Here is a 57,671-nt window from a genome sequence, read left to right as displayed (position 1 = left end):
CTCGTCCCTGTTTCTTTTCAGAAAACGTTTAATGCCGTCTATCAGGTCTTCAGGGGTTTGATTATCATCCTGAGTCAGACCCAACCCGGTCTGAATTTGTTTCATTGCCTGATTGAGAGCAGTGGTATCTCTGACCGTGTCAGGGCGGACGTCAGTAGAATGTGCAAATAGCACTTGTTTACCATGAACAGCATCCAGTTTGCGATGAAGTTCCTCCAGCGCACTTTCAGCTTCTTCTATGTCGCCTTTGACTACCTCTGAATCAGGAACGTATCCTGGTTGAGATCCCGGACGAGCCATTTGCCTGACAAGCCTGGTTCGAACCCTCTCAAGCCTTGCTGTCATGTCATCTCCTTCATTGACTTTGATCTTGAGTAGTTTTTCTACGGATTCCAGTACATTCAGTGCCTGACGGTCTTGTAATTTACTGTCTTCATTCAGTTCAGGATCAGGAACCTCAGCCAGAGCATCTTGTCTGAGTTTGACGAAAGTTGCTTCTTTAGTGGCTTGAGTATTCAGTGTCGTCTTTTCAGGTTCTTCCTGAGGCTGTCCTGCTGAGGCAGCCGCTCTGTGCATACCATTAATTTTCTCCAGGAGGCGTCTGGCATGCTCATCCAGTGACCGGGTATCACTCCAGTCATCCTTGCCAAGTGCTACTGCCAGTTCAGCGTTGTAAAGACTTCTGGCAAAAAGAACTTCCTGTTCCAGCTCAGGAATTCGCCCGATTTTCTGAATAATTGTATTTTGCAGGCTTTGCTGATCTTCCAGCTGCACAAGAAGCTTTGCAACTTTACCCTTAATGATCTGAAGGAGTTGTTGCACTTCCAGTTTTATCTCATCGCCGGTATCGGCTATTTCCGGTGCCCGCTGCAACCTGTATTCAAGCTGCAAGAGTTCGACTGCCTCTTTCTGAAGAAGCTCTTGCAGGTCGCTGTCCCGTTCAGCCAGCTGTCTGGCCAGGTTTTTCCTGAATTTGACATAAAACTGTTTGTCGTCGTGTAAGTCGTCGGTCTCTAATTTAACGACAGTGGATATATGATTAAGAATATTCTCAACAGCATGCTGGCTAGTCAGAAGGTCTCTGAGTACAGGGTTGAAGCTGAAGCGTTTTAAGAGTTGGGCCTGCATCCAGATTGGCGTGATGAGTGACGAAGCAGCTCTGATGTGGTCTGCTGTGAACGCAAACCGAAATGTTTCATCTTGGTCAGCAATGCTCAGCGCCTGCTGCAGAGATTCATATTTTGCCAGTGCAAGCGCCGTCTCTTTATCTTCGTGTGCAAGCGTCGTTTGATCTTCGTTCACTCCAGCATTGTGCCGCGCAACAAACTCCTCCAGCAGCGCCAGCTGCCTGCTTCGAATGAACCGCAGGTACCTTTTGACATTAGATTTTAAAACAAGAACTGATACTGGATTAGCGGAGTTGTGAGCCTCAGCTTCTTTGAGGTTAAGAAGGTTTTCTACAAAAGCGACATCGGCTGGATTCGGATTATGGCCACGGAAAATAATGATATCCTCAGCAGTCTGAGTCACTTCAAGTTTTGGATAACCCGAAGGCACAGGATAAACCAGCGTGTCATCATCGGCGTGTACAACATAGCCAACGGGTTTGTTGTGTTCCAACAGTTCATTGAGAGCCCTCTGTTGTATATCTCCTCCCAGGACGTGAACCTGAATATAGGCAGAAGTGGCAGCCGTCAGCAGAGCCCCATCATTAACAAAGAGCGATTGGCCCAGGCGCTTTAGCCCGGGAGGCTGAGCACCCCCTGAGATAAGGCGCATGAATGTACGCCCATTGACTGCAACCTGTTTTACTTTAATGGTGGCAAGGGCGACATAGTGATCGCCTGAACCCAGGCTTCCTGCCCTGTCATCGGCACACAACAGCATTGAATACAGTTCTTCGGTGCTGGCTAGTTTCGTTGACGGTTCTAATGGTTGGCCGCCAGATAATCCAGCACGAACAGAGTTAACTGAATCCTCATCGGTCATTCCTGCCCTGACTTCAATCAACAGTTCCTCTGCGTCAAGGCTATGGGTAAACCTGAAGACTCCCTCATCGCCCACCTTCAGGACTTTGGTGTATTTCTGAGCAACGTCATTCTCGCCTGTCTCAAACTGATCGACAATGGAAAAGCCTCTATCAAAAGAAAAAGAAAGGCCGCCTAAGCTTTTTGAAGGACTAAGATGGCACCAATCATCTAACTCAGCCTCAGGCGTGTAGGTGGTTGTAAAGGATTTGGGTATTGGCTGCTGGTCAAGACCTAAAGTTGGCCGAACCTCCACCTCACTCTGGATAAACTGCGCATGTTCATTGTCTTGAATGTCGACAGGTTTTATCTGCAGCCTGCGACCGGCCAGTGCCTCTGTGGCAATGATGGAAGAGCTGATTGCAAAGGCCACAGCAAGGCTCAATACTTTGGGGCGAGCATTTGTCATTCTACTACCTCAGAGCTGAGTACTTTTTATTACCGCGAAAAGTGATGACCACACCAGGCGAGGAAGCAACTTGTGATCGCTCATGGCTGACATTCGCTCATGGCTGTCATTTGCTTGTGTGTTTGCTTGTGTGAGTAGCTTCAGGCTCTTTCAGCAGAGAAACCTCTGTGGACTGGAGGAGGAAACGCTCACACCTGCAGCCATCACCTGTATTTCATCGTTCAGTGGTGTAACTGGTTGCTGGTTGCATGACGCATTCAGCGGGGTTCTGTCTCTTATCATGAACAGAAGCTTTCTTGTTATTGCCATGTCGCCATTCGAAGAAAGCTCCCAAAGTGTAGGAGTAAGGAAAGCTTTCTGCATGGGAGAATGACCATTCAGGTATATTTTCCCTGAAGTATTTCTCCCAGCCATTCTCAAACAGTTTCATGGTGCGATCACGGCGTTCGCGGAACTGTAGATAATTTTCGTGTCGAGTCCAGCCATACATGCTGTTGCTGGCTTTAGCCCGGTTTGTATAGGCTTCATCGGTTTCATTGAGGCGTTGAGGCGAGGCAATAGCGTTACGTTGCTCATATTCATCCTGCGTTTCCCCCAAGCCTATCCAGCGATTCATCTTGTCAAGAGTGCGGCCCAGAGGACCACCCAGCCATTGAGTGAGCAGCTTGTTGTCGTTCATAAAGAAGTCGAACGCGAGACTCGACGCCAGAGCGAATCCGAAGGTTTGAGCATAGGTGAGCCCTGATACAAGACTATAGACGCATGCTCCGACAGTGGCTACCGGACCCAGCACCAGACCGGTGGTTGCAGAGGCCAGGCTTTTCACTTTTTGTGGCGTCACCCTCTGCAGCAGTGGTACCTGAACCCCTTGTCCGGAGCTCATGGATTTCACCATTTCAGGCAGCAGACGGAAAATGTTGCGATACATTTGGGGGTTGGCGTTGTGCTGTCTGGCAAATAACATGGAGCCGGTTCTCAGCAGAATGACTGAGGAAGCGGCCTTGCCCAATGGCATGGCCAGCCCGCCTGCTTCAGAGATTTGTTCAATTCCACTGTGATAGACATATTGGCCGGTTCGGTCAGGATCAACACCGAAGCCTTTCAACCAGTGCTGGAAAGGTATGAGCACCCGGTGCAGGTAATCACCCCTGTTGGTCAGGTCCAGAAGATAGAGGAATGACATGTTCGAGAGGGATAGCCCGGCAGCCTGCCAGGTGGCGCGGGTCGCCAGCAGGGGTTTGTAGCTGGAGAAGTACCAGGTGACAGCCTGTACCAGAGAGGCTGAAGGTTTGATCCAGTAGTTATTTAGCCCCTGCTCAACCGCAGTGGCATGAGCCTGCATCAAGGTGTCATGAATAGCCTTGATCAGGTCTGATTCAGACAGGTCGGCAGCATTGGCGTAAGGCGTCAGGGTATCCTGAACATTGGTCAGAAAAGCTGCCGTCCTGCGGCCATTTTCAAAGGCAATATCGTCAAGAATATAGTTGGCGATGACTGCGGCTGCGAACTCTTTCATGCCGTCAACAGATTCTTTCATACCTGCCGGGTCACTGACAGTTGAGATCACAGGAGTAAAGGCACTCTGTATGAATTCATCGACCCCCTCATCGGACAGTATCTGTACAACGGCTTTGAAACGAGGCAGGTTAATGCCGTGTTTGTTGCCAAGGAAGTGTTCAAATTCATCCACTGTCTGATAACCATCAACACCTCTGACAGCCTTCATGTAGTTCTCAAGTTCTATCTTGCTGATCAGACCTTCACGCAGCAAAGCAATGATCTTGCTACCACTGACAGAGTGGGTAGCGAAGTATTTCGAGAAGTCTTTCAGGTCCTCTGGTTCATGCTCGACGAAGTGAATGGCTCTTTTAGCCATGCCATGAACTTCCACAATACGACTGGCCTCATTAAACGTCAGATCATCCCCGACCAGCGCCTGCAAGTGAATCGGTGCAAATTCATCGTTAAAATCGAAAGTCGTGAGGCAGGGTATTGTTTTAGCACTGTTGATTGCTGATTCTGCCAAACCCAGCGCAGCATTGAGAGCCTGTTGCCTGAGAGGGTGCTGCTGTGTGAAGGAGTCCATATCGGCCAGAACTTTTTCTGCTTTTGTGCTGGTGCTCTGTTGCTGAATGGTCCCTTGAGCTTCCGATTCACCTGTTTCATCGGGAGCCAGTCCGGGTCGATCTTCGGTGATACTCAGTCTCTGAAGCTGTAGATAATCATCCTCAGCCTGTTGCCTGAGTTGAAGTGCTCTGAGTTTTTTCTTTTCACCGGGAGTGGCTTTCTTGAATATGAGCCCTAACTGGTATGTAACCCGGGTGAGTTTACTTTTTGTTGTTGACAGCTGCTTTTCCAGCTTGCTTTCCCTCTCAATCAGCTGCCTGATCATGTCGGCCGTGACTTTGGTAGCAAACTGTTTGTTGTCGTGCAAAATATCGGTTTCTGAATCGACGGCAACGGGTTTAATGTTCAGAATATTCTGAAGAAAGTACTGGTTAGTCAGAAGGTCTCTGAATACCGGTTTGAAACTGAACTCTTTTGCCAGTTGAATCTGTATCCAGGTTGGCGTGATGGCTGACGAAGCGACTCTGATGTGTTCCGGTGTGAGTTCAAATTCAGCTGCTCCATATGTTCCATCTGGAATAGCACTGGTCAGTGCCTGGTGGAGATATTCATAATTTGCAAGCGCACGCACTGCCTGCATATCTTCGTTTATAAGCGTCGCTGGTTGATCTTCGTTAACACCCGCATGGTGCCGCGCAGCAAGCCCCTCCAGCAATGTCATCTGCCTGCTTCGAATGACGGACTGGTAGGCACTGACATCATATTGTTTAACCCATGTTGCAACTGCCTGGGCGGGGTTATTACCCTCAGCTTTTTCCCAGAGGTTATACAGGCTTTCTACAAAAGCAATATCATCGGGACCATGCATCTGACCATGGAAAACAATTACCTCTCCCGGAGTTTCTGAGACCTCCAGCTTCGGATAACCTGCAGGCACAGGATAAGCTTGTGTGTGATCTTCGACGTGTACAACATATCCGACGGGTTTACTATGTGCCAGAAGTTCATTAAGAGCTTGCTGTTGTAAATCCTCTCCCAGGATATAAACCTGGATATAGGCAGAGGCCGCTGCTGCCATTAGAACATCATCATTGACAAAGAGTGATTGTCCCAGACGTTGCAGTTCAGGGGGCTGATCGCCCGCAGCAAGAAGTTGCATAAAGGTGCGCCCATTCACTGCAACTTTTTCTACTTCAATGGTGGCAAGGGGAACATAATGATCACTTCTACCGAGGTTTCCTGCCATAAGCTCGACAAGGTTCAGCAAGGTGGCCATTCTTGAAGGGCTGGCGATTTTCGTTAGCGGTTCCAGTGCGCCATCTGATTGACTGCGAATCACCTCAACTGAACCCCTATCAGTGATTCCGCCTCTGACTTCAATGACCAGTTCCTTTTCTGCAAGGTCATGTGTGAACCTGAAGACTCCCTCATCACCCACTTTCAGGGTTTTGGTGTATTTGCGGGCAACGCCGTTTTCGCCTGTTTCAAACACATCAACAATGGAAATGCCACTGTCAAAGGAAAGACTGTCTGTAAAGCTTATAGAACTAGAGAGAAAGACCCTCTCACCGGTCTGATGAGGGTAATTGTAGGTGGTCGTAAAGGATTTGGGCATTGGCTGCCGGTCTTCCCCTAAAGTTGGCCTGACCATGACCTCAATCCGGGTAAACTCCAGATGTTCCTGAAAATAGACAGACTTTATTTGCAGCCTGCGACCAGCCATTGCCTGTGTATTGATGACGGAAGAGCTGATTGCAATGGCCACTGCAAGTCTTAACGCGTTGAGGCGGGCGCTCGTCATTTTACTACCTCAGAACTGATTAGAAAGCTTGATTAAGGGGCATTTCTCTTACCATGACCGCCAACTTTCTGATCATCGACCTTTTGCTATTTGTAGAAGACTCCAAGGGTGTAGAAGTATGGAATACTTTGTGCGTGGGAGAATGACCATTTTGGTATATTCTCTCTGAAGTATGTCTCCCAGCCATTCTCAAACAGTTTCACGGTGCGATCACGTCGCTCGCGGAACTGCAGATAATTTTCGTGTCGAGTCCAGCCGTGCATCCTGTTGCTGGCTTTAACACGGTTTGTATAGGCTTCGTCAGTTTCATTGAAGCGTTGAGGCGAGGCAATAGCGGTACGTTGCACATATTCATCTTGCGTTTCACCCAAGCCTATCCAGCGATTCATTTTGTCAAGACTTCGGCCCAGGGGGCCACCCAGCCATTGAGTGAGCAGCTTGTTGTCGTTCATAAAGAAGTCGAAAGTGAGACTTGATGCCAGAGCGAATCCGAAGGTTTGGGCATAGGTGAATCCGGATATAAGTCCATGAGCGTATGCTCCGACAGTGGCTACCGGACCCAGCACCAGAGCGGCCGTGGTCGAGGCCAGAGTTTTCACTTTTTGTGGTGTCACCCTGTGCAGAAGCGGCACCTGTACCCCTTGTCGGGAACCCATGGATTTCACTATTTCAGGTACCAGACGGGAAATGCTGCGATACATCTGCGGATTGGCGTTGTACTGTCTGGCAAACAATATGGAACCGGTTTTTAACAGAATGACTGAAGCAGCGGCCTTGCCCAATGGCATGGCCAGACCGCCCACTTCAGAGACCTGTTCAATTCCATTGTGGAAGGCGTATTGGCCGGTTCGGTCAGGATCAACACCATAACGTTCCAACCAGTGCTGGAAAGGTGTGAGCATTCTGTGCAGATAATCACCCCGGTTGGTCAGATCCAGCAGATAGAGGAATGACATGTTTATGGCAGACTGCTCGGCAGCCTGCCGGGCGGTATGGGTTATCAGTAGCGGTTTGTAGCTGGCGTAGTACCAGGTGACAGCCTGCACCAGAAAGGCTGAAGGCTTGATCCAGTAGTTAGTTAGCTCCTGCTCAACCGCTGTGGCATGAGCCTGCATCAAGGTGTCATGGATAGCCTGGATCAGTTCTGATTCAGACAGCCCGGCAGCATTGGCATAAGGTGTCAGGGTCTCCTGAACATTGGCCAGAAACGCTGCTGTTCTGCGACCATTTTCAAAGGCAATATCATCCAGAACGTAGTTGGCGATGACCGCAGCGGCGTACTCTTTCATGCCGTCAACGGACTCTTTCATGCCCGCCGGGCCAGTTGCGGTCACGGTTACATGAGCAGTCTCCAGCTCACTTTCAGCTTCTTCCAATACTCGTCTGGCTGTGGCTGCCTCACGATCAAGAACGTATCGGGGCTTAGGTCCCAGGAGAGCCAAATGCCTGTCAAGCTCGTTCTCAATGATCTGGAGGCGCATATTAACGTCTGGCTGAACCCTGTTGATAACTTCTTCGTCCAGCTGTAGGAGTTTTGCTTTAATTAGACTATTTTGGTCGTTTATGCTGGCGTCATCGTTATAGTCTTCAATATTGAGTTGGCGGGCCATTTCATTGTTCCGGGCTCTCCTGACTGCTTCATTTTCATAGACTTGGTTGACTTCATCCCGAAATGCCTGAATTCTGGCTATCAGGGCCTCCTTCTGGTCAGACAGACTGGCATCCCTGTCAAGGTTCATCACCAGGTCACGGGCCAGTTTGGCTGTGAAAACCTTGACTTTTCTTACAGCGGTAACGAAATCAAGAGGGGGGATGTTCAGCTGCCGCTCTATGGCTGCAAGCCAACGTTTCTGCAGTTCTCTGAACAGCTTAATATGGTACGGATCTGCGACTTTATAAGTAAAACTCGCATCAAGCTTTTTGAGTCTGAGGCCTCTCTCGTCGATAGCTTTGCAGTCTTCTTTCCAGAAAGTCTGGTCTATCCGATCCAGTAGCTGTTCTCTGACAAAATCGCTGTCAAATATATTAATAACCCTGGCAAGTCTTAGTGCTCTGTCATCCCGTTCAATGAGGTTGACCTTAAGTAATTCTTCTACTTGTCTCAGTGGATCAGTCCGTTGTTCTCTGGTTCGCTGATCAGGGTCATGGACTCCGACTTTATAGTGAAGATGCGCGAGAAGCTTCTCGAGTTTAAGAGCCCTCCCGTCCAGAGCTGTGTTTTCATCTGCCCAGAGGGTGTTATCTATCTTATCCAGCGTCTGATCTGTAAGATCATCGCCGTAAAGCATTCTCCGAATCCTGTTAAATCTTGTTGTTTCGTCATCCTTTTCATTGACTTTGATGTTGAGTATTTCTTCTGAGGTTTTCAGGATCTCCAGCGCCTTTTCCTCTGACTGTTGTATGGCTTTTCTGACAAGCCTCTGCATGTTTTCAGAAATGGCCTGGCGACGAAGATACACGTCATTGTTGTCATCAGGGGCTCTTATCTGAAGGGCTTTTTCCAGGTTACTCAATGTCTCAAGGACTTCAGGCATCACTTTGGAGTGGCCTGTCCTGATGTAATCCAGCTGTGTGTCCAAAAATTTAAGCTTGAAAAGTTTGTTAAGGACTGCTGTCTCCGCAGCGGCGCGGTCTAATAGTAAGGTGTTGTCATTCTGATCAGCACCGAGAACCTCAGCCAGAGCAGCTGTTCTGCCAGCGGTGTAAAGAAGCTCCTCAGTGAGTTGCTTGCTCGTAGTATAGAGTTGTTGACGCAGGGATTGTGCTTCAGCCTTCATTGCCTTCAGTTTTTCAACCAGATGTACTTGTTGAACGTCAATATCTGCATTGCTATCAAAATCATCAATGTCAAAATGTGCGGCAATGGTAGTATAGCCGGCCTTCATTGCAGCAGCTTTGTCAGCCTCTGTGCGGGCCTGAGCATTCAGCTGCTCAAAGAGTCGCTCAATGGTCTGTTGACGGGCTTCCAGGTCTGCTTCGTCGACCGGGACCAAACCATAGCGACTTTCAATGTCAGCCAGTTCCTGTGAGAGTTCGCCATTGGGTAGCATTGTCCTGTCCAGATTCAAAACAGGCTGAGACTCGTCGGCATCCTTGCTATCAAAATCATCAATGTCACAATGCACGGCAATGGTTTTATAGCTGGCCTTCATTGCAGCAGCTTTGTCAGCCTCTGTGCGGGCCTGAGCATTCAGCTGCTCAATGTGTTGTTCAATGGCCTGTTGACGGGCTTCCAGGTCTGCTAAGTCGACCGGGACCAAACCAAGCTGGCTTTCAACGGAAGCCAGTTTCTGCGAGAGATCCTCACCGGTTTGTATTGAGATGCACAGACTTAGAGCAGGCTGGGAATTGGTTGCGGCCGATGTTGCGGCAACCGATGTTGCGGCAACCGATGTTGTGGCAACCGGCGTTGCGCTGGCCTGTGTTGGGGTAATTGATGACGCAGTAACCGATTGCCTGGTTTCATCAATTTTCTGACTGGTAAGCCTGGCGCGTTTTTCTGGCGGCGGAGTAGCATCCCGGTCATCAATACTGAGCCCTGCTGCCAGTTGAGCGCTGTGAGTTTTTCTGGCGTCTGCCCTGTCATCACTGACCTGTTTTTCCAGCTCCGGGATTCGTTTGTTATCCTGCTGAGGTTCATCAGCCATGTTTTTCATCACCATGAGCACTTGACGAAGCTCTTGAAGCTCACCCTGAAGTTTCTGTTTGAGTCGTTCTATGGTCAGTTTTGCCTCATCACTGGCAATGGCCATTGCCGTTATGCTGCGATCTAATGTCTTGACTGCCCCGGCGAGTTCGGCCTCTCTTGACTGCAGTTTTTTTATCGTGCTTACCATCTCAAGCATCTGTCCGTTAATGTCTTCCGGGACTGTAGGGGGATAGTCTCTGTCATAAAGATCAGCAAAGTTCTTCGTCACTGTGTTGGCAAGGGATATAAAGTTCTGAATACTCTGAACAAAGTTATGATTAATCAGAAGATTTTGAAGTGCAGGTTTGAAGCTGAAGTTTTTTATGAGTTGAAACTGCATCCAGATTGGTTTGATGATCGATGTCGCGATTCTTATCCGTCTTGATGTTAACTCAAATTCATCGGCTCTATCCGAAGTGGCACTGGTTAATGCCTGCTGTAAAGATTCGTAGTAGCTAAGCGTTGACAATGTATCTTCATTAAATTTGGCATCTTGCTGTACCGCCAGTTCAGCAGCAAGCTCTTCCAGCAGCGCTATTTGCCTGCTCCTGATGATGTGCTGGTAGCTTCTGATTTTATCTTTTTTAACTTTAACCGTTGCCTTGTATTGTCTAAATCGATAGTGTTCCCAGCGGAAAATTTGACTATCCAGAAAAGCAATATCGGCTGGATTCGGCTTCTGGCCACGGAAAACAATAATCTCCCCCGAAGCCTGATCCACTTCCAGTAACGGATAACGAGCAGGTGCAGGATATGCTTGTTTGCCGTCCTCGACGAGTACAACATAGCCGACGGGTTTTTGGTTCGACAACAGTCTTTTGAGCGCTTTATGTTGTAGCTTTGCCCCCCGAACATGGACTTGGATGTAGGCAGAGGTGGCTACTGCTAAAAGAGCCTCATCATTAACAAAGAGCGACTGTCCAAGACGCTGCAGTTCAGGGGGCTGATCACCCGCAACAACATGACGCATAAAGGTGCGCCCGTTCACTTCAACTTTTTTTACTGGAATGATGGCAAGGGCAACGTATTGATCTCTTGCGCCAAGGTTTCCCGCTCTTCCATGCGCACCTTTCAGCACTCCCGCCAGCTGAGTGGGACTGGCGAGTTTCGTTAATGGTTCTAATAATTCGATGTCATCTGATTGAGCACGGGCAGCCTCAATTGAATTCCGGTCGGTCATTCCTTTTCTGACTTCAATGACCAGTTTCTTTTCTGCAAGGTTATGGGTGAACTTGAAGACTCCCTCATCACCCACCTTGAGGACTTTGGTGTATTTCTGAGCAACGTCATTCTCGTCGGTTTCAAACTGATCAACACTGGAAACGCCGCCTTCAATGCCAGAAAGAACGTCTGTGAAGCCTTCGGAAGGAACGTCGTAGCTCGCTCTGGCCTGAGCCTGATCAGGGTAGGTGGTTGTATAGGATTTGGGTATTGGCTGCTGATCAGCACCTAAAGTTGGCTGAACTATGACCTCACTCTGGGTAAATTCCACCTGTCCATTGCCCGTAATATCGACAGATTTTATCTGCAACCTTGAAACAGCCAGCGCCTGTGTACTGACAATGGAAGAACTGATTGCAACGGCCACGGCAAAGCTTAATGCATGGGGGCGAGCATTCGTCATTCTGTTACCTCAGAGCAGAGTAATTTGATTACCGTAAAAAATTTCTCATCCCTGAGGGCGCAAAAAATTGTTTCTGTCGCTCATGGCTGATTTATGCTGGATTCTTTTTGACGCCTGAATGGGTCGTCAAAAGGGTCTGATATTCAGAGTTCGTCGCGGGTAGCCTTTTTGTCACCCCATTCGTAGAAGGTACTCAGAGTGTAGGAATAAGGAATACTTTTTGCGTGGGAGAACGACCATTTAGGTACATTTTCCCTGAAGTATTGCTCCCAGCCATTCTCAAACAGTCTCATGGTGCGATCCCGGCGTTCACGGAATTGCAGATAATTTTCATGTCGTGTCCAGCCATACATTGTGCTGTTGGCTTTAACACGGTAGGCGTACTCTTCATCGGTTTCACTGAAATATTGAGGCGCGGCAATAGCTGTGTGTTTCACATATTCATCGTCCGATTCACCCATGCCTCGCCAGCGGTTAAATTTATCAAGACTTCGGCCCAGGGGGCCACCCAGCCACTGAGTGAGCATCTTGTTGTCGTTCATAAAGAAGTCGTAAGTGAGACTCGACGCCAGAGCGAATCCGAAGGCTTGCGCATAAGTGAATCCGGATATAAGTCCATGGGCGTATGCTCCGACAGTGGCTACCGGACCCAGCACCAGAGCGGCTGTGGTCGAGGCCAGCGCTTTCACTTTTTGTGGTGTCACCCTGTGCAGAAGTGGCACTTGAACCCCTTGTCCGGAACCCATGGATTTCACTATTTCAGGCACCAGACGGGAAATGCTGCGATACCTGTGGGGATTAGCGTTGTACTGTCTGGCAAACAACACGGAGCCGGTTTTTAGCAGAATGACTGAAGCAGCGGCCTTGCCCAATGGCATGGCCAGACCGCCCACTTCAGAGACTTGTTCAATTCCGTTGTGGTAGGCGTATTGGCCGGTTCGCTCAAGATCAACATCATAATGTTCCAACCAGTGTTGGAAAGGTGTAAGCATTCTGTGGAGGTAATCACCCCTGTTGGTCAGATCCAGAAGATAGAGGAACGCCATGTTTGACAGGGACAGTCTGGCAGCATTCCAGGCGTTAGTGTTCATCAGCAGTGGTTTGTAGCTGGAGTAGTACCAGGTAACAGCCTGAACCAGAAAGGCTGAAGGTTTGACCCAGTAGTTATTTAGCTCCTGCTCAACCGCTGCAGCGTGAGCCTGCTTCAATGTGTCATGGATAGTCTGGATCAGTTCTGGCTCAGACAGGCCGACAGCATTGGCATAAGGTGTCAGGGTCTCCTGAGCATTGGCCAGAAATGCTGCCGTTCTGCGGCCATTTTCAAAGGCAATATCATCCAGAACGTAGTTGGCGATGACAGCTGCGGCATACTCTTTCATGCCGACAACAGACTCTTTCATGCCCGCCGGGCCAGTTGCGGTCACGGTCACAGGAGTAATGGCAATCCCCATGAATTGCTCAGCATCCTCATCGGACAGCATCTGGATAACCTTGCTGAACCCGGGCACCTTGATACCCTGTTTATAACCAAGGAAATGTTCAAACTCAGCCACTGTCTGATAACCATCAACACCTCTGACGGCCTTTATGTAGTTTTCAAGTTCAACCTTGCTGATCAGACCTTCACGCAGCAGAGCTGTTATCTTTATCGCTGCAGACGCTGACAGAATCATTGCGGCTTCCAGAGCCTGTTTCTTGAGAGCGTGCAGGTGGACGAAGTCGTGCATATCGGTCAGTACTTCTAAATGCCACGGTGTGTCCTGGAAGGGACCGCCATTATTTTCGAGGGCTTTTCCGGCGGCCTTCAGGGTATCCTGCATTCTCTCAAGGTCTGCCTTCCTGACTTCAATCTCAGCTTCCCGACGGACCTGTTCCTGAATTGGTTGCTGGATCTTGTCGCCACTGGCATCATCACCGCCCTCTAGTACCAGAGCATTCAGTTTTTGATGAGCAGTCTCCAGTTCATTTTCAGCTTCTTCCCAAGGCTGTTCTGTTGCGGTAGCTGGTGTTGCAGCAACCGGTGTTGCGGTAACCGGTGTTGGGGCAATTAAGGTTGCGACAACCGATGTTGCGGCAATCGGTGTTGGGGCAACCGATGTTGGGGCAACCGATGTTGGGGCAATCGGTGTTGCGGTAACCGATGTTGGGGCAATCAATGTTGCGGTAGCTGATGTGGCTGCAGCAGGTTGCTTGATTTCATTAATTTTCTGGCTGATGATTTTGGCTTGTTCTTCGGGGGTTTGGGTACCATCCCAGTTATCAATACCAAGCTTTGCTGCAATTTGACTGTTGTAATCCTGTATAGCTGCAGCTGTTGCTTCACGAGCTTTTTTTCTCAGCACTGGAATTCGGTCGACTTCTTCCTCGAGAAAGCGTAACCAGGTGCTCCGTTTTACGATCTTTTGCTGATTCTCAACATTTTGTTGATGGATCTCCAGTGACAGCTGCTTGATGCGCTGCTGAAGCCCCAGGTTGCGGGCCTCAAGGTCATCTTCGTTTTCTGGAACCAGATCGAGCTTACCTTCATAGAAGGCCAGTCTTTCCCGGATTTCCCCATCAGTTAGTTCTTCGTTATCTTGCAGCCGCTGTTGCTTTGACGGGCGAATGAACCGAAGGGCAGTCAGATCCTCTTTATTGTCCCAGACAAAACGCCTCTTGCTTCCAATGGCTGACGTTTTTGCTTGCACAGCTTCTCTATCAGGCTGTTCTGTTACGGCAGCCAATTGCCTGATTTCAAGAGTTTTTTGTCTAATGATGCTGGCTTGTTCTTCAGGTGGCAGTTTATCATCCCAGTGATCAATACCGAGATCTATTGCCATTTGAGCGTTGCGAACTTTTAAGGCACTTGCTCTGGCATCACGAGCTTGTTGTTTCAGCTTTGGAATTTGTTCGATTTCCTGCAGAAGTTTCTGTAACCATTTTTTCGGTTCTTCATGCTTTTGTGGATTCTGAATATGTGTTTGAAAAATCTCAATGGCCTGATGCATAAGGTGCAGTTGAATGGCCCGGCGACGGTCTGTAGGGCTACATCGGTTATTCGTCACCAGGCCGAGCTGACCTTCAAAGGCAGTCAGTTTTTCCAAAGCTTGAGCGTTGGGCAGTTTAGCATTTTGTCGTAGCTGTCTTTGAATGGAATGAAGGGTAGCCAGATTTTTTTTATTGACCGAAGCAATAATGCACTTGCCGCCAATGGTCGCCGGATTTGCTTTTAACGCTCCTTCATGAGACTGCCCTGCTGAGGCGTATACTCTTAAGATTTCATCAGTTCTCTCAATAATGCGTCTGGATTGTTCTTCTATTGAAAGGCTATCATCCCAGCCATTAATACCAAGCCGTGCTGCCATTGTGGCGTACTGAGCTATCAAGGCATGGGTTTTGGCACTACTGGTTTTTTTTTCCAGCGCTGGAATTCGACTGACTTGCAGCTGAAGTTTTTGTATCAGTGCGTTCTGTCGTTCCAGCTCTTGCTGAAACTGTGTAAGTTTACCTACAGTTTGCTGCCTGAGTTTAAGCACTCTTACTGTTTCCTTTTCACTGTTACTGTTTTTCTCCGTTGTAAGCTTTAACTGGTTTCCGGGCTGGATGAGTTCGCTTTCTTTTGTCAGCTGCTCTTTTTGCCTGGTGTTCATCTCAATCAGCTGTTCGGGCGTGTCGCTCGTGACTTTGGCAGCAAACTCTTCCCTGTCCTCGTTAGTATCGGCCTGCGCCAGGATGATATCACTGCCATCCGGTATCACTTCCCGCATACTCTCGATAAAGAATTGATCCGTCAGAAGGTTTCTGATTGCAGGTTTGAAGCTAAAGTGTTTTTCCAGTTGATCATGCATCCAGGTTGATGTAACAACCGAGGAAGCCACTTCGATCTGTCCTGTTGTGAGTTCAAATTCATCTGCTCCATCTTTAGTTGCAATGGTTAATGCCTGATGGAGATATTCATAATGTGACAGCGCCCTCAGTTCGCCTTCGCAAGCAAGTATCATTTTTCCATCTTCGTCAGGTTCGACATTGCGCTCTGCCGCTAAATCCTCCAGCAGTGCCATCTGCCTGCTTCGAATGGTGTACTGGTAGCTTTTGACCTTATCTTTTTTAATCTTTGCTGATGTTTTAGAGAGGGTGTTGTAGCCAGGTTCCTGCACCCACATGTCATAGAGACCTTCCACAAAAGCGACATCGGCCGAATTCTGTTTTTGACCGCGAAAAACAATAACCTCTCCGGGAGCCTCAGTCACTTTCAGCATTGGATAATCCTCAGGCAGAGGATATGGCTGTGTGTCATCCTCAGCGAGTACAACATAGCCGACAGGTTTATGGTACGACAGCAGTTTTTTGAGCGCTTTCTGTTGTATATCTTTTCCCAGAACATGGACCTGGATGTAGGCAGAAGTGGCTGCTGCTAAAAGAGCCTCATCATTAACAAAGAGCGACTGCCCCAGGTGCTCCAGTTCAGGGGGCTGATCGCCCGCAACAATATGACGCATAAAGGTGCGCCCGTTCACTTCAACTTTTCTAACTGGAATGGTGGTCAGGGCGACATAGTGATCGCTTGTGCCAAGGTTTCCCGCTCTTCCATGGGCACCTTTCAGCACTCCCGCCAGCTGTGTGGGATTGGCGATTTCCGTTGATGGTTCTAATGATTCGATGTCACCTGATTGAGCACGAATGGCCGCAATTGAATGCTGGTCGGTCATACCTTTTCTGACTTCAATGACCAGTTTCTCTTCTGCAAGGTTGTGGGTGAACCTGAAGACTCCCTCATCACCCACCTTGAGGACTTTGGTGTATTTCTGAGCAACGTCATTGTCGTCTGTTTCAAACTGATCAACACTGGAAACCCCCCCTTCGATGCCAGAAAGAACGTCTGTGAAGCCTTCGGAAGGAACCTCGTAGCCCGCTCTGGCTTGAGCCTGATCAGGGTAGGTGGTTGTATAGGATTTGGGTATTGGCTGCTGATCATCACCTAAAGTTGGCTGAACTATGACCACACTCTGGGTAAACTCCACCTGTCCATTGTCCGAAATATCGACAGATTTTATCTGCAACCTTGAATCAGCCAGTGCCTGTGTACTTATGATGGAAGAGCTAACTGCAACGGCCACAGCAAAGCTTAATGCATGGGGGCGAGTATTCGTCATTCTGTTACCTCAGAGCAGAGTAATTTGATTACCGTGAAAAATTTCTCATCTTTTTGTCACCCCATTCGTAGAAGGTACCCAGAGTGTAGGAATAAGGAATACTTTTTGCGTGGGAGAACGACCATTTAGGCACATTTTCCCTGAAGTATTTCTCCCAGCCATTCTCAAACAGTTTGATGGTGCGATCCCGGCGTTCACGGAACTGCAGATAATTTTCATGTCGTGTCCAGCCATACATTGTGTTGTTGGCTTTAACACGGTAGGCATACTCGTCATCGGTTTCACTGAAATATTGAGGCGCGGCAATAGCTGTGCGTTTTACATAGTCATCGTCCGATTCACCCATGCCTCGCCAGCGGTTAAATTTGTCAAGACTTCGTCCCAGGGGGCCACCGAGCCACTGAGTGAGCATCTTGTTGTCGTTCATAAAGAAGTCGAAAGTGAGACTCGACGCCAGAGCGAATCCGAAGGTTTGGGCATAGGTGAATCCGGATATAAGTCCATGGGCGTATGCTCCGACAGTGGCTACCGGACCCAGCACCAGAGCGGCCGTGGTCGAGGCCAGAGTTTTCACTTTTTGTGGTGTCACCCTGTGCAGAAGCGGCACCTGTACCCCTTGTCGGGAACCCATGGATTTCACTATTTCAGGTACCAGACGGGAAATGCTGCGATACATCTGCGGATTGGCGTTGTACTGTCTGGCAAACAATATGGAACCGGTTTTTAACAGAATGACTGAAGCAGCGGCCTTGCCCAATGGCATGGCCAGACCGCCCACTTCAGAGACCTGTTCAATTACATTGTGGTAGGCGTATTGGCCGGTTCGGTCAGGATCAACACCATAACGTTCCAACCAGTGCTGGAAAGGTGTGAGCATTCTGTGCAGGTAATCACCCCGGTTGGTCAGATCCAGCAGATAGAGGAATGACATGTTTATGGCAGACTGCTCGGCAGCCTGCCGGGCGGTATGGGTTATCAGTAGCGGTTTGTAGCTGGCGTAGTACCAGGTGACAGCCTGCACCAGAAAGGCTGAAGGCTTGATCCAGTAGTTAGTTAGCTCCTGCTCAACCGCTGCGGCATGAGCCTGCATCAAGGTATCATGGATAGCCTGGATCAATTCTGATTCAGACAGCCCGGCAGCATTGGCATAAGGTGTCAGGGTCTCCTGAACATTGGCTAGAAACGCTGCTGTTCTGCGACCATTTTCAAAGGCAATATCATCCAGAACGTAGTTGGCGATGACCGCAGCGGCGTACTCTTTCATGCCGTCAACGGACTCTTTCATGCCCGCCGGGCCAGTTGCAGTCAAGGTCACAGGAGTAATGGCAATCTTCATGAATTGCTCGGCACCCTCATCGGACAGCATCTGGATAACCTTCCTGAACTCCAGCACCTTGACACCCTGTTTATCACCAAGGAAGTGTTCAAACTCAGCCACTGTCTGATAACCATTAACACCTCTGACGGCCTTAATGTAATTTTCAAGTTCAATCTTGCTGATCAGACCTTCTCGCAGCAGTGCTATTATCCTGTTACCAGTTGCAGAACGGGTAGCGAAGTATTCCAGGAAGCTTTTCAGGTCCTCTTCTTCGTACTTGACGAAGTGAATGGCCATTTTGCCCATACCATTAATGATTTCGTCGTATTGTTGAGGCCCTTTGCCCAACTCATTTCTGATCCTCTGCACCAGAATCCCGACTTCTTCCAGGACGTTCTGAGGCTGATTATCTACCGGCTCGACAGAGGAGAGTGGGAAGCTCCTTTTCAGGTTCCTGAAGACGGTTGCAATCCGGCTGGCCTGATGAAACGTCAGATCTTTTCCGACCTTTGCCTGCAAGCGAATGGGGGCAAATTCATCGTCAAAATCGAAAGTAGAAAGCTCAGGTATCACCTTACCGCTTTTGGCTGCAGATGCTGCCAGACCCATTGCGGCTTCCAGAGCCTGTTTCTTGAGCGCGTGCTGGTGGATGAAGTCGTACATATCGGTCAGAACTTCTACCTGTCCCGGCGTGTACTGGAAGGGACCGCCATCATTTTCGACGGCTTTCTCGGCAAGCTTCAGAGCAGCCTTCATTCTCTCAATGTCTGCTGTCCTGACTTCAATATCTGCATTGCTATCAAAATCCTTAATGTCACAATGTACGGCAATAGTTGCATAGAAGGCTTTAATTTCAGCTTCTTTTTCAGCATCTGTCGTGATGCTCTGTTGCTGCAGATATTGTTGATCGGTCTGAGTTTGCTGCTCCTTATGGTGTTGCTGAATGGCCCGGCAACAGGCTTGCGGGTCCTTTTCGTTCTCCGGGACCAGACCGGGCTGACGTTCAATGCTCGCCAGCTCTGCTTTTACAGCTTCTTCCTGAGTCTGTTCTGTTGCGGCAACCGATGTTGCGGCAACCAATGTTGTGGCAACGGGTGTTGAGATAACTGGTTTTGGGACAATCGATGTTGAGGCAATCGGTGTTGCAGTAACCGATGTTGGGATAATCAAAGTTGCGGTAGCTGATGTGGCTGCAGCGGCTTGCTTGATTTCATTAATTTTCTGGTTGATGAGTCTGGTTTGTGCTTCGAGGGTTTGGGTACCATCCCAGTTATCAATACCAAGCTTTGCTGCAATTTGAGTGTTGTAATCCTGTATGGCTGCAGCTGTTACTTCACGAGTTTTTTTTCTCAGTATTGGAATTCGGTCGACTTCCTCCTGAAGAAAGTGTAACCAGGTGCTCCGTTTTGCCAGCTTTTGCTGATTCTCAATATTTTGTTGATGGATCTCAATTGACAGTTGCATGATGCGCTGCTGAAGTCCCAGGTTACGAGCTTCAAGGTCGTCTTCGTTTTCCGGAACCAGATCAAGCTTACCCTCATAGAAAGCCAGTCTTTCCCGGATTTCCCCATCAGTTGGTTCTTCGTTTTGTTGCAGTCGCTGTTGCTTTGGCGGGCGAATGAACTGAAGGCTGGCAAGATCGTCTTCATTGGTCGACGCTTTTGCTTTTACAGCTCCTTTATCAGGTTGTGCTGTTGCGGCAGCCAATTGCTTGATTTCAAGAATTTTTTTTCTAATGATCCTGGCTTGTTCTGCCAGTGGTTGGGTAACATCCCAGTAATCAATACCAAGCTCCATTGCTATTTGAGCGTTGCGAACTTTCAGGTCACCTGCGCTGGCATCATGGGCCTCTTGTTTCAACTCTGTAATTTGTTCGATTTCCTGCAGAAGTTTCTGTAACCATTTTTTCGGTTCCTGGTGCTCTTGTTGATTCTGAATATGTGTTTGAAAAATCTTAATGGCCTGATGCTTGAGGTGTTGCAGAATGGTACGGCGACGCTCTAAAGGGTCATGTTGGCTATTCGTAATCCCGAGTTGACCTTCAAAGGTAGTCAGTTTTTCCGAATCGAGTAATTCGGGTCGTCCAAGGGCTTGATGCAGCTGCTGTTGAATGGACTGAAGGATAGCCAGATTTTTTTTACTGACCGGAGCAATACCGCGCTCGCCGCCAATGGCCGCCGGTTTGGCTTTTAATGCTTCTTCATCAGGCTCTCCTGTTGCGGCGTATACTCTGAAGATTTCATTAATTCTTTCACTGATGCGTCTGGATTGCATTTCCAGTGGCAGGTTATCAATCCAGTCATCAATACCAAGCCTTGATGCTGTTACAGAGAAATGAGCCAGTAACGCATACGCTCTGATGTTACTAAGTTTTTTTTCCAGTGTTGGAATTCGATTGACTTGCCTCTGAAGTGTTTGTATCTGGTTTTTCTGTTGTCCCAGCTCCTGATGAAACTGTATAAGTTTATCTTCAATTTGTTGCCTGAGTTGAAGTGCTCTTAGTTGTTCCTTTGCATTGGTACTGGTTTTCTCGGTTGTCAGCTTTAACTGGTTTCTAAGCAGGGTGAGCTCTCTTTCTTTTGCCAGCAGCTCTTCTTGCCTGACTTTTATCTCAATCAGCTTACTGGGCTTGTCGCTCAAGATATTGGAAGCGAACTCTTCCCCGTCCCCGGGATCATCGGCCTGCACCCGGATGATATCACTATCATCTGCTATCACTTCGTGAATATTCTGAATAAAGAACTGATTAGTCAGGAGATTTCTAAATGCCGGCTTGAAGCTGAAGTATTTTTTGAGTTGATTCTGCATCCAGGTCGATGTGACGACCGACGAAGCGATTTCGATCTGTCCTATTGTGAGTTCAAATTCATCCGCTCCATCTGAATTTGCACTGGCTAATGCCTGATGGAGATATTCATATTGTGACAGCGGCGTCATCAGATCATGGTCGTATGCAAGCGTCATTTCTCCATCTTCTTCAAGTCCGGCATTGTGCACTGCTGCTAACCCCTCCAGCAATGCCATCTGCCTGCTTCTAATGATGTATTGATAGCTTTTGACCTTATCTTTTTTGATCTGTGTTTTTGCTTGAGAGGGTGGGCAGTAGCCAGATTCTTGCGCCCACATGTCATTGAGACCTTGCACAAAAGCGAGATCGGTTGGATTCTGTTTTTGACTGCGGAAAACTATAATCTCCCCGGGAGCCTCAGTCACTTCCAGTTTTGGATAACCCTCAGGCACAGGATAAGGCTGTGTGTCATCTTCGACGTGAACAACATAGCCGACAGGTTTATGGTACGACAACAGTTCGTTGAGAGCTTGCTGTTGTACCTCTTCCCCCAGAACATGAACCTGGGTATAGGCAGAGGTGGCCGCTGCCAAAAGCACCTCTTCATCGACAAAAAGCGATTGACCCAGACGCTGCAGCTCAGGAGGTCGGTCACCCGCGGCGATTAGGCGCATGAAGGTGCGCCCCTCCACCTTAACCTTGTCTACTTCAAGGGTGGCAAGGGCAAAATAGTTATCAACTTCGCCAAGGTTTCCTGCTCTTTCATGTACACCTTTGAGCACTCCGACCAGATGTTCGGGGCTGGCAACTTTCGTAAACGGTTCTAATGTTTGCGTGTTGCCTGATTGAACGCGAACAGCCTTGATTGAATCCTGATGGGTCATTCTGTCTCTGACTTCGATAAGCAGTTTCCTTTCTGCAAGGTTATGGGTGAACCTGAAAACCCCCTCATTACCGACCTTCAGAACTTTGGTGTACTTCTGAGCAACGTTATTCTCGTCTGTTTCAAACTGATCAACAATGGAAACGCCACCCTCGAAGCCGGAAAGGACATCCGTGAAACCTTCAGAAGGGATGTCATAACCCGCTCTGACTTCAGTCTGATCAGGGTAAGTGGTAGTAAAGGATTTGGGTATTGGTTGCTGGTCGTCGTCTAAAGTTGGCTGAACTATGACCTCACTCTGGATGAACTCTACATGTCCATTGCCATGAATATCGACAGATTTTGTCTGCAGCCTGCGATCCGCCAGTGCCTGTGTGCCAATCATGGAAGAGCTGATTGCAATGGCCACTGAAAGTGTTAAGGCATTGGGGCGGATATTTGTCATTCTACTACCTCAGTGCTGAGTACTTTGACTATCGTGAAAAGTGATTACCGCACCTCGCGAGTAAGCGACTCCTGATAACTAATGGCTGTCAATCGCTCATGGCTGTTCGCTCATGGCCGTTTTTGTAAGCCGTTGAGAGAATTTAGTTCACACTGGCAGATCCGCTAAGCTGTTGAGCGAATTTAATTCTCAGTGGCAAAGTTCAATGTCCGGAACTCGTTCCCACGCTGTGACTCACTTCTTAACCTCAAGACCAACCGGTGCCGCTTTTACGGTTGCGGAGGGTTGCTCAGGCGCTGCAGTCCCGGACCCGAAGAAAGCACCCAGAGTGCAAGAGTAAGGAATACTTTCTGCATGGGAGAACGACCATTTAGGTACATTTTCCCTGAAGTATTTCTCCCAGCTATTCTCAAACAGTTTGAGGGTGCGATCCCGGCGTTCACGGAACTGCAGATAATTTTCATGTCGTGTCCAGCCATACATCGTGTTGTTGGCTTTAACACGGTAGGCATACTCTTTATCGGTTTCACTGAAGTATTGAGGTGTGGCAATCGCCGTGCGTTTCACATATTCTTCGTCAGACTCAGCCACGCCTCGCCAGCGGTTAATCCTGTCAAGACTTCGGCCCAGAGGGCCACTCAGCCATTGAGTGAGCATCTTGTTGTCGTTCATAAAGAAGTCGAAAGTGAGACTCGACGCCAGAGCGAATCCAAAGGTTTGCGCATAAGTGAATCCGGATATAAGGCCATGGGCGTATGCTCCAAAAGTGGCTACCGGACCCAGCACCATAGCGGCTGTGGCCGAGGCCAGCGTTTTTACTGTTTGCGGTGTCACCCTGTGCAGAAGTGGCACCTGAACCCCTTGCCCGGAACCCATGGATTTCACTATTTCAGGCACCAGACGGGAAATGCTGCGATACCTCTGCGGATTGGCATTGTATTGTCTGGCAAACAACAAAGCGCCGGTTCTCAGCAGAATGACTGAGGACGCTGCCTTACCCAATGGCATGGCCAGCCCACCCACCTCAGAGATTTGTTCAATGCTGCTGTGAAAGGCATATTGGTCGGTTCGGTCAGGATCAACACCATAACGTTCCAACCAGTGCTGGAAAGGTGTAGGCATCCTGTGGAGGTAATCACCCCTGTTGGTCAGATCCAGAAGATAGAGGAACGCCATGTTTGACAGGGATAGCTCGGCAGCCCGCCGGGCGTTAGTGTTCACCAGCAGTGGTTTGTAGCTGGAGTAGTACCAGGTGACAGCCTGTACCAGAAAGGCGGAAGGTTTGACCCAGTAATCATTGAGCTGCTGCTCAACCGCTGCGGCATGAGCCTGCATCAATGTGTCATGAATAGCCTGGATCAGTTCTGATTCGGGCAGGCCGACAGCATTGGCATAAGGTGACAGGGTCTCCTGAGCATTGGCCAGAAATACTGCCGTTCTGCGGCCATTTTCAAAGGCAATATCATCCAGAACGTAGTTGGCGATGACAGCAGCGGCATACTCTTTCACGCCGTCAACAGACTCTTTCATGCCCGTCGGGTCAGTTGCGGTCACGATCACAGGAGTAATGGCAATCTCAATGAATTGTTCAGCCCCCTCATCGGACAGCATTTGAATAACCTTCCTGAACTCGGGCACCTTGACACCCTGTTTATAACCAGGGAAATGTTCAAACTCAGCCACTGTCTGATAACCATCAACACCTATGATGGCCTTTAGGTACTTTTCCAGTTCAACCTTGCTGATCAGACCTTCTCGCAGCACACCAACAATACCATCATCACCCTCTGGTTTTTGATGAATGGTCTCCGGCTCACTTTCAGCTTCTTCCAATATTTGTCCGGTTGTGGCTACCTCACGAACGTATTGGGGTTTGGGTCCCAGGCAAGCCATATGCCTGTCAAGCTCTTTCTCAATGATCAGGATACGCACATTAACATCTGGCTGAACCCCTTTGATAACTTTGTCGTCCAGTTGTTGGAGCTTTGCTTTAATTTGACTATTTTGGTTGTCTATACTGTCATCATCGTTATAGTCTTTAATGTTCAGTTGACGGGCCACTTCATTGTTCCGTACTCTTCTGGCTGTTTCATCTTCATAGCCTTCGTTGATTTCATCCCGAAATGTCTGAATTCTGGCTATTAAAGCATCCTTCTGGTCAGACAGGCTGGCATCCTCGTCAAAGTTCATCCTTAGATCACTGGCCAGTTTCGCTGTGAAAGCCTTGACTTTTTTTATGACAGCCACGTAATCAAGAGGGTGGATATGCAGCTTGTTCTCTACGGCTGCAATGCAACCTGCCTGTTGTTCTCTGACCTGCTTATCATGGTACGGATCTTCGACTTTATAAGTGAGGCTCGCATCAAGCTTCCTGAGTCTGAGACCTCTCTCGTCAAGCGCTTTGCTGTCTTCTTTCCAGAGTGCCTGGTCTACCTCACCCAGCAGGTATTCTCCGGCGTCAGGGTGGTTAATCATTTTAAGCACCATGGCAAGCCTTGTTGCTCTGTCCTTTCGTTCAATGGAGTCCAGGTTGAGTGCTTCTTCTACTTCTGCCAGCGGATCTGTCTGTTGTTCTCTGGCTCGCTTATCCGGGTCAGGGCCTCCGATTTTATAGTGAAGATAGGCAAGAAACTTCGCGACTTTGAGATCCTTCCCGTTCAGAACTGCGTTTTCATCTGCCCAGAGGGTGTTATCTATCTTATCCAGCCTATGATCTGTGAGATCATCGTTGTCAAACATTCTTCGAACCCTGATAAGTCTTGTTGTTTTGTCATCCCCTTCATTGACTTTGATATCGAGTATTTCTTCTATGGCTTTCAGTATCGCCAGAGCCTTTTCCTCTGCCCGTTGTCTGGCTTTTTCGATGAAATCCTGCAGCTCTTCAGAAATGCTCTGGCGACGAAGGTAGACATCATCGTTTTCATCGGGAACAGTCATCTGAAGGGCTTTTTCCACGTCACTCAGTGTCTTAAGGACTCCCGGTATAACTTCGGAGTGATCTGTTCTGACGTAATCCAGATATGTGTCCAGAAATTTAAGCTTGTTAAGCTTGGTATATACTGCTGACTCTACGGCTTCACGGTCTGATAGTGCGGTGTTGTCGTTTGGATTAATACTAAGTACCTGAGCCAGAGCATGTTTCCTGGTAACGGTGTGTAAATCCTCCACAATGAGTCGGAAGGTCATAGGATTGATTTGTTGACGCAGATCTTGTGCTTCAGCTTTCATTGTCTCCAGTTTTTGAATCAGGCGATCTTGCTGAGCGTCAATATCTGTATCACTATCAAAGTCCTCAATGTTCAAATGTGCGGCAATGGTTGCAAAACGAGCTTTGGTTGCAGCTGTTTTTTCAGCTTCTGTTCTCATGCCCGGTGTGGCATATCTTGCCCGCAAGTTCTCCAGGTTCCTGGATAATTCAAGCAGCTGTCTGGCCATGTCGGTCATCACTCTGGAAGTAAACTCTTCGTCTTTTTCGGGATCGATCTGCGCTTGTTTGATATCGCCGGTAGCGGGTATCACTTTCCGAATATGCTGAAGAAAGTGCCGGTTCATCAGGAGATTTTTAACTACGGGTTTGAAGCCAAAGTGTTTTTCGAGTTGCTCATACATCCGGTTTAGCGTGATGACTGATGAAACGGCTGTGATGTCTTCCAGTGTTAACTCAAATGGACGACGACGTGTTCGATATGGTTTATCTGGAGCAGCCAGCGCCAATACCTGCTGGAGGGATTCGTAATTTGCAAGGGAACGCACCGCCAGTTTATCTTCGTTAGAAAGTATCATCGGTTGATCTTTGTTAACGCCGATATCGTGTCGGGCAACAATCTCCTCCAGCAGTGCCATCTGCCTGCTTCGGATGACGAACTCGTAGCTTTTGATCTTAATTCTGAGAAGCTCTGTTATGACTATGCGATTATTAACCTCAGCTTCTACCCAGAGTTTGATGAGTTTTTCTACAAAAGCGACGTCATCCGGACGCTGCATCTGACCATGGAAAATAATATCCTCCCCCGGAGCTTCTGTTATTTCCAACTTTGGATAACCCTTAGGCACAGGATAAACCTGTGTGTCATCCTCGACGTGTACAACATAGCCGACGGGTTTGTTGTGTAGCAAAAGTTCGTTAAGCGCCTGCTGTTGTAAGTCCTCTTTCATGAGATGAACCTGTATGTAGGCAGAGGCAGCCGCCGCCAGGAGGGCTTCATCATTGACAAAGAGTGATTGACCCAGGCGTCGCAGTTCTGGGGGCTGATCGCCCGAAGCGATAAGACGCATGAAGGTACGCTCATTCACTGCAACTTTTTCAACTTCAATGGTGGCAAGGGCAACGAAGTGATCACTTGAGCCGAGGTTTCCTGCTCTTGCAACGGCAGCTTTCAAAACATCAGACAGTTGCGCGGGGCTGGCGATTTTCGTTAACGGTTCTAATGATGTAGAAAATAATTTACCACGAGCAACCGCAACTGAATCCTGATCGGTCATTCCGCCTCTGACTTCAATGACCAGTTCCTTTTCTTCAAGGTTGTGGATGAACCTGAAGATTCCTTCATCACCTACCTTAAGAACTTTGGTATATTTCTGAGCAATGCCGCCCTCGTCTGTTTCAAACTGATCAACACTGGAAACGCCGTCACCAATACCATAAAGAATTGCTGAAAAGCTTATAGTGGGAGAGATACGAGGGTGACATTTTGAAGGTGGAGGCTCATAAGGGTAGCTGGTGGTAACAGATTTGGGTATTGGCTGCCGGTCATCACCTAAAGTTGGCTGAACCATGACCTCACTTCGAGGAAACTGAAAATCTCCAGTGTTCAGAATATAGGCGTATGTCTGAAGTTTGCGAACGGCCAGTGCCTCTGTACTCATGATGGAAAAGCTGGTTGCCAGGGCCACTGCAAAGCTTAATGTATTGGGGCAGGTATTTTTCATCCTACTACCTCGAAGCTGATTACTTTGATTCCTGTGAAAAGTGAACAACCCGCTCCCACGCAAGGACCCACAGGGCCTGAAAGCACGGGAACCAGAGTTTTCTAGTGGTTTCTAATATCAAAGTTCGTCGCGGGTATTTTTATTTTTATCAAGATCGAATGTCTTGACCTCAAGACCAACCGGTGCTGCTTTTACGGTTGTGGACTCAAATAAGGCACCCAGAGTGTAGGAGTAAGGAATACTTTCTGCATGGGAGAACGACCATTTAGGCACATTTTCCCTGAAGTATTTCTCCCAGCTATTCTCAAACAGCTTGAGGGTACGATCCCGGCGTTCACGGAATTGCAGATAATTTTCATGTCGCGTCCAGCCGTACATCATGTTGTTGACTTTAACGCGGTAGGCGAACTCTTCATCGGTTTCACTGAAGTATTGAGGCGTGGCAATAGCCGTGCGTTTCACATATTCATCGTCAGACTCACCCGCGCCTCGCCAGCGGTTAAATTTGTCAAGACTTCGGCCCAGGGGACCACCCAGCCATTGAGTGAGCATCTTGTTGTCGTTCATAAAGAAGTCGAAAGTGAGACTCGACGCCAAAGCGAATCCAAAAGTTTGCGCATAAGTGAATCCGGATATAAGGCCATGAGCGTATGCTCCAACAGTGGCTACCGGACCCAGTACCAGAGCGGCTGTGGTCGAGGCCAGTGTTTTTACTTTTTGTGGTGTCACCCTGTTCAGAAGTGGTACCTGAACTCCTTGCCCGGAACCCATGGATTTCACTATTTCAGGCACCAGACGGGAAATGCTGCGATACCTCTGCAGATTGGCATTGTATTGTCTGGCAAACAACATGGAGCCGGTTCTCAGCAGAATGACTGAAGAAGCGGCCTTGCCCAATGGCATAGCCAGACCGCCCACTTCAGAGACTTGTTCAATGCCGCTGTGGTAGGCATATTGGCCGGTTCGGTCAGGATCAACACCATAACGTTCCAACCAGTGCTGGAAGGGTGTGAGCATTCTGTGCAGGTAATCACCCCTGTTGGTGAGGTCCAGCAGATAGAGGAACGCCACGTTTGAGAGGGATAGCTCGGCAGCCCGCCGGGCGTTAGTGTTCACCAGCAGTGGTTTGTAGCTGGAGTAGTACCAGGTGACAGCCTGTACCAGAAAGGCAGAAGGTTTGACCCAGTAATCATTGAGCTGCTGCTCAACCGCTGCGGCATGAGCTTGCATCAATGTGTCATGAATAGCCTGGATCAGTTCTGACTCAGACAGGCTGACAGCGTTGGCATAAGGTGTCAGGGTCTCCTGAACATTGGCCAGAAATGCTGCCATTTTGCGGCCATTTTCAAAGGCAATATCATCCAGAACGTAGTTGGCGATGACAGCAGCGGCGTACTCTTTCATGCTGTTAACAGACTCTTTCATGGCTGTCGGGCCAGTTGCGGTCATGGTCACAGGAGTAATGGCAATCCCCATGAATTGCTCAGCACCCTCATCGGACAGCATCTGGATAACCTTCCTGAACTCGGGCACCTTGACACCCTGTTTATAACCAAGGAAATGTTCAAACTCATCCACTGTCTGATAACCATCAACACCTCTGATGGCCTTTAGGTAGTTTTCAAGTTCAACCTTGTTGATCAGACCTTCACGCAGCAGGGCTATTATCTTGTTACCACTGGCAGAATGGCTGGCGAAGTATTCCGAGAAGCCTTCCAGATCCCCCGTTTCATGCTCGACATAGTGAATGCCTGCCGAGCCTATGCCGTCAATTTCGTCGTTGTATTGTTGTGCCCCTTTATTCATCTCATTCCTGGCCCTGTGTACCAGAGTCTGGACTTCTTCCAGAGGCTGGTGAGAAGATTCCGGGAAGGTCGTCTTCAGGTGCTTGAAGACTTCCACCATTCGACTGGTCTGTTTAAACGTCAGTTTATCTCCGACCAGTGCCTGCAAGTGAATGGGCGCATATTCATCGTCAAAATTGAAAGTCGTAAGACAGGGCATTATCTTACCGCTTTGTGCTGCTGATTCTGCCAGACCCATTGCGGCTTGCAGAGCCTGTCGTTTAAGAGGGTGTTGTTGCATGCATTTGTGGATAGCTTCCAGAACATCAGCCTGTCTCGGCGTGTACTGGAAGGGGCCGTCATCATTTTCGACGGCTTTTTCGGCAGCCTTCAGGGCATCCTTCATTCCCTCAAAGTCTGCTTTTCTGGTTTCAATTTCTGCTTCCAGAAAGGCGTGTTTCTGAATCAGTTTCCGGATCTCGCCGCCAGCGCCATCATCACCGCCCAGTTGTAACTGCTTGTTTCTCAGGGCCTTAACCCATCGTTCACTGGTATCAGCGGACTCCGGCTTAACAGCCACGGTTTTTTCAATGATATCAGGAACTGCTTCATCCGGGATATGTTTCAGGAAAGCAAAGGTTCCGGCAGATGCAAGGTGTTTGATACGAATAGCATTCAGTTCCTGATTAGCCGCTTCCAACTCACTTTCAGCTTCTTGCATTGTTTGTCTGGCTCTGGTCACCTTGAGATCAAGAACATATCGGGGTTCAGGTCCCAGGCGGGCCATTTGCCTGTCAAGCTTATCCTCAATGGCGGCAATACGCTCTTGAACGTTAGGCTCACCGGCACTGAAAGCTTCATCATCCAGCTGTCGGAGTTTTGCATCAATCTGACGGACCTGATCGTCGATAGTGGCATCATCTTTATAGGCTTTAATGTTGAGTTGATGAGCGATTTCATTGTTCCAGGCTCTTCTGGCCGCTTCGTCTTCATAGTCTTGGTACACTTCATCCAATAATGTACTGATTCTGGCTCTCAGGGCATCCCTCCGATCAGGCAGGTTGGCATCGTTTGCAAACTCTACCTGCAGGTCTCTGGCCAGTCTGGCAGTGAAAACCATGCTTCTTGCTTCAGCTGCATTGTTTTCATGAGGGTAGATCTTTAGCCTGTTCTCTATAGCTGCAAGATAATTTGTCTGTATTTCACTGGCTTGCTCATCCACCTCTTCGACTTTATAGGTAAGACGCCTGCGAAGTATATCGAGCCATTCTGGCCCCCCTTTTTTTGGATAAGAAAGGGTAATATCTGTATCAAGGCTCTCGGGTTTGAGATCCTTCATATTTACAAGACTGCTGTCTTCTTGCCAGACAATACTATGTATCTTATTCTGCATGAACTCTGAAAGATCGCCATCAAGCCTTGTTCGAACTCTGGCAAGCCTTGCTGCATTGTCATCACCTTCATTGCTTTTGATCTCGAATACTTGTTCCAGGGCTTCCAGTATTTCCAAGGCCTCTTCCTCCGCCCGCTCTCTGGCTTCTGTGATGAATTCCTGCATGTTTTCAGAAATGTCCTCGCGACGAAGATACACACTATCGTTTTCATCAACGTCGCTCATCTCAAGGGCTTCTTCTACGGCTCTGAGTGTCTCGAGTACTTCAGGTTTGGCTTTGTGGCGGCCCCAGGTTCTGGACTCTTTCACTTCTTCTTTCAGCTCTGCAAGCCTGAAGAGCTTGAGATTGACCGTTGATTCCAGGGTTCTGCGATCTTCTGGTGTATTGTCTTCACTCAGATCAATATCAAGAGCGGCTGCCAGAGCACATTTTCTGGCCCAGGTGTAAGAATTCTCTATATCCTGTTGATCACTCAATGTTTCAACTCTCTGAAACAGCATTTCTTTTTGAGCATCCATTGTCTTGATTTTTTCAAGCAGGCGTTCTTGCTGAACGTCAATATCTGCATTGCGATCAAAATCCTCAATGTTTAAATGTGCGGCAATGGTTGCAAAGCGTGCTTTGGTTGCAGCTATTTTTTCAGCTTTTCTTTTGATGCTCAGTTGCAAAAGATGTTCTTGCCCAACCTGTTCTATCCGTTGCTTGAGGTGTTGTTGAAGGGCATATCGCCGGTAGTCCAGGTGATAATCGTTATCCGGAAGGCCGAGCTGATCTTCAAAGTTAGCCAGTCTCGTGCAGATTAAGTCGTCGATGAGTTCTGTCTTTTGTTGCAGTTCCTGTTGCAGCTGCTGCTGAATGGACTCAATGCGGGCAGCCAGATCGTTTTCATTGTTGGGAGTAATATCGTACTTGCTTTCAATGGATGCCAGTATTTCTTTTAAACCCTCTTGCGGAAGCTGTCCCGATTTGCTGAATTTATGAATTTCTTTTCTGATGATTGTGGCTTGTTCTGCCATTGTTGGCTCGGTCTCAACCCAGTTGTCAATACCGAGCTTATCTGCCAGTTGCTCGTTGTAATTTTCTATGGTTTCTATTACGGGATCACGAAGTTCCTCTCTCAGCACTGGAATTCGATCGACTTTCTGCTTGAGTTCCTGTAGCCAGTTTTTTTGTTTTTCCAGCTTTTGCAGATGCCGAAGATGCTGCTTACGGTGCTGACCTTCAATGTTTGCCAGCCTGTTCCAGGCGGCCTTATCGGTGAGTTTTTCCTGTTGTTGCAGGTGCTGTTGAATGGATTGAAAGCGGGTATCGAGATCGTTTTTATTATCTGGAACAATACCGAGCTGGCCTTCAATAGCGGCCAGATTTGTTCTTACAGTGTCTTCTTCAAGCTGTCCCGTTGCGGCAACTGCACTGAAGATTTTATGAATTCTCTCTCTGATGCGTGAGGCTTGCTCCTCTGATGTCTGGGTATCATCCCATTTGCCAATACCAAGCTCTTCGGCCAGTTCAGCGTTGCGAATTTTTGTGGCTTTTTCTATGGCATCAGTAACTAGTTGTACCAGCGACGGAAATCGTTTGGCTTCCTGCTGCTGTTTCTGTATCGGGTTTTGCTGTTCTTCCAGCGCTTTACGAGTTTTAGCAAGCCCATGCTCAGTCTGTTGCTTGAGTTCAGGTGCTCTGAGCTTTTCCCTTTCACTGTCCCTGTCTTTCTCTGCTGTGAACTCTATGTGTTTTATAGGCCTGATGTAATCGCCATCTTTTTTCTGCAGAGCATCTATTTTGTCGTAGGTGTCAATCATCATCTGCCGGGACATGGCTTTCAGTACTCTGGAAGCAAACTCATCATCTCCGGGAGCGTCGGCCTGAACTTTGTGGATATCTCTGATAACGGGTATCAATTCCTCCATATTCTGAATAAAGCGCTGGTCAGTCAGAAGACTTTTCGTTGCGCCACAGAAACCGAAGTATTTTACCAGTTGATAATGCATCCAGATTGGCGTGAGGACTGACGAAGTGACTTTGAGATGTTCTAATGTGAGTTCAAATTTATCTGCTATATGAGGCGTAGCGCTGACCAGAGCTTGCTGGAGAGCTTCATAGTATGCAAGCGAAGTCAGTTTATCCTTGCTAAATCCGGCATTGCTCCGGGCAGCTAATTCCTCCAGCAGTGCCCACTGCTTGCTTCGAATAACATGCAGGTAGCTTTTGACCTTATATTTTTGAACCTCTGTTGTTGCGTGAGTGAGGCCATCAGGCTCAGTTTCTGTCAGGAGGCTATAGAGGTTTTCTACAAACGCGATATCGGCTGGATTCAGTTTCTGACTATAGAAAACAATAGTATCTTCCTGAGTATGGTCAGGTACCAGCTTTGGATAACCCGAAGGGGCAGGATAAACCTTTGTGCAATCTTCTTCGTGCACAACATATCCGACGGGTTTGCTCAGTGCCAACAGTCTATCAAGAGCCTCTTGTTGTAACTCTTCTTTCAGAACATGAACCTGGATATAGGCCGAGGTAGCTGCGGCCATAAGCGTTTCATCATTGACAAAGAGCGATTGACCCAGTCGCTTCAGTTCAGGGGGCTGATCGCCCGAAGCGATAAGACGCATAAATGTTCGTCCATTCACTTCAACGGGTTCTACTTTTATGGTGGCAAGGGCAACATAATGGTCGCTTGTGCCGAGGTTTCCTGCTCTGTCATCGGCACCTTCCAGCACTGCATACAATTGTTCAGGTATGGCTATTTTCGTTAAGGGTTCTAATGACGGTATGACAGTTAATTGATCACGAACAGCGTCAATGGTGTCCTGGTCGGTCATTCCGCCTCTGACTTCAATGGTCAGTTTCGTTTCTTCAAGGCTGTGGGTGAACCTGAAGACTTCCTCATCACCCACCTTCAGGACTTTGGTGTATTTCTGAGCAATGTCATTCTCGCCTGTTTCAAACAGATCAACACTGGAGACGCCAGCACTAACGGCAGAAAGAATGTCTGTAAAACCATCAGAGGGAACCGTATAGCCGTCTCTGGCTTGAGTCTGATCAGGGTAAGTAGTGGTAAAGGATTTGGGTATTGGTTGCTGGTCACCCGATAAAGTTGGCTGAACCCTGACCAGACTCTGGGTAAACGACACGAATTCACTGTTCGAAATATCAAGAGATTTTGTCTGCAGCTTGCGCTCGGCTTGCGCCTGTGTACTGATGATGGTAGAGCTGATGGCAATGGTTACTGCAAGGCTTAATGCATTGGGGCCGGCATTTGTCATTCTACTACCTCAGAGTTGGTGCTTTGGTTATCGTGAAAAGCGATTGCCACACCTGGCGAGGAAACAACTTACAAAGGCTCACGGCTGTTCCGGTAAGCTGTTGAGAGAATTTAGTTCACAGTGGCAAATCCGCTAGCTATTGGCCGAATTTAATTCTCGTGACAAAGTTCACTGCCAATAAAATTGAATGTTTACAACTCGTTCCCTCGCTCTGCGTGGGAATGCATACCTCCCCCAACCGGTGCTCCTTTCAAGGTTGCGGAGGGTTGCTCGGGCGCTGCAGCCCCTGACTCAAAGAAGGCGCCCAGGGTGTAGGAATAAGGAATACTTTCTGCATTGGAGAATGACCATTTGGGCACATTTTCCCTGAAGTATTTCTCCCAGCTATTCTCTGACAGTTTCATGGTGCGATCCCGTCGTTCACGGAATTGCAGGTAGTTTTCGTGCCGAGTCCAGCCGTACGCAGTGTCGCCTGTCTTAACACGGTTTGCGTACTCTTCATCGGTTTCACCATAGCGTTGAGGTGTAGCAATGGTGGTACGTTTCACATATTCATCCTGGCTTTCACCGACGCCCCGCCAGCGATTAATCCTGTCAAGGCTACGACCCAGAGGTCCACCCAGCCATTGAGTGAGCATCTTGTTGTCGTTCATAAAGAAGTCGAAAGTGAGACCCGACGCCAAAGCGAAGCCGAAGGTTTGAGTATAGGTGAACCCGGATATAAGGCTTTGGACGTATGTTCCGATGGTGGCTATCGGAGCCAGCACCAGACCGGCTGTGGCCGAGGCCAGCGTTTTTACTTTTTCTGGTGTCACACTGTTCAGCAACGGCATCTGAACCCCTTGTCCGGAACCCATGGATTTCACTATTTCCGGCACCAGACGAGAAAGGCTGCGATAGCTTTGAGGGTTAGCATTGTATTGTCGGGCAAACAGCGCAGAGCCGGTTCTTAACAGAATGACTGAAGAAGCGGCTTTGCCCAGTGGCATGGCAAGTCCGCCCACTTCAGAGATTTGTTCAATGCCGCTGTGGTAGGCATATTGGCCGGTTCGGTCAAGATCAACGCCGTAGCTTTCCAGCCAGTGCTGGAAAGGTGTGAGCATTCTGTGCAGGTAAACACCTCTGTTGGTCAGATCCAGCAGATAGAGAAATGACATGTTTACCAGGGACAGTTTGGCAGCCTGCCAGTGGGTATAAGCAACCAGAAGCGGTTTGTAGCTGGAGTAGTACCAGGTGACAGTCTGTACCAGGAAGGCTGAAGGTTTGACCCAGTAATGCAACAACTGTCGTACAATCGCTGCGGCATGAACTTGCATCAATGTGTCATGAATAATATTGATCAGGTCTGTTTCAGACATCCCGACAGCATTGGCATAGGGTTTCAGGGTATCCTGAATATTGGTCAGGAAGGCTGCCGTCCTTTGGCCATTGTCAAAGGCGATGTCATCAAGAACGTAGTTGGCGATGACAGCCGTTGCATACTCTTTCATGCCGTCAAGAGACTCTTTTATACCCGCTGGGCCATTCACCGTCACGGTCACAGGAGTAAAGGCACTCTTTATGAACTCCTCAACACCCTCGTCAGACAGCATCTGGACAACGCTCTTGAAGTGAGGCAGCTTGACGCCGTGTCTGTAGCCAAGGAAGTGTTCAAATTCAGCCACTGTCTGATAACCATCGACACCCCGGGCGGCTTTTATGTAGTTCTCAAGTTCAATCTTGCTGATCAGACCTTCTCCGATCATTGCCTGCAGGCGGATCGGTGCAAATTTATCGTCAAAATCCAACGTCGTAAGGTCGGGTATTTCCTTACCGCTCTTTACTGCCAACTCTGCCAGCTCTGCCAGACCCATTGCGGCCTCAAGGGCTTGTTTCTTCAGAGGGTGCTGCTGTACGATGTGGCTCATAATGTACTGAATGTGCTTCTGTCTTGGCGAGAGCTGGAAGGGACCGCTATCATTCTTGACGGCTTTCTTTGCAGCCCTCGCTTCTTCTACGGCACTGAGTGTCTCAAGTACTTCAGGTTTGGCTTTTTGCTGGCCCCGGATGTAAGAATTCTCTATATCCTGTTGATCATTTAATGCCTCAACTCTCTGAAACAGGATTTTTTGTTGAGCCTCCATGGTCTGGATTTTTTCAAGCAGGCGTTCCTGCTGAACGTCAATATCTTCATCGCTATCAAAATCCTGAATGTTTAAATGTGTGGCAATGGTTGCAAAGCGTGCTTTGGTTGCAGCTATTTTTTCAGCTTCTGTTCTGATGTCCAGTTGCCGATGATATTCTTGCCCGACCTCGGCTATCTGCTGCTTCAGGTGCTGTTGAAGAGTGTATTGACGGTATTTCAGGTCATTTACGTTATCCGGAAACAGGCCGAATTGACCTTCAATGTCAGCCAGATCGTAGTGGATTCTATTGTCGATCAGATCTGTCTCTGCTTGCAGTTGATATCGCAGTTCCTGCTGAATAGTCTCAAAGCGGCCAGCCAGATCATTTTCATTTTTTGGAGTAATACCATGCTCGCTTTCAATGGACGCCAGTATTTTTTTTACAGCCTCTTTCTGAGGCTGTTCCGATTTGCTGATTTTACGAATTTTTTTGCTGACGAGTCTGGCCTGCTCTTCAGGTAACTCGAACACATCCAATTCAATACCAAGCTCATCTGCCAGTTGAAAGTTGTAATCTTCCATGGTTATTAATAGGGGGTCACGGACTTTTTCTCTCAGCGTTGGCATATGATCAACTTTCTGCTTAAATTCCTGCAACCGGTTTTTTTGTTTTTCCAGCTTTTGTATATGCTGAAGATGTTGCTGACCTTCAAAGTTAGTCAGTCTGTTCCAGACTTCTTTATGAGTTAATTTTTCTTGTTGTTGCAGGTGTTGTTGCAGGTGCTGTTGAATGGATTGAAAGCGGGCATCCAGATCGTTTTCATTATCTGGAACAATACCGAGTTGGCCTTCAATAGCGGCCAGATTTGTTCTTACGGTGTCTTTTTCAGGCTGTCCTGTTGCGGCAGCTGCTGTGAAGATTTTATTAATTCTCTCTCTGATGCGTGAGGCTTGCTCTTTTGCTGGCTGGGTATCATCCCAGTTATCAATACCAAGCTCTTCAGCCAATTCAGTGTTGTAAATTTTTGCGACTTTTTCTCTGGCATCACGAACTTGTTGTTGCAGCGCTGGAATTCGTTCGACCTCCTGCTGCATTTTTAGTGACTGGTTTTGCAGTTCTTCCAGCACTTTATGAGTCTGTGCATGCTCATCTTCAGCTTGTTGCTTGAGTTTAAGTGCTCTGAGTTTTTCCCTTTCAAAGCCAGTGTCTATCTCAGCTATGCACTTTAAATGGTTTAGAATATGAGTGAATTCGCCCTCTTTTTCCCGCAGCTCATCTATGTTTTTATAGGTCACACTCAGAAGCCTGGACATGTCTTCCATGACTTTGGAAGCAAACTTCTCGTCGTCACCAGTATCGGCCTGTGCTTTGTCGATATCGCTGAAAATGGGTATCACTTTCTCCATATTCTTAATAAATCGCTGGTCAGTCAGAAGATTTTTAAATGTGCGTTTGAAGCCGAAGTATTTTACCAATTGATAATGCATCCAGGTTGACGTGACGACCGACGAAGTCACTTTGAAGTGTCCTGATGTGAATTCAAATTCATAGGCGCTTTTTGGTGTAGCACTGCTTAACGCTTGCTGGAGAGATTCATAGTATGCAAGCGAAATCAGTTTATCTTTGCTGAATTCAGCATCGTGCTGTGCAGCTAACTCCTCCAGCAGTGTCATCTGCCTGCTTCGAATAATATGCCGGTAGCTTTTGACATTATATTTTTTAACCTTCGTTGATACTGTCTCAGCAGGGTCTTTAGTCCCAGCTTCTTTCAGGAGTTTGTAGAGGTTTTCTACAAAAGCGACATCGGCTGGATTCTGCGTCAGACCATGAAAAACAATAATGTCTTCCCGCGCTTGCACTGCTTCCAGCTTTGGATAACCCGCAGGCAGAGGATAAAGCTCTGGGTTGTCCTCGACGTGTACAACATATCCGACGGGTTTGCTGTGTGCCATCAGATTATTAAGAGACTCCTGTTGTAATTCCTCTTTCAGAACATGAACCTGGATATAGGCAGAAGTGGCTGCAACAAGGAGAGCTTCATCATTGACAAAGAGTGATTGACCCAGACGCTTCAGTTCAGGTGGCTGATCACCCCCTGAGATAAGAATCATGAATGTACGCCCATTCACTTCAACTTGTTCTACTTTGATGGTGGCAAGGGCAACATAGTGATCGCTTGTGCCCAGGTTTTCTGCTCTGTCATTGGCAGCTTCCAGCACTATATAAAGATGTTCGGGTCTGGCTAATTTCGTTGACGGTTCTAATGATGAGATGCAAGCCAATTGATCACTTACAGTGTCAACGATATCCTGATCGGTCATTCCGCCCCTGACTTCAATGACCAGTTCCTTTTCTTCAAGGCTATGGGTGAACTTGAAGACTGCTTCATCACCCACTTTCAGTACTTTGGTGTATTTTTGAGCAACGTTATTCTCGCCTGTTTCAAACAGATCAACAATGGAGACAAGAGTGCTGACGCCGGAAAAAACGTCTGTAAAGTCATCTGAAGGAACCCTGAAACCCTCTCTGACTGGAGTCTGGTCAGGGTAGATGGTGGTAAAAGATTTGGGTATTGGCTGCTGGTCATTCCCTAAAGTTGGCTGAACCTTGACCAGGCTCTGGGTAAACACCCTATATCCATTGTTCGAAATATCGACAGATTTTGTCTGCAGACTGCGCCCGGCCTGTGCGTCTGTAACAATGATGGAAGAGCTGATGGCAACGGCCGCTGCAAGTCGTAATGCATTGGGGCAAGTATTGATCATACTACTACCTCAGAGCTGACCAGCTTGATTACCGTGAAAAGCGATTCCACACCCGACGAGAAAGCAACTTCTAATCGCTCATAGCTGTCAGTTGCTGATAGCTGTTTCGATAAGCCGTTGAAAGAATCTTTTTCACAGTGGCAAAGTCTGTAAGTTGTTGAGTGAATGTGGGTCCCAGCGTGGGAACCCATACCTTATCTCACGCTGTAGAGTCCGGTTTTCAGGGGAGTTATGCCTTCCCACGCAAGACCCACAGGGCCTAAAAGCGTGGGAACGCGTTGCTAGCAGCCTGTCGGACTTAAGACTGTCCTACTGCGGTTGCGATAAATTGGTCTAAAAATTCCTGCTCCCTCGTCAAATAGCTCGCTATTCTCCTCGGAATCAGAAATTTTTATCCTCAATTTCTCGCAATCCTCGCTACGGACGCTTAAGTCCGACAGGCTGCTAGAGTTTTGTACTGGTTTCTGATATCAAAGTTCGTCGCGGGTATTTTTATCTTTATCAAACTCGTGATCAGCCAGTGCTGCTTTCATAGCTGTGGAGGCGGCCTCAGGCGCCGCAGTCCCTGACTCAAATAAGGCACCCAGAGTGTAGGAGTAAGGAATACTTTCTGCGTGGGAGAATGACCATTTGGGCACATTTTCCCTGAAGTATTTCTCCCAGCTATTATCGAGCATCTTCATGGTGCGATCCCGGCGTTCACGGAACTGCAGATAGTTCTCGTGTCGAGTCCAGCCATACATAGTGTTATTTGCTTTAACGCGGTTTGCGTACTCTTCATCGGTTTCACTATAGCGTTGAGGTGTGGCAATGGCGGTACGTTTCACATATTCATCCTGGGTTTCACCGCCGCCGCGCCAGCGATTAATCCTGTCAAGGCTTCGACCCAGAGGTCCACCCAGCCATTGAGTGAGCATCTTGTTGTCGTTCATAAAGAAGTCGAAAGTGACACCGGACGCCAGAGCGAAGCCGAAGGTTTGAGCATAGGTGAAACCGGATAGAAGTCCGTGGGCGTATGCTCCGACAGTGGCCATCGGACCCAGCACCAGACCGGCTGTGGCAGAGGCCAGTGTTTTTACTTTTTGTGGTGTCACCCTGTTCAGCAGCGGTACCTGAACCCCTTGTCCGGAACCCATGGATTTCACTATTTCCGGCACCAGACGGGAAAGGCTGCGATAGCTGTGGGGGTTGGCATTGTACTGTCTGGTGAACAGCGCAGAGCCGGTTTTCAACAGAATGACTGAGGAAGCGGCTTTGCCCAGTGGCATGGCCAGTCCGCCCACTTCAGAGATTTGTTCAATGCCGCTGTGATAGGCATATTGGCCGGTTCGGTCAAGATCAACACCGTAGCGTTCCAGCCAGTGCTGGAAAGGTGTGAGCATTCTGTGCAGGTAATCACCTCTGTTGGTCAGATCCAGAAGATAGAGGAATGACATGTTTGCAAGGGACAGTTTGGCAGCCTGCCAGTCGCTATGAGTTGCCAGAATAGGTTTGTAGCTGGAGTAGTACCAGGTGACAGCCTGTACCAGGAAGGCTGAAGGTTTGACCCAGTAATCATTGAGCTTCTGCTCAACCGCTGCGGCGTGAGCCTGCATCAATGTGTTATGGACAATCTTGATCAGTTCTGATTCAGACATCCCGACAGCATTGGCATAGGGGGTCAGGGTATCCTGAATATTGGTCAGGAAGGCTGCCGTCCTGCGGCCATTGTCAAAGGCAATATCATCAAGAACGTAGTTGGCGATGACAGCCGCTGCGTACTCTGTCATGCCGGCAACAGACTCTTTCATGCCTGCCGGGCCAGTTGCAGTCAGGGTCACAGGAGTAAAGGCACTCTGTATGAGTTCTTCAACACCCTGGTCGGACAGCATCTGGACAGCGGCTTTGAAGTCAGACACCCTGATGCCGTGTTTGTGGCCAAGGAAGTGTTCAAATTCATCCACTGTCTGATAGCCATCAACACCTTTGACAGCTTTCATGTAATTCTCAAGCTCAATCTTGCTGATCAGACCTTCACGCAGCAGAGCTATGATCTTGTTACCGCTGGCAGAACGGGTAGCGAAGTATTCCGAGAAGCTTTTCAGGTCCTTTGATTCTTGCTCGACGTAGTGAATGCCTGCTAAGCCCATGCCGCGAATTTCGACGTCGTATTGTCGGGCCCCGGCTTCTAAGTGCATCCTGGCCCTGTCCGTCAGAATCTCGATTTCTTTCAGCACATTCCGGGGTTGATCTTCTACAGACCCGGATGGGGATTCCGGGAAGGTGGCCTTCAGGTCATTGAAAATTTCCACAATCCGACCGGCCTGTTCAAACGTCAGTTTGTCTCCGATCATTGCCTGCAGGTGAATGGCTGCAAATTCATCGTTAAAATCGAAACTCGTAAAGAATGGTATTGCCTTGCCATGCTCTATCGCTGCTTCTGTCAGGCCAATTGCGGCTTCCAGAGCTCGTTTTTTGAGAGGGTGCTGCTTCGTGAATTTGTGGATGGCGTTCAGAACTTTTTCCTGATCCGGGGAGTACTGGAAGGGACCGCCATCACTTATGACGGCTTTTTCTGCAGTATTCAGGGCTTCCTTCAGTTTCACAATGTCTGCTTTTTGGGTTTCAATTTCGCCTTCCAGGCGGGCCTGTTCCTGAATCTCTGCCAGTGATCCGAGGTCATCTTTTATCCGGGTGTTCAGATTTTTTGCGGCAGCTTCGTCGTCTTCATCCGGAACAGGGTGAACGTCATTGCCCATCATAACGGCCAATTTTTTGCGTGGAAGATCATTCAGCTTACGATGAAGCCATTCCAGCTTGGTTTCAGCTGCCAGTATTGCTCGCCTGGCCATGGCAACATCACGATCAAGAACGTAGCGGGGTTTAGGTCCCAGGCGAGCCATTTGCCTGTCAAGCGCATCATCGATAGCTGCGATACGCTCATTAACGTCAAGCTGGACCGCTTTGAAAAATTCTGCCTCCAGCTGCTCAAGTTTTGCCTCAATCAGACTATTTTGTTCGTCTATACCGGCATCATCTCCATAGTCCTTAATATCAAGTTGCTCAGCAATTTTATTGTTTTTGATCCTTCTGACACCTTCATCGTCATAGATTTCGTTTACTTCTTTCCTTAATTTCTGAATTCTGCTTCTCAGTGCGTACTGTTTAGACAGTTTTGAATCGTCGTCATAAAACTCTATCTGCAGATCAGTGGCCAGTTTGGCCAGGAAAGTTTTGCCTCTTGCTTTTGCAGCAGGGTTTTTATCAGGATCGATATTGAGCTCTTTCTCCAGAGCAACAAGGTACTCTGCCTGTTTTTCTATGGCTCGCTTATCCGATTCTTTGACTATAAAGGTAAGACGATCACGAATACGTAAGAGTCTGACATCCATTCTCACCTGCTCCAGATTTTCCCTCGACTCCGGCCAGAGGTTCATGTCCATCTGATCCAGCTGATAATTGGAGATATCACCATCATCAAGCCTTCTAAGAACGCTCTTCAATCTTGCTGCCTTGTGATCATCTTCATCGGCTTTGATGTTGAGCAAGTTTTCCAGATAACTCAGTGTCATCAGAGCCTTATCCTCTGAACGCTGTCTGGCTTCTCTGATGAATGCCCTCATGTCCACAGAAATATCCATGCGACGGAAATACACATCTTGCTCCACAGTGAGGCGTTCATCCTTCATTACTTTTTCTGCGGCACGAAGTGTTCTCAATACTTCAGACATGGCTTTTGGATGGCCTGGTGTTCTGATGTCTTCCAGTTCTTGTTCCAGCTCTGCAAGCTGGGAGAGCTTGTCACGAACTATTAACTCCAGGGCAGCACGATCTTCAGGAACCCGATCTAAACCAATAACCGCCGCCAGGGCATCTTTTCTGGCCAGGGTGTAAGAATGCTCTATATCCTGTTGATTGGCCATTGTATAAAGTTGTTGACGCAGATCTTGCTCCCGGGCATTTATTTCCTCAAATTTTTGAATCAGGAGTTCTTGTTGAACGTCAATATTTGCATGGCTATCAAAACCCTGGATGTTTGAATGTTCAGCAATGGTCGCAAAGCGGGCTTTTATTTCAGCTTCTTTTTCAGCCCTTGTCCCGGTGCTCTGTTGCTGAAGAAGTTGCTGAAGATCTTGCTGAAGATGTTGCTTTTGTTGAGTGATCCGGGCTAACCGCTGCTTAATGTCTCGTTTAACGGATTTATGAAGGACTTCCGGTTCATTGTCTGAAGTAAAATCGTACCAGCTTGCAATGGCAGGCAGTTTTTTCTTTAATTTTTCTTCCTGATAGTGTGCTGTTGAGGCAATGGAAGCTGTTGCAAACGGCGTTGCGCTGACGGGTGTTGAGGCAATGGAAGCTGTTGCAAACGGCGTTGCGCTGACGGGTGTTGAGGCAATGGAAGCTGTTGCAAGCGGCATTGCGCTAACGGGTGTTGAGACAATAGAAGCCGTTGCAACTGGCATTGCGCTAACGGGTGTTGGGGCAATCGAAGCTGTCGCAACCGGCGTTGCGCTAACCGGTCTTGAGGCAATGGATTTTACGGTAACCGATTGCCTGGTTTCATGAATTTTCTGGCCTTTTATCCGGGTGTTCAGATTTTTTGTGGCCGCTTCGTCGTCTCCATCCGGAGCAGGGTGAACGTCATTGCCAATCGTAACGGCCAATTTTTTGCGTGGAAGATCATTCAGCTTACGATGAAGCCCTGCCAGCTTATTTTCAGCTACCAGTATTGTTCGCCTGGCCATGGCCAGATCACGATCAAGAACGTCTCTGGGTTCAGGTCCCAGGCGAGCCATTTGCCCGTCAAGCTCATCATCAATGGCTGCGATACGAACATTAACCTCAAGCTGACGCGCTTTGAAAATTTCTGCATCCAGCTGTTTAAGTTTTGCTTCAATTAGACTATTTTGTTCGTCTATACCGGCATCATCTCCATAGTCCTCTTCTCTGGTATAAGGGAATTGTTGTTTCATCTTTGAAAGAAGCAGATCTTGTTGAAGATTTAGTTTCTTGAGTTCTTGAAGCAGATGTTTTTGTTGATCGCCAATATCTGCATTGCTATCAAAATTCTCAATGTTTAAATGTGCGGCAATGGTTGCATAGCGGGCTTTGATTTCAGCTTCTATTTCAGTCTCTGTGCCTGTACTCTGTTGCTGAAGAAGCTGCTGTTGTTGAGCGATTTGGGCATTCTGCTCCCCAAGGTGTTGCCTAATGGTCTGACAGCGAACTTCCGGGTCTCTTTCGATACCAGGGGTCAGGCCGAGCTGACCTTCAATCCAGGCCAGCTTATTCTCGACTTCGCTAAAATCGGCTAATTCTGCATGTTTTTGCTGCAGGTACTGTTGCACAAACTGACAGCGGGCAAGCAGATCATTTTCGTCGTCTGGAGTAATATTGTGCCTGCTTTCAATGGCCGCCAGAGTTTCTTTGAAAGCTTCTTGCGGAGTTTGTGCGGTTGCGGCATTCGTTGTGGTCACCGATAATGTTGCAGTCACCAATGATGTTGCGATGACCGGTGTCGGGGCGATCTTTGTTGGCGCAATCGTTGTCGGGGTCATTGATGATGCAGTAATCTGAGCTACGGTCGCCGGTTGCTTGAGATCACGAATTTTCTGTCTAATGAGGCTGTCTTGTTGTTCCAGTGGCTGGGTATCATCCCAGTCATCAATTTCGAGCGCTGCTGCCAACTGAATGTTGTAATTTTTTCTGTTTTCCTCCATTGACTCAGGGGCTTCTTTTTTCGGTATTGAAATTCGATTAACTTCATCCTGAAGAAACTTTAGCCAGTTTCTCCGTTTTGCCAGTTCTTCCTGGTTCTCAACATGTTGCAGATAAGCCCTGCGTGACTCCTTCTGAATGCCCTGATGCAGGCTCAGGAGGCGGACTTCAGGGTCATCTTCGTTTTCCGGAACCAGGCCGAGTTTATTTTCAAAGAAAGTCAGTCTTTCCAGAATTTCCGGATAGGGTAGTTCTTCGTTTTGTTCCAGGCGCTGTCGCCGTGGAGTGAAATGAAGGGCAGCCGGATCTTCTTCATCGACCGAAGTAATGCGGCGCTTTTGGCTAATGGTCGGCGGTTTTGCTTTTACAGCTTCTTCATCAGACTGTCCTGTTGTGGCAACCGATGGTTTTATTTTATTAATTTTTTCTCTAATGAGCCTGGCTTGTTCTTCGGATGACTGGCTATCATCCCAGTCATCCATACCAAGCTCTGCTGCCAGTTGCGCGTTGCGAACTTTTGTGGCATCGGCTCTGGCAGTGAGTATTTGTTGTTCCAGCTCTGAGATTCGTTTGTCTTCCTGTTGGTGTTGATTCTGAAAAGGTTGTTGAGCAGTCTCTGTTACCTGCTGCTTCAGGTGTTGCTGAATGGCCTGGTGACGAGCTTTAAGGTCATCATTGTTTTCCGGAACCAGACCGAGATGACTTTCAAAGGCAGTCAGTTTTTCCCGAACTTCCTCATCGGCCAGTTCGGTGTTTCCTTGCAGCCGCTTTTGAATGAGCAGAAGGGTGGCCGGATTGTTTTTGTTGACCGAAGCAATCCCACGCCTGCCACTAATGGCCGCAGATTCTGCCGTTACAGCTTCTTCATCAGGCTGACCTGTTGCGGCCATTGATCTGTATATGTCATTAATTTTTTCTTCTATGAGTCTGTGTTGTTCTTCGAGTGGCAGGAGTTCATTCCAGTCATCAATACCAAGCCTTGCTGCTGTATGAGCGTAGTTAGCCTGCCTGGCAATTCTCCTGACAGTAAGAATTTGCTTTTGCAGCTCTGGAACCATATCGGCTTTCTGCACAAGCTTCTCTAACTGGTTTTCCTCTTCTATCTGCATGGCCGACGGTTCCGCCTCTAAAGTTTCTTCATCAGACTGAGCTGTTGTGACAACCGATGGTTTTATTTCATTAATTTTTTCTCTAATGAGCCTGGCTTGTTCTTCGGGTGACTGGGTATCATCCCAGTCATCCATACCAAGCTCTGCGGCCAGTTGAGCGTTGCGAACTTTTGTGGCAGCTGCTCTGGCAGTGAGTACTTGTCGTTTCAGCTCTGAAATTCGTTTGTCTTCCTGTTGCTGTTGATTCTGAAAAGGTTGTTGAACGATCTCGGTTATCTGCTGCTTGAGGTGCTGTTGAATGGTCCGGTGACGGGCTTTGAGGTCATCATTGTTTTCAGGAACCAGGCCGAGATGATCTTCGAAGATAGTCAGTTTTTCCCGAACTTCCTCATCGGTCAGTTTGGTGTTTCCTTGCAGCCGCTTTTGAATGAGCAGAAGGGTGGCCGGATTGTTTTTATTGACCGAAGCAATGCCACGCCTGCCACTAATGGCCGCTGGTTCTCCCGTTAAGGCTTCTTCATCAGGCTGACCTGTTGCGGCCATTGATCTGTATATATCATTAATTTCTTCTTCTATGAGTCTTTGTTGTTCTTCGAGTGGCAGGGTATCGTCCCAGTCATGAATACCAAGCCTTGCTGCTGTATGAGCGTAGTTAGTGTTCCTGGCAATTCTCCTGACAGTAAGAAGTTGCTTTTGCAGCTCTGGGACCGTATCGGCTTTATGCACAAGTTTCTCTACTCCAGTCTTCAGAAGCTTCTCCAACCGGTTTTTCCGTTTTCTCAGCTCTCTTTGACTGACATCAAATGCCTCTTGTTCAAGGTGTTTCAGAATGTTCTGGTGACGGGCTTGCAGGTCATCTTCTTTGTTCGGGACCAGTCCGAGCTGGTCTTCCAGGTCAGACAGTTTTTCCTGAAAGTCCTCGTCGGGTTGTTCCGGATTTTGTTGCCGCTGCTCGTGGGTGATCAGAAGGGGTTGTTGAACAATCTCGGGTGCCTGCTGCTTGAGGTGTTGCTGAATGGCCCGATGACGGGCTTCAAGGTCATCATTGTTTTCCGGAACCAGGCCGAGATGACTTTCAAAGATAGTCAGTTTTTCCTGCACTTCCTCATCGGATAGTTTGGTGTTTTGTTGCAGCTCCTTTTGAATGAACAGAAGGATCCCCGGATTGTTTTTATTGACCGAAGCAATAACACGCCTGCCACCAATGGCCGCCGGTTCTGCTGTTACAGTTTCTTCATCAGGATGGCCTGTTGCGGCCATTGATCTGTATATGTCATTAATTTTTTCTTCTATGAGTCTGCGTTGTTCTTCGAGTGGCCGGGCTTCATCCCAGTCATCAATACCAAGCTTTGCTGCTCTCTGGGCGCAGCGAATTTTTCTGGCATATCTCTTGACAGTAAGAAGTTCCTTTTCCAGCTCTGGAACCCTACCGGCTTTCTGCACAAGTTTCTCTAACTGGTTTTCCTCTCCTATCTGCAGAAGCTTCTCCAACCGGTTTTTCCGTTCTCTCAGCTCTCTTTGACTGACATCAAATGCCTCTTGTTCAAGGTGCTTCAGAATGTTCTGGTGACGGGCTTGCAGGTCATCTTCTTTGTTCGGGACCAGTCCGAGCTGGTCTTCCAGGTCAGACAGTTTTTCCCGAATTTCCTCGTCGGGTTGTTCCGGATTTTGTTGCAGCTGCTCGCGGGTGATCAGAAGGGTTGCCAGCTGGTCTTCATCGACCAGAATAATGCGACCTTTTTTGCCAGTGCCCGCCGGTTTTGCTTTTACAGTTTCTTCATCAGGCTCTTCTGTTGCGGCAACCGATGGTTTGATTGCCTGAATTTTTTTTCTGATGAGTCTGGCTTGTTCTTCCAGTGGCAGGGTATCGTCCCAGTCATCAATACCAAGCTCTGCTGCCGTTTGAGCGTTGCGGTCTTTTGTGGCATCTGTTCTGGCATCATGAACCTTTTGTTCCAGCTCTGGAATTCGTTTGGCTTCCTGCTGAAGTTTCTGTAACTGGTTTTTCTGTTCTTCCTGCCCCTGCTGTTGATCCTGAAAAAATTGTCGAGCGGACTCAAGCGCCATCTGCCTGAGGGTTTCGAGAATGCTACGGAAGCGGGCTATCAGGTCTTCTTCGTTATCCCGTGTCAGACCGAGCTCATCTTCTGCCATAGCCAGTGTCTGTTGGGCCCCCTCAAAGGTTAGTTCTGACTTTTGTAGCAACTGCTCGTAAATGCCTCTAAAGCGGGCATTAAGATCGTCTTTATCGACCGGAGTAATATGGAAAATGGTTTCAATGGCTGCCATTTCCATACGTATAGCCTGTTTATAAAAATGAGCTTTTCCTGTTGCCGCCACCATTTGGTTGATTTCATTAATTTTCTGTATGATTATTCTGGCTTGTTCTTCGGTTGGCTGGGTATTATCCCAGTTATCAATACCAAGCTCCTTTGCCAGTTGACTGTTGTATACTTTTGAGGCGTCTGCCCTGGCATCAAGAACTTGTTTTTCCAATGCCGGAATTCGTTCGACTTCCTGCTGCGGTTTCTGTGACCGGTTTCGCAGTTCTTCCAGCGCTTTACGAGTCTGCGCAAGCTCTTCTTCAGCCTTCTGCGCAAGCTCATGTTTGAGTTCAAGGGCTCTGAGTTTTTCCTTTGCATTGTCCTCCAGGTGTTTTAGAAGCCTGTTGTACTCGCCTTCTTTTGTCCGCAGCGCCTCTATTTTGTTATAGGTATTAATCATCTGCGCTGACATGCCTTTCACGACTCTGGCAGCAAACTCTTCATCTCCATCGGCCTGCACTTTTTGGACAACTCTGATAAAGGGTATCAATTCTTCCATATTCTGAATAAAGCGCTGGTCAGTCAGAAGAGTTTTCATTGCGCTACGGAAACCGAAGTGTCTTACCAGTTGATAATGTATCCAGGTTGGCGTGAGGACTGATGAAGTGACTTTGAGATGTTCTAATGTGAGTTCAAATTCATCCGTTCTATAAGGCCTGGCGCTGTATAATGCCTGCTGGAGAGATTCATAGTATGCAAGCGAAGTCAGTTTATCCTTGCTGAATTCAGCATTGCCCTGGGCAGCCAACTCCTCCAGCAGTGCCCACTGCCTGCTTCGAATAACATGCTGGTAGCTTTTGACCTTATATGTTTTAACCTTTGTTGTTGCGTGAGTGAGGCCATCAGGCTCAGCTTCTGCCAGAAGGTCATATAGGTTTTCTACAAAAGCGATATCGGCTGGATTCAGTTTCTGACTATAGAAAACAATAGTATCTTCCTGAGTATGACTGGGTACCAGCTTTGGATAACCCGAAGGCGCAGGGTAAACCCTTGTGGAATCTTCTCTTTGCATAACATATCCGACGGGTTTGCTCAGTGCCAGCAGTCTATCAAGAGCCTCCTGTTGCAACTCCTCTTTCAGGACATGAACCTGGATGTAGGCCGAGGTGGCTGCGGCCAGAAGCGCTTCATCATTGACAAAGAGCGATTGAGTAAGGCGGGTCAGTTCAGGGGGTTGATCGCCCGAAGCGATGAGACGCATAAACGTTCGCCCATTCACTTCAATGGGTTCTACTTTAATGGTGGCGAGGGCAACATAGTAGTCGCTTGTGCCGAGGTCTCCTGCTCTGTCATCAGCACCTTCCAGGACCGCATGCAGTTGTTCGGGTCTGGCTATTTTCGTTGAGGGTTCTAATGACGGTATGACCGTTAATTGATCACGAACAGCGTCAATGGTCTCCTGGTCGGTCATTCCGCCTCTGACTTCAATTATCAGCTCCCTTTCTCCAAGGCTATGGGTGAACCTGAAGACTTCCTCATCACCCACCTTCAGGACTTTGGTGTATTTCTGAGCAACGTCATTCTCGCCCGTTTCAAACAGATCAACACTGGTGACGTCAGCACTAACGGCAGAAAGAATGTCTGTAAAACCCTCAGAGGGAACCGCACAGCCTTCTCTGGCTTGGGTCTGATCAGGGTAAGTAGTGGTAAAGGATTTGGGTATTGGTTGCTGGTCACCCGCTAAAGTTGGCTGAACACTGACCAGACTCTGTGTAAACGACAGATGTTCGTCGTTAGAGATATCAAGAGATTTTGTCTGCAGCTTGCGCTCGGTTATTGCCTGTGTACTGATGATGGAAGAGCTGAGGGCAATGGCTACTGCAAGGCTTAATGCATTGGGGCGGGCATTTGTCATTCTACTACCTCAGAGTTGGTACTTTGATTACAGTGAAAAGTGTTTGCCACACCTGGCGAGGAAACAGCTTACAAAGGCTCATGGCTGTCAATCGCTCATGGCTGTCAATCGTTCATGGCTGTTACGGTAAGCTGTTGAGAGAATTTAGTTCACAGTGGAAAATCTGCTAGCTGTTAAGCGAATTTAATTCACGTGGCAAAGTTCAATGCCAGTGAAATTACAACTCTTTCCTACGCTCTGAGGGTATCGCAAAACTTCAACAGCTCGTTCTCACGCTCTGAAGTCGTCATTCCCGCGAAGGCGGGAATCCAGCGCCAACGGTGGATCTCTGCCTTCTCGGGGATGACAAGGCCAGGGGGACACCGGGCAGTATGGTTCTGGTGGAGAGTCAGTGTGGATTCCCGCCTTCGCGGGAATGACGAGAATGAAGCCGGCAATGACGGGAGTCAACGCGTTCCCATGCCGGAGAGAGTTTTGCGACAGCCTCGCTCTGCGTGGGAATGCATACCTCCCGCAACCGGTGCTGCTTTCACGGCTGCGGCGGTTTGCTCAGGCTCTGCAGTCCCTGACCCAAAGAAGGCACCCAGGGTGTAAGAGTAAGGAATGCTTTCTGCATGGGAGAACGACCATTTAGGCACATTTTCCCTGAAGTATTTCTCCCAGCTATTCTCGAACAGTTTCATGGTTCGATCACGGCGTTCACGGAACTGCAGGTAGTTTTCGTGTCGAGTCCAGCCATACACAGTGTCGTCTGTCTTAACGCGGCTCGCGTACTCTTCATCGGTTTCACTATAGCGTTGAGGTGTAGCAATGGCCGTACGTTTCACATATTCATCCTGGGTTTCACCGACGCCGCGCCAGCGATTAATCCTGTCAAGGCTACGACCCAGAGGTCCACCCAGCCATTGAGTGAGCATCTTGTTGTCGTTCATAAAGAAGTCGAAAGTGAGACCGGACGCCAGAGTGAATCCAAAGGTTTGAGCATAGGTGAACCCGGATATAAGACCCTGGGCGTATGCTCCGACAGTGGCTACCGGACCCAGCACCAGACCGGCTGTGGCAGAGGCCAGCGTTTTTACTTTTTGTGGTGTCACCCTGTTCGGCAGCGGTACCTGAACCCCTTGCGCGGAACCCATGGATTTCACTATTTCCGGCACCAGACGGGAAATGCTGCGATACCTGTGTGGGTTGGCATTGTACTGTCTGGCAAACAGCGCAGAGCCGGTTTTTAACAGAATGACTGATGAAGCGGCTTTGCCCAGTGGCATGGCCAGTCCGCCCACTTCAGAGATTTGTTCAATGCCGCTGTGATAGGCATATTGGCCGGTTCGGTCAGGGTCAACGCCGTAGCGTTCCAGCCAGTGCTGGAAAGGTGTGAGCATTCTGTGCAGATAATCACCCCTGTTGGTCAGGTCCAGCAGATAGAGGAACGACATGTTTGAGAGGGATAGCTCGGCAGCCCGCCGAGCGTTAGTGCTCACCAGCAGTGGTTTGTAGCTGGAGTAATACCAGGTGATAGCCTGTACCAGGAAGGCTGAAGGTTTGATCCAGTAATCCGACAGCTGCCGCTCAACCGCTGCGGCATGAGCCTGCATCAATGTGTCATGGACAATCTTGATCAGGTCTGATTCAGACATCCCGACAGCATTGGCATAAGGTGTCAGGGTCTCCTGAGCATTGGCCAGAAACGCTGCCGTCCTGCGGCCATTGTCAAAGGCAATATCATCAAGAACGTAGTTGGCGATGACTGCAGCTGCGTACTCTGTCATGCCGACAACCGACTCTTTCATACCTGCCGGGCCAGTTGCAGTAGCAGCTACAGGAGTGAAGGCACTCTGCATGAATTCCTCAGCACCCTGATCCGACAGCATCTGGACAACTTTCCTGAACTCAGTCATATGGATGCCGTGTTTGTAGCCAAGGAAGTGTTCAAATTCATCCACTGTCTGATGACCATCAACACCTCTGACAGCTTCCATGTAGTTCTCAAGTTCAATTTTGCTGATCAGACCTTCGCGCAGCAGAGCCATTATCCTGTTACCGCTGGCAGAATGGGCCTCGAAGTATTCCGAGAAGTCTTTCAGGTCCTTTGGTTCATGCCCGACGAAGTGAATGGCTCTTCTGCCCATGCTGTGAATTTCGTCGTCGTATTGTTTAGCCCCGGTTTTCATCTCATTCCTGGCTCTGTCTGCCAGAGCCTGGACTTGTTCAATGACATTCTGAGGCTGATCTTCCAGAGGCTCGGCAGGGAAGCTCGTTTTCAGATTTTTGAAGACTTCCACAATCTGACCGGCCCGATCAAATGTCAGATCGTCCCTCACCAGCGCCTGCAAGCCAAGCGGTGCAAATTCATCGTCAAAATCGAAAGTCACAAGGCTAGGAGCCTTATATGGTCCGCCCCGTTTTGCAAGAGCCTGTTTTGTTAATTAGCAAACAAAGATAACTGCAATCATATATACGGCCTATTCATGAGGTCTAACCCTCTGGCCCTGATGGGTATCCGCGCAACCTGGCCTTATCAGTCCGACGGCCTCAAGGGCCAAGGCTCCTATCAGGTTTCAGGTTGCCGGTTTTTACCTGTTTGCCATCAACTGTACATGCTCATCGCAATCTGCGGGGGGGGTCCCCTTTGATTAAGCTTATGCTTTACTTTGCCGCTGCCGCCTTTACCTCATTATGCAGCCTTGTAAACTTCATTTCGGGTCATGATGACCCAGACAATCCGAGCCATTTTATTAGCCAGACCAACGGCGGCAACGTTGTGATTGCTGCGCTCATTAAGTTGGCTAACCCATTTTTTACAGCGGTCATCCTTATTTTTGAGGCAGTGGAGTACCGAACGTGCGCCGTGTATCAATAATGTGCGCAGGTATTTATCACCCCGTTTACTGATGCCCAGCAGGACTGACTTACCGCCTGTGGAATGCTGTCTTGGAACTAATCCCAACCATGCGGCAAGGTGTCGACCAGATTTAAAATACGTCGCATCACCAACGGCTGCCTTCAATGCTGTGGCAGTGATGGCTCCGATACCCGGCATAGTCATCATTCGACGACATTCGTCGTCGTTTTCAGCCAGCTCCTGAATTTTCTGGTCATACTGTTGAATACGCTTGTCAAGACTGGCCAACTCTTCTGATAAACCATGTAGCAGCTCACGAGTCAGCGAATGGAGTCCATTTTCAGCATCTTCCAGAATTCGTGGAAGCTGTGCACGAACTTTACCAATACCCTGGGCAACCACAATACCTTCTTCCAATAGTGACCCCCGGATCTGGTTAACCAGGGCAGTTCTCTGATCAACCGCTTGTTGACGATAGCGGTGCAGAAGTTGCCAGGCCTGCTGCTCTGACGTTTTAACAGGTACAAAACGCATGCTGGGCCGTGAAGCTGCTTCTGCAATCGCTTCAGCATCGTTGTAGTCATTTTTGTTGGTCTTGACATAAGGCTTGACAAATTGAGGTGAAATCAGCTTGACAGTATGCCCATAGTTCTTGAATAACCGAGCCAAATAGTGAGCACCACCACAAGCTTCCATAGCGATAATGCATGGCTCCAGATTTGCCACGTACTCCAGAAGGTTCTTCCTGGACAACTTCTTTCTGATGACTTTGCTACCCTGGTCATCAACACCAAACAGGTGAAAGTTGTTCTTGCCAATATCGATACCAAGTACTGAAATAGTCATGGGTGGTTCGCTCCGGTTAATCCTGTTTAAATGGTTAACTCCATTTTGGCTCATTTGAAGCCGTTTAGGAGGGGCGGACCATCCCATTAGACCGAGAATAGCGCAACCAGACCAACAGAAGTTTTCCCAAATCTTAAAATGAGCAAAAAATATCCAATTATTAGTGGGATTTTGCTCATTTTTGCATATTTATGCCTTCTCACAGCCTCTATGCTGCCTTTTTAGCCTCTTTCAAATCTTCAAGACGGATTGACCTCGTGGAAGCCGCTTTTACAAATTTTTTGATATTATGCGCAGTGCATACCAGTGAAAATTCCGCTGAAACTTTTTCTTTGCCGCGGAGACTGAACCCTCGGAAACCAGATTCTTTTATCTGTCCAAATGGTGGCTCAGCAATAACTTTACGACGCTCATATATGGCTTTCGCACCGGCTGTCTCCATTTTCTTATTCATAGCCTGACGTGCTTTTTCAAACTTATCGGTACGGATAACCCTGCCAGCCTCTTTCTTTGAATCACTGCAATTCCGACGATAAGGGCATTCCCTGCATACCGTCTTGTTTGCCCGGTAGCTTTTTCTTTTGCTTTTGCTGGCCGGGTTCGTTACCAGCTTTTCCCCTGCCGGACAGATAAATACATCAGCTTCGGAATCATACGCAAAATCCGCTTTGACAAACTTCCTGTCAGAGCTTTCAAGGTCGTCAGCGGCAGGCTTCTCCGCCTTGTCGGTTGCGATATAGGCATCAATCTCATGTCGCTCGACTGTATGTAAGTTTGACCCTGAAAAGTAACCATTATCCATACTCCACTTATCTACAGCCGCGCCATCAGTGGCTCCTGATAATGCCCTCAGCGCCGGCTCCACTTCCTGTACATCGTTGGCGTGTTGGCTGACATGCTGGCCAACAATGATCTGGTTATCGGAATCAACTGTAATTTGAGCATTGTAGCTGTACTCACAATACCCCTTCTTGCTCATCACGCGGGCATCGTGATCTGCAAAACTGATCTGCTTTTTGTCGTCTATTGGTTTGTCTGGATTTAAAGCTTTTTCACGTTCTTCAAGTGCTTTCTTGGCCTCTTTGATTTTTTTCAGGCGCTCTTCTTTAAACTGGAGGTCTTCAGGAATGCTGTAACCATTGGTTGCTTTGTAGGCGTCATCTTCTTCCTGATCACACTGACTGGCTTTTTTGATCAGCTCATCCACTTCGGCACTGAGTTCTGCCTCTTTCGCTTTGAGCCTCCCGTAGCTCATGGCCTTGTGTTTTGAGCTGTTGGCTTTGAACTTGGAGCCGTCCAGGCTGATATGACCCAGTGATGCCATTTTGAGTTCAATGGCCAGTTTGACTGACTGTTTGAAGCAGTCATGGAAAAACGACAGATTATCCTTACGAAAGTCACCAAGAACCCTGAAATTCGGGCAGTTCATTTGTGAGATATACATGAACGCCAAGTCTTGTCGACACCGTCGCTCAATCTCACGGGAACTGAAAACACCATGGCTGTATGCGTAGATCAGAATAGCGACAATGAGCTTTGGAGGGTATGCGTGCTGACCAAGGTGGTGATATTTTTTTTCGACTTCAGACGTATTAATGTTCTGAAAAATGCTTTCATAAATAAAACAATCATGATCTTTGGGAAGCAAATCGAAAACGTTGGTTGGGAACAGCAGATGCTGATCAAACTCAACAGGACTGTCCTTAAACTTTGGTGGTGGTGACATTTGGCATAATCAGAGTTGGTTTAAGGCTTATCATAACAGATAAGCCTATTCTCGGTCAGGCTCCTAGGTATTGTCTTACCGGTGTTGATTGTTGACTCTACCTGACCCAGTGCAGCATCCAGAGCTTGTTGCTTTTTAGCCACGGCAGGAGGTCGATCTTCCAGCGGCACGACAGGGGTGAGCGGAAAAATCCTCTTCAGGCTCTTGAAGACTTCTACAATCCGACTGGCCTGATTGAACGTCACTTCATCTCCGACCAGTGCCTGCAAGCGAATCGGTGCAAATTCATCGTCAAAATCGAAAGTCGTAAGGTCTGGTATTACCTTACCGCTGTTTAATGCTGATTCTGCCAGACCCAGTGCGGCATCCAGAGCCTGTTGTTTGAGAGAGTGCTGCTGTGAGAAGGTGCCCATATCAGCCAGAACCCTGGCCTGTCTCGGCGAGAACTGGAATGGACCGACGTTATTTTCGATGGCTTCCTCTGCTGTCCTCAGGATTTCATCCATTCTTTCCAGCCAACTTTCACTTTTTTGTATTGCTTGTCTGGCTCTGGCTAGCTCACGTTCAAGAACATATCGGGGTTTGGGTCCCAGCCGGGCCATTTGCCTGTCAAGTTCATTCTCAATGCCGGCGATACGATCATTAACCTCAGGTTGATCCTCATTGATCATTTCTTTGTCCAGCTGTCGGAGTTTTGTTGCAATCACACTGTTCTGGTTTTCGATAGGGGCATCTGCTTTATAATCCTCAATGTTGAGTTGATGAGCTATTTCATTGTTCCAGGCTCTTCTGGCAGCTTCATCGTCGTAGAGTGCGTCTGATTTTTCGATTAATTCCTGAATTTTGGTTCTCAGGGTGTTTTTCTGATCATACAGGTCGTCATCCATGTCAAATGCTACACGCAGATCTTTTGCCAGTTTGACAGTGAAGCTCTTGCCTCCTTTTTTAGCAGCAGAGTTTTCGCTAATGTCGATGTTCAGCCTGTCCTCTAAAGTTTTTAGTATCGCTTTTTGTTGTCTTATGGCTCGCTCATCCAAGTCTTTCAGTGCCTCTTCCCCTGCCTGTTGACTGACTTTTGTGATGTATCTCTGAATTTCCCCGGAAATGGCTTCCCGACGGTAATACAAATCGTCCTCTCTACCGAGGATATCCATCGCCAGGGCTTTTTCTACGGCAGTCAGTTTTCCAATGACTTCAGGCAAGGCCTCCGGGTGAACGGGTGTTCTGATGTCTTCCTGCCCGGCACGAACTGGTGTAAGCTCTGATTCAGCCAGCCGATAGAGTCGTTCTGTTCTCAGTTTTTCCTCTTCATTGATAGAGGCTTCCTCCGTTATGAGCTCTAATTGCTTTCTGACCCGGATGAGTTCGCCTTTTGTTGCCAGATTTTCTGCCAGTGAGCTTTCCCATTCAATCAGCTGTTGGGCCATATCGCTCAGGACTTTGGAAAGAAACGGGTCGTCATTGCGAAGGGCATTGCTGTCGACAGCGGGTACATGATTCAGAATACTCTTAACATAATGCTGTTCAGTCAGACTATCTCTGAGTACGGGTTTGAAGCTGAAGTATTTTGCCAGTTGAATCTGCTGCCAGGTTGGCGTGATGACTAACGAAGTGAGCCTGATGTGTTCCAGTGTGAGTTCAAATTGATTCGTTCGAGCCGCTGCAGCTGGAGTGGCACTGACCAATGCCTGCTGAAGAAATTCATAGTATCCAAATGCATGCATCGCCTCCCTGTCTTCGTTTGTCATCGTCGGCGGTTGGTCTTTGTTAAATCCACCCGTGCCGTGCCGTGCAATAACCTCCTCCAGCAGAGCCATCTGCTTGCTTCGTATGACGTACAGGTAGCTTCTGACTTTTTGTCTGAAAACCTTTATTACTGCTGCCGCTTCCGGGGTGGGGGTATTAAGCTCAGCTTCTTTCCAGAGGTTATAGAGGCTTTCTACAAAAGCAATATCATCGGGACTCTGCATCTGACCATGGAAAACAATGACCTCTCCCGGAGTTTCAGCGACTTCCAGCTTCGGATAACCTGCAGGCACAGGATAAATCTGTGAGTCATCCTCGACGTGGACAATATATCCGACGGGTTTGCTATGTGCCAGGAGTTCATTAAGAGCCTGCTGTTGTAAATCCTCTTTCAGGATATAAACCTGGATATAGGCAGAGGCCGCTGCTGCCAGGAGAACATCATCATTGACAAAGAGTGATTGTCCCAGACGTTGCAGTTCAGGGAGCTGGTCGCCCGCAGCGATAAGACGCATAAAGGTACGCCCATCCACTGCAACTTTTTCTACTTTAATGGTGGCAAGGGGAACATAGTGATCACTTGCGCCGAACTGTCCTCGCAGGGAATAAACAATGCTCAGCAACCGACCCATTTCTGTGGAGCTGGCGATTTTCGTCAGCGGCTCTAATGACAGGCCGCCAGATGACAGGCTATGAACACCCACAAGTATATCCTGATCGGTCATTCTGTCTTTGACTTCAATGACCAGTTCGTTTTCTGCAAGGTTGTGGGTAAACCTGAAGATGCCATCGTCACCCATTTTCAGGACTTTGGTGTATTTCTGAGCAACGTCATTCTCGTCTGTTGCAAACACATCAACAACAGAAACGTCCTCAAGAGCGTCAGCAAGAGCTTCCGTAAAGCCCACAGAATTAAAGTGATGGCCAAACCTGTCACGTGGCTGAGCAGGGTAGGTGGTGGTGATGGATTTGGGTATTGGTTGCTGGTCATCCCCTAAAGTTGGCTGAACCCTGACCTCACTCAGGGTCATCTCCACATGTCCATTGCCCGGTATATTGGCAGCTTTTATCTGCAACTTGCGATCGGCCAGTGCCTGTGA

General features: G+C 48.2%; 14 protein-coding genes (2 of these 14 running past the window's edge). All 14 read right to left on the bottom strand.

What is annotated here, in order from left to right; genetic code table 11:
• Positions 1–2,436, bottom strand: the start of a protein-coding gene (locus ACOJUO_RS25415; RefSeq protein WP_422138583.1) for a hypothetical protein. Its footprint begins 2,766 nt before the window's first position; 2,436 of the gene's 5,202 nt are visible here — the first part of the coding sequence; its start codon is at positions 2,434–2,436; the stop codon falls past the left edge of the window.
• 214 nt (positions 2,437–2,650) lie between these two features.
• Positions 2,651–6,304, bottom strand: coding sequence for a hypothetical protein (locus ACOJUO_RS25410; RefSeq protein WP_422138582.1), 3,654 nt, complete (start codon positions 6,302–6,304; stop codon positions 2,651–2,653).
• An 86-nt stretch (positions 6,305–6,390) separates the two neighbouring features.
• The gene (locus ACOJUO_RS25405; RefSeq protein WP_422138581.1) at positions 6,391–11,616 is read right to left on the bottom strand and encodes a hypothetical protein; all 5,226 of its coding nucleotides are present in this window, start codon (positions 11,614–11,616) and stop codon (positions 6,391–6,393) included.
• A 143-nt stretch (positions 11,617–11,759) separates the two neighbouring features.
• Positions 11,760–16,748 carry a hypothetical protein gene (locus ACOJUO_RS25400; protein ID WP_422138580.1) on the bottom strand — a complete coding sequence of 1,663 codons (4,989 nt, stop codon included), beginning with the start codon at positions 16,746–16,748 and terminating at the stop codon, positions 11,760–11,762.
• Positions 16,749–16,776: 28 nt separating this feature from the next.
• Positions 16,777–22,182, bottom strand: a complete 5,406-nt coding sequence (locus ACOJUO_RS25395; RefSeq protein WP_422138579.1) for a hypothetical protein — start codon at positions 22,180–22,182, stop codon at positions 16,777–16,779.
• Between the two features lie 234 nt (positions 22,183–22,416).
• Entirely contained in the window at positions 22,417–27,111 is a 4,695-nt protein-coding gene (locus tag ACOJUO_RS25390) for a hypothetical protein (protein WP_422138578.1), read from the bottom strand.
• Between the two features lie 117 nt (positions 27,112–27,228).
• Complete coding sequence (locus tag ACOJUO_RS25385; protein WP_422138577.1) at positions 27,229–33,555, bottom strand: hypothetical protein; 6,327 nt, start codon at positions 33,553–33,555, stop codon at positions 27,229–27,231.
• A gap of 191 nt (positions 33,556–33,746) precedes the next feature.
• A complete protein-coding gene (locus tag ACOJUO_RS25380) occupies positions 33,747–38,426 on the bottom strand; it encodes a hypothetical protein (protein WP_422138576.1) in 4,680 nt (1,559 codons plus the stop codon).
• A gap of 470 nt (positions 38,427–38,896) precedes the next feature.
• The gene (locus tag ACOJUO_RS25375; protein WP_422138575.1) at positions 38,897–49,411 is read right to left on the bottom strand and encodes a hypothetical protein; all 10,515 of its coding nucleotides are present in this window, start codon (positions 49,409–49,411) and stop codon (positions 38,897–38,899) included.
• Between the two features lie 270 nt (positions 49,412–49,681).
• Positions 49,682–49,861 (bottom strand): hypothetical protein, encoded by a 180-nt coding sequence (locus ACOJUO_RS25370; protein WP_422134656.1) that lies wholly within the window; start codon positions 49,859–49,861, stop codon positions 49,682–49,684.
• Entirely contained in the window at positions 49,858–51,783 is a 1,926-nt protein-coding gene (locus tag ACOJUO_RS25365; RefSeq protein ID WP_422138574.1) for a hypothetical protein, read from the bottom strand. The genes ACOJUO_RS25370 and ACOJUO_RS25365 overlap by 4 nt, the downstream gene beginning before the upstream one ends.
• Before the next feature lie 302 nt (positions 51,784–52,085).
• A complete protein-coding gene (locus ACOJUO_RS25360; RefSeq protein ID WP_422132667.1) occupies positions 52,086–53,099 on the bottom strand; it encodes an IS110 family transposase in 1,014 nt (337 codons plus the stop codon).
• Positions 53,100–53,307: 208 nt separating this feature from the next.
• Positions 53,308–54,825: an IS1182 family transposase gene (locus ACOJUO_RS25355; protein ID WP_422132798.1), complete on the bottom strand. Its 1,518-nt coding sequence runs from the start codon at positions 54,823–54,825 to the stop codon at positions 53,308–53,310.
• A gap of 20 nt (positions 54,826–54,845) precedes the next feature.
• Positions 54,846–57,671: the 3' portion of a hypothetical protein gene (locus ACOJUO_RS25350; RefSeq protein ID WP_422138573.1), read on the bottom strand. The gene runs 69 nt beyond the window's last position; 2,826 of the gene's 2,895 nt are visible here — the last part of the coding sequence; its start codon lies off the right edge, out of view; the stop codon is at positions 54,846–54,848.

The sequence above is a fragment of the Endozoicomonas sp. ALC020 genome (assembly GCF_049275935.1).
Taxonomy (GTDB): domain Bacteria; phylum Pseudomonadota; class Gammaproteobacteria; order Pseudomonadales; family Endozoicomonadaceae; genus Endozoicomonas_A.
This window is presented reverse-complemented; position numbering and strand designations above follow the sequence as displayed.

What these genes read in the sequence shown, in the direction of transcription:
- ACOJUO_RS25395 (WP_422138579.1), bottom strand. Translation starts at nt 22,182, where the DNA reads ATGACAAATATCCGCCCCAATGCCTTAACACTTTCAGTGGCCATTGCA.
- ACOJUO_RS25360 (WP_422132667.1), bottom strand. Translation starts at nt 53,099, where the DNA reads ATGACTATTTCAGTACTTGGTATCGATATTGGCAAGAACAACTTTCAC.
- ACOJUO_RS25400 (WP_422138580.1), bottom strand. Translation starts at nt 16,748, where the DNA reads ATGACGAATACTCGCCCCCATGCATTAAGCTTTGCTGTGGCCGTTGCA.
- ACOJUO_RS25390 (WP_422138578.1), bottom strand. Translation starts at nt 27,111, where the DNA reads ATGAAAAATACCTGCCCCAATACATTAAGCTTTGCAGTGGCCCTGGCA.
- ACOJUO_RS25385 (WP_422138577.1), bottom strand. Translation starts at nt 33,555, where the DNA reads ATGACAAATGCCGGCCCCAATGCATTAAGCCTTGCAGTAACCATTGCC.
- ACOJUO_RS25375 (WP_422138575.1), bottom strand. Translation starts at nt 49,411, where the DNA reads ATGACAAATGCCCGCCCCAATGCATTAAGCCTTGCAGTAGCCATTGCC.
- ACOJUO_RS25380 (WP_422138576.1), bottom strand. Translation starts at nt 38,426, where the DNA reads ATGATCAATACTTGCCCCAATGCATTACGACTTGCAGCGGCCGTTGCC.
- ACOJUO_RS25355 (WP_422132798.1), bottom strand. Translation starts at nt 54,825, where the DNA reads ATGTCACCACCACCAAAGTTTAAGGACAGTCCTGTTGAGTTTGATCAG.
- ACOJUO_RS25405 (WP_422138581.1), bottom strand. Translation starts at nt 11,616, where the DNA reads ATGACGAATGCTCGCCCCCATGCATTAAGCTTTGCCGTGGCCGTTGCA.
- ACOJUO_RS25410 (WP_422138582.1), bottom strand. Translation starts at nt 6,304, where the DNA reads ATGACGAGCGCCCGCCTCAACGCGTTAAGACTTGCAGTGGCCATTGCA.